Genomic DNA, 57,671 nt, shown 5'->3' on the forward strand with positions numbered 1-57,671 from the left:
TCATGCCGGCAAGCCTGGTCGACACCCAGTTCGCGATCCTCGAGCCGCCGGGGCAAGATGAGCGGGCGTTGACGCTCGACGCGACGCTACCGGTTGACGAACTCGTCGGCCAGGCAATGCGCTCGATGCGCCGGTCATGAGACTTCCTCGGAACCGATGCCGATGCCGTCCCGGGCTTCTGTCAACCGCTCCTGGCGCGACCAGGACAGCATCTGCTCGGGGAACTGCTTCAGCGCCTGCAGCAGGCAGTCGCGTTTCAGCAGGATGTAGTGCGCCTGCAGGGTCATGTTCTTGGCTCCGTCCCTAGCTGTGTCCATTGCCGCGAGCGCCGGCGGTGCCGGCATCAGTTCAGGGCTCAAAACGGCACGGTATTCCCGGAAGGGCACCACCTCGAATGTCGACATGGCAAACAGGGCCGTCTTGCCTCGGGCGGCGAAATTCGCCGGCGCCGAGGCAAGATGCGTCCAGCCGCTTTCGCCCAGCGCGGTTTCGGTGAAGGTCGAGCCGGCGTGGATGGTGTTGGTCATCATCACGACGCCGTTCTGCTTCAGCACCTTCTGAATGCGGATGGTGACCTGATAGGCGTCGTCACGGTCGAAGACGATGCGGCTTTTCAGGAACCGGTTCTCGACATGAACCATTGGCGGGTTGAGGAAGCGCTGGCCGAATGCGGTCTCGGAAACGCCATGCGTGTTGACGCTGACCTGATGCGCTTCGATGCCGGCCTCATATATGGCGCGCTTGCCGATCATCGTCTGGGCGGTGAACTGATCGCACCACAGGATCGCGCCGTGGCCGCGTTGCAAGGCTGCCTGCAGGCCCTCGAGCCCTTCCAGCCGGATCATCGGCGTCCAGCGGCGGGCAACCAGATGCGCGGCAAGTTGCATGCGGCGGCGATGGCGCGCCGCCAGCAATGCCTCGAACAGCTTGCGCGCATCAATGCCTTCGCCAAGCACCGCACGGGTCGCATCGGCATAGAAGCGGAAATCCTTGCGCATATGGCGCTTCAGGCGAAGCCTGGACGCCCAGTCGCAGATCGGCGACCACCAGCGCACAGGCAGCGCTGCCGCGACCGCCAGGTAGAAGAGGGCAACCAGGCTTTCACGAAAATCCCTGGTGGAGAAACGGCGAGGCCTGCCGGGACTAGCCACCTTGCGGCTGAAAAAGCGCACGTGCTCGGCATATTCGGGAACAAAGGCGTCTGCGATGACTTCGGTACGAAAGCTGGCCGCCGATGGCAGCTTGCGGGCGGCTTTTCGGGATTTCGTAAACCTCGACAGCCTCATTCACCCGGCTCTAGATCTGGGATGTCAACTCGACTGGAAAATCGTCATTGTCGGCATCGCGCATGGCGGCGAGACTGCGGTTGTCCAGCACCTCCGCGATCGCCTGGCGCACCTCCAGCATCATGTGCCGTACCTGGCAGGTCGCTTCGTCGCAATCCTCGCAGCGCTGGTACTGCGTGCGGCTGGCGCAAGGTATCGGCGCCAGCGGGCCGTCGAGCACGCGCACGACATGGCCGATCTTGATCTCGGACGCGGGGCGGGCGAGACGATAGCCGCCTTCCTTGCCCTTGCGGCTCTGGACGAAGCCGGCATTGCGCAGTTCGCCCAGGATGGCATCGAGGAATTTCTTCGGGATGTTGTTGGAGACGGCGATGTCGTTGACGAAGGCCAGTTGGCCAACCGGAAGATTGGAAAGGTGCACGAGGGCCTTGAGGCCGTACTTGCCTTTTTTCGTCAGCATGCCCGAGTCAACCCATTGAAGCCCCAACCACCCCGGATCTGGCGGTTGTTTGTGTGCAAATGATGACAGCATTGCCTCCGCACGCTGCCGTTTCGCGAAAACAAAGCCATTGGAAGGCAGTTAGGCACAAACGCGTTGATTCTTTGTAACGCTTTGCGCGCAAGGCGCCGATGTCCCGCCGGAAACCGGATCGCTGGCGCACAAGCCGGCAAAGCACCGGCTCTCTCGCCGGGTTTAAAGCGTACGCGCGACAGTTGTGCCTTGTCGTAGTGAGAAAAGACGTCGTCATTCTGTTCCAGTCAGCGCCTTGTTGCCTCCGGATTGTTCCTTAACTTGCAATGGCGCATCTCCAGGCATATACAAATGGCATATACATAGGAGGCAATCATGTCCCAGCGTCAATCAGCGACGCCGCCGAAAGAAGCGAAGCTGTTTCGCAACAACCGGAGCCAGGCAGTGCGCATTCCCGTCGAGTTCGAACTTCCGGGTGAGAAGGTCCTGATCAGCCGTGAAGGCGACCGCCTGATTATCGAACCTGTTCGAAAACCCGGCCTCGCCGCACTGCTTGCCCAGTGGGCGAAAGAGCCGCAACTTGGCCCCGAAGACGATTTTCCCGAGATCGACGATGCCCCTGTCGAATCCGAGGACATTTTTTGATGCGGTTCATGCTGGACACGAATGTCATCAGCGACATGATCCGAAATCCTGCCGGCAAAGCTGCCAGTGCCGTGATGCGTGAGGGAGACGCCGCAGTGTGCACCAGCATCGTCGTTGCTGGGGAATTGCGGTATGGCTGCGCCAAGAAGGGATCAGCCAAGCTGCTCAAGAAAGTCGAGGAACTGCTGGCAGAGATTCCTGTCTTGCCGCTCGATGTGCCGGTGGACGTTGAGTATGGCGCCCTTCGAGCAGAGCTGGAGGCCGTTGGTCAACCCATTGGACATAATGATCTTTTTATCGCCGCCCATGCCTGCGTGCTGGGTGTTACGTTGGTGACCGCCAATACCGGAGAATTCAACCGGATACGGAACCTGAAAATCGAGAACTGGCTGGAGTAGCGCGCTCGACCGCTGGAATTATGCCGCCGCAAACAGCTTCCAACGCCCCGGCCGAAACGCCACGCGGCTCTTCTGAGCCGCCGGATGATCGACCGGGAGTTCTACCTCGACCCGCTGGCGCCCGCCGCCGATTTCGAGCTCGACGCGCCGTGTGCCGGCGACGCGGCGGCTGGCAGCCACGGTGCCGGCGATGCAGCCGCTGCAGCCGTCCAGCAATTCGACATCATGCGGACGGAAATAGAGCTTTGCATGCCCCGACGGCGCATGCGGAGCCTGCAATCCGATCGGACGGTCGGCGAGCCAGATCTCGCCATTCTCGACCTTGACCGGAAGCGAGCTGGATTCGCCGATGAAGCCGTAGACGAAGGGCGAATTCGGCGTGTCGTAGATGTCGTCGGCGGTGCCGACCTGCTCGATGCGACCCTGGCTCATCACCACGACGCGGTCGGCCAGTTCCAGCGCCTCTTCCTGATCGTGGGTGACGAAGACGGTGGTGTGGCCGGTGGCGTCATGGATTTCCCGCAGCCAGCGGCGCAATTCCCGGCGCACCTGCGCATCGAGCGCGCCGAACGGTTCGTCGAGCAGCAGCACCTTGGGTTCGATGGCCATCGCGCGCGCCAACGCCACGCGCTGGCGCTGGCCGCCTGAAAGCTGCGCGGGATAGCGCTTCTCCAGCCCTGAAAGCTGCACGAGATCGAGAAGTTCGGAGGCACGGCGGCGGATTTCCTGAGCGGGCGGGCGCGCCGGTCCATGCCGGACCTTCAGGCCGAAGCCGATATTGTCGGCCACCGTCATGTGCCGGAACAGCGCATAGTGCTGGAAGACGAAGCCGACATTGCGCTCCTGGATCGATTTCCGCGAAGCGTCCTCGTCGCCGAAGAAGATGTTTCCGCGCGTCGGGCGCTCCAGCCCGGCGATCAGCCTGAGCAGCGTCGTCTTGCCGGAACCGGACGGACCCAGCAGCGCGATCAGTTCGCCCGACTTGATGTCGAGCGAGACGTCGTGGAGCGCCGGAAACCGCTCGAACTCCTTGCGCACATTGGCAACGCGAACTTCCATCTACAGTCCCTTTTTTGTGAATGCATGTCGTTGTCCCAAAACCGGTAGCCACTTTGGGCGACATGCATTGCTAATGTCCGCGCGTCGCGGCGAGCTCGGCGCCGTAGCGCATCTCGAGCAGCGTTTTCAGAACCAGCGTGACGAGCGCCAGCCCGGCAAGCAACGAGGCGACGGCGAAGGCGCCGACGGCGTTGTATTCGTTGTAGAGAATTTCGACATGCAGCGGCATGGTGTTGGTCAGGCCCCTGATGTGGCCCGACACCACCGAAACCGCGCCGAACTCGCCCATGGCGCGCGCGTTGCACAGGAGCACGCCGTAGAGCAGGCCCCATTTGACGTTGGGCAGGGTCACATACCAGAAAGTCTGCCAGCCACTGGCGCCAAGCGAAAGGGCGGCTTCTTCATCGCCATTGCCTTGTTCCTGCATGAGCGGGATCAATTCGCGGGCGACGAAGGGAAAGGTGACGAAGACTGTGGCCAGAACGATGCCTGGCACCGCGAACAGGATCTGGATGCCATGTGCCTTCAGCCACTCGCCGAGCAACCCCTGCGCGCCGAACAGAAGCACGTAGACCAGACCCGAAATGACAGGCGAGACCGAGAAAGGCAGATCGATCAGCGTGGTCAGAAAAGCCTTGCCCTTGAACTCGAACTTGGCGATCGCCCAGGCAGCCGAAATGCCGAAGACGATGTTGAGCGGTACCGAGATCGCCGCCACCAGCAAGGTCAGGTGGATCGCCGAACGGGTGTCCGCATCGCCCAGCGATTCCAGATACGTGCCAATGCCCTTGGCGAAGGCTTCCTTGAAGACGATGATCAGCGGCAGCAGCAGGAAGACGGCGAGAAAGACGAAGGCGATGGCCATCAGCACGGCCCGTGCCGGCCTGCTTTCGGTTACCGCCGCGGACTTGCTCGCGTGATGCGGTTCCCAGGATTTGATCTCGGGGTCAGCCATAGCGCTTGCGGCTCCATGTCTGCACCAGATTGACGATCAACAGCATGAGGAAGGACAGCGCCAGCATGATTGCCGCAATCGCGGTCGCCGCCGGGTAATTGTATTCCTCGAGCCGGATGACGATCAAAAGCGGTGCGATCTCCGACTTGTAGGGCAGGTTGCCGGCGATGAAGATCACCGAGCCGTATTCACCGACGCCGCGCGCGAAGGCCAGCGAAAAGCCGGTGATGATAGCCGGCGCCAGGCCGGGAAACAGCACGCGGGTGATGATCTGGAAGCGGCTGGCGCCAAGCGTGGCGGCGGCTTCCTCCACCTCCTTGTCGATCTCTTCCATGATCGGCTGCACGGTGCGCACGACGAAGGGCAGGCCGATGAAGATCAGCGCGATGAGGATGCCGAGCGGCGTGTAGGCGACCTTGATGCCGAGCGGCGCCAGGAGGTGGCCGATCCAGCCGTTCGGTGCGTAAAGCGTGGTGAGCGCGATGCCGGCGACCGCCGTCGGCAGCGCGAATGGCAGGTCGACCATGGCGTCGACGATGCGGCGGCCGGGAAAACGGTAGCGCACCAGCACCCAGGCGACGAGCGTGCCGAAGACGACATTGACCGCAGCCGCGACGAACGCCGTGCCAAAGCTGATCTGAAGTGCGTTGACCGTGCGGCGATCGGTGGCGATCGCCCAGAACTCGGGCCAGCCAAGAGCGGCCGAGCGCCAGATCAGCCCGGATAGCGGGATGAGGATGATGAGGGTGAGATAGGCGAGCGAGAAGCCCAGCGTCAATCCAAAACCCGGAATGACGCTGGGCTGCTTGAACCGCCACCCCGCCTGCGCGGATGCTGTGGTCATGTCGTCCCGATCTGAATCTAGATCACTGGGCCGGCTTGTAGATCTGGTCGAATATACCGCCGTCGCCGAAGTGATAAGGCTGTGCCTTCTTCCAGCCGCCGAAAAGCGGGTCGTCGATGGTGATCAGCTTGATCGGCGGCAGCTTGGCGAGATCCTCGGGCGGAACCAGTTCGGGCTTGGACGGCCGGTAGTGGTTCCTGGCGATGATGGTCTGGCCTTCCCTGGAATAGAGGTAGCCCAGATAGGCCTCGGCCACCTTGCGCGTGCCCCTGGCGTCGACATTGGCGTCAACCACGGCCACCGGCGGCTCGGCGAGGATCGAGGTCGGCGGATAGACGATGTCGAAATTGTCGGCGCCGAATTCGTCGAGCGCCAGGTAGGCGTCGTTTTCCCAGGCGATCAGCACGTCGCCGAGCCCTTTTTGCGCGAAGGTCACGGTCGAGCCGCGCGCGCCGGTGTCGAGTACGGGAGCATTGGCGTAGAGCTTGCCGACGAATTCCTTGGTCCTGGCTTCATCGCCGCCGTCATTGGCGTTGGCATAGGCCCAGGCCGCGAGATAGTTCCAGCGCGCGCCGCCCGAGGTCTTGGGGTTGGGCGTGATAACCTCGACGCCGTCCTTGACGAGGTCGTTCCAGTCGTGGATGCCCTTGGGGTTGCCTTTGCGGACCAAGAAGATGATGGTCGAGGTGTAAGGCGCTGAATTGTTTGCGAATTTCGTGCGCCAGTCGGGATTGATCTTCTTGGACTTCGAAACGATGGCGTTGATGTCGCCTTCGAGCGCCAGTGTCACCACATCGGCGTTCAGGCCGTCGATCAGGGCGCGGGCCTGAGCGCCGGATCCGCCATGTGACTGCTGGATGGTGACCGTCTCGCCGGTCTCAGTCTTCCAATGCGCGGCGAAGGCATTGTCATAGGCCTTGTAGAGTTCACGCGTCGGATCGTAAGAGACGTTGAGAATGGTGGTGTCGGCAAACGCGAAACCGAGCGTGCCGAACTGGACAGATGCGGCGACCAGCGCGCCGAGCAGTTTCCGGAAATGAGGTTTGGTCATTTCTACCTCCGTTTTTAACCCCTCTAAATCTACCGAATTGATAGAAATAAGATGCAATGAATGTTGCCTTTTTTGTCCTCCAGGAGAAAATATTCCGCGATTGGTGGCAATGATGGGAAATATCTTCCTTGCGGTGCTCCGCACGGAGTCGGGCCGCCATCCAGCCTATCCTGTCCGGGGATGCGCGGTTACCGGTGGGCAGGGATCGGCACGGGCGGAGAAGAGGATCGCCGCAAGAGCACTACCGAAGCGAACGCCGACGCTGCCGACAATAGATTATTGTGCCTCGGAACAGGCATGGGCGAATATCCTGTTATCCGCTGGCCTTATCGAAAACTAACTCTCTGAATCGCTTGGCTCACTCTACTCAACAAACACTTTCACACTCGCCGCCCGTCCGGCCGCGTCGATGACGGTCAGCGTCGAGTAACCCGCGCCGTCGGGCAGCCAGGTTGCGGTGCGGCGGCGGTCGAGGCCGATGAGCGGCTTGCCGTTGGCCAGCCAGCGGAACGGCGCGCGGCCGCCTTGTAGTTTCAGCACCAGCGGCGAGGCGTCGGCGGAGTTGGTGGCGAGATCGACGCGGGCGCCGTCCGGCGGGAAAACGATGGTCGGCGCGGGTTCGGTCGGTGCCGCCTGCACCAGGCCGTCGGCGCCGGCGCCGAAGCGCGCAAGCGTCACCGGAAGGTCTTCGCGTTTGGGGGTAAAGGCGCCAGGCGGCTTGCCGGGCAGCGGCACGGTGGCGAGGCCGGAGCGGACAAACCCCTCGAACAGGATCGGGGCGGCCGAGACATAGCCGGAGAGGCCCGGCACCGCGCCGGCATCGGGCCGGCCGACCCAGACACCCAGCACATAGCGGCCATCGAAGCCGACCGACCATGCGTCGCGGTAGCCATAGGAGGTGCCGGTCTTGTAGGCGATACCACGCTGCAAGGCGCCTTCAGGCGGCTTCACACCCGACAAAATGTCGATGATCTGCCAGTTCGCCTGGTCGTTGAGGATGGTGGTGGTCGAACTCACGGCATCGGCCGGCTCGGTGCCGTCATGCAGCGAGTGCGTCTTGCCGCCATTGGCGAGCCCTGTGTAGAGCTGGACAAGGTCGCGCAACGTGACGCCGACGCCGCCGAGGCCAATGGCCAGGCCCGGCGCTTCGTTGACCGGCAGGACCGGGTTTACGCCGGCCTGGCGGAAGCGCGCGGTCAGCCGCGCCGGGCCGACTGCATCGAGCACCCGGATCGCCGGCACGTTGAGCGACAGTTGCAAAGCCTGGCGGATGCTGACATCGCCCTGATAGCCCATATCGAAGTTCTTCGGCCTGTAGCCGCCGAAATCGACCGGGCTGTCCTCGATCAGCGTTTCCTGCGCCACCAGTCCCTGCTCGAACGCAAGGCCATAGATGAAGGGCTTCAGCGTCGAGCCGGGGGACCGCACGATCTTGGTCATGTCGATCCAGCCGGAACGGCTGGAATCGAAGAAATTGGCCGAGCCCACTTCGCCCAGAATGTCGCCGGTGCGGGCATCGGCCAGCACCATGGCGACGGACAGACGCGGCCCGAGCTTGGTGGCGGCTTTGCGCGCCACCTGTTCCAGCCCCTGCTGGACGCTTTTGCGGATCGTCAGCTTGAGCGGCTGGCCGGGCACGGCCCTGGGCAGCATCGCATAGGAGGCGTGCGCGGCGAGCGCCGGCAAGGCACGCCGCAGGCCCGAGACATCGTCGAGTGCCGCGCGTGCCGCCTCGCGTTCGCCGATCAGGCCGGAGGACACCATACGGCTCAGCACACGATCGCGCGCGGCATGGGCGATCTCGAGATTGCGGTCGGGGCGGCGCTTTTCAGGCAATTGGGGGAGGGCGACGAGAAGCGCGGCCTCGGAAACGGTGAGCCGCTTGGGTTCCTTGCCGAAATAGGCGAGCGAAGCGGCGCGCACGCCTTCCAGATTGCCGCCATAGGGCGCCAGCGTCAGATAGCGCTCCAGGATCTCGCGCTTCGACAGCCGCCGTTCGATCTGGATGGCGCGCAGCATCTGTTTGATCTTGGAGCCGAGGCTGCGGCTTTCGCGCGGCTCGATCAGGCGGGCGAGCTGCATCGACAGGGTCGAGCCGCCCGAGACGATATGGCCGCTGGTGACGAGCTGACCGGCGGCACGGCCGAGCGCCAGCACGTCGACGCCCTTATGGTCCCAGAAGCGCTTGTCCTCATAGGTGACCAGCATGTCGACGAACTGCTTGTCGACCTGGTCGAGCCGGGTCTCCAGCCGCCAGTAGCCGTCCGCCGTGGCGAAGGCGCGCAACAGCTGGCCGTCGCGGTCCTGGACTTCGGTCGAGACGGTGAGTTTCTCGGCAAGCGGGGGCGGTAAGGCGCGGTCAAGCTCCCAGAGGGTGGCGACGGAGAGGGCGAGAATGCCGGCGCAAGAAGCAGCGGTTATGGCGGCGCGGCGCAGGAATTTTCTGGAGAACACGGCGCCGCCCCTCATTGTCTTGCCGGGACGGCGGCCCTTCGGGCGTTCGCCGTTCGAAAAGCCGAGCAATTGGCTTTTCGTCCGCTACGCGGACCACGTCTCACCTCCCCGTATAGTGACGGGGAGAAAGGCGCCGTTGCTGATGGTTTCGCCAATCGCCAGCGTTGCAGAAAGAGCGGCGAAGTTCGAGACAGCTCCCTTCTCCCCGTCACTATACGGGGAGAAGGTGCCGGCAGGCGGATGAGGGGCAGCACAAGCCTCGCGTTCATATTCGTCAGCATCACCTTACGGCGCCTTGATCTCCATCATGCCGGTGGCGGTGCGGGCCGAGTATTGCGGCCGGTACATGTCTTCCACCGTTGCTGCCGGATGGGCGTAGGTGCCGGGCGTCACGGCGCGCACGACATAGGCGAGCGTCAGATTGTGGTCGTGGTCGCCGTCGGCGGGGTTGAACGCCGCGACGAAACGGTCGTCGCGGAATTCGAGGTGGGCGGCGTCGGTCTGTGCCAGCCAGGAGAAGTTCGACAGCTGGGCGCTGGACACCAGGCCCGGATTGTCGATCTCGAAGCCGGCAGGCAACAGGTCGGTGACGAGCAGGCGAGAGGGCCAGCTGTTCTGCTCGGTGACCTTGAGCACCACGACATAGCGTTCGTTCTGGGTCGCCTCCGTCACATTGGCTTCGGTGCCGTCGAGCTTGTAATAGGTGCGGTTGATGGTGAAGCCGTCGCCGCCGGCCGGCAGGGGCTGGACCGGCGAGGCCACGGTGGTGACGACGGCCTGCAGCGGTGTCTTGCCGGTGTTGGCGATTTCGAGCGGGCTGTCGACGAGGTCGGTGCCGGCGACCTGGTTGGAATAGCCGCCGGAATGCGGCGCGCCGTTGACGGTCAGCGCGATCGCATCGTTGCCCTCCTTCAGCGCGCGGGCCGCCAGCAGCATCCAGGACTCGTCCTGCGTGCTGGTCCAGCGGGCTTCGGCGCGTTCCCTGGTCACCAGCTTGATCAACTCAGGCACGATCGTCGACACAGGCTTGGATTCCGCCGCCAGCGACAGCATCGCCGCGCCGTCACGCAGCGCCGAGCCGTAGTCGGAGCGGTACCAGTCGTAATCGGTGCTCGACTTGGCGAGTTGCAGCGCGGTCTTGAATGTCGCTTCCGAGCGCTGTGTGTCGCCGTAGAGCGCCAGGCTCGCCGCCAACTGGGCGACGGCCATCGGGCTCGAGAAGGCTTCGAGCTGGGTGTCGGCATAGTAGCGCAGATCGCCGATCGAGGCCTTCTTGTTGCGGGCCAGCACATAGAGGGCGTAGGCGATCTCGCTGCCGCGGTCCTGTACGCTCTGGTCGTAGCCGAGCGAGTTCTGCAGGTTGTTCAGGGCCTGGTTCATCGCAAGAGCCGGCACGTCGTATTTCTGCTCCCGCGCCCGGGTCAGGAACTCGCTGACATAGGCGTCGAGCCACAGATCGCCAGAGCCTGGGCCCCACAGGCCGAAGCTGCCGCTCGAGGACTGGTAGCTCAGCACCTTGTGGATCGCGTCCTGGACGCGGCCGTGCAGGTCAGGGTCGCTTTCCATGCCGATGCCTGAGGCCATGTCGTTGACATAGAGAAGCGGCATGGCGCGGCTGGTCGTCTGCTCGGCGCAGCCATAGGGGTAGCGGTCGAGCGTCATCAGCAGGGAAGGCACGTCGAAGGCCGCCGCCTGCGAAACGCCGACGCTGACCGAAGCGCCACCGAGCAGGCTGGCGGCGAGCAGTTCCTTGTCGACACGCAGAGCGCCGCCATTGCCCTTGAGGTCGACCACAAGGCGCGTGGTGACCGGCAATTGCGCCGGGCGCACCGGCACATGGAGCGTCTGCTCGACCGTGGTGCCATCGGCATGCGCTAGCTTGATGGTGAGCGAGGCATTGCCCGCCGTCCTTGCGATCAGCGGCACGGTCAGGGTCTGGCGCTTGCCTTGGGCGAGCGTCAGCTTCTGGGGCAGGGGCTTGTCGCCTGTCGACAGGTCGCCCGTGGTGTCGATCGACAGTGCGTAGTCGCCGGCCGGGCCGTCTGTGTCGGCCACGTCGAGCCGCATCACGGCGGCGTCGCCAGGCGCCAGAAAGCGCGGCAGGCCGGCGGTGATGACCACAGGGTCGCGCACGATCACGTCGGACTGGGCATGACCGACCGCGTCCTTGGTCCAGGCGACAGCCATGACGCGCACGGTGCCGTTGAACTGCGGGATGTCGAAGTCGATCCGCGCCTTGCCGTCGGCATCGAGCTGGACCGGACCGGAGAAGAAGGCGACCAGTTTTTCGGTGGGCGGGCTGCCTTGCGCCTGCATGTTGGCGCCGTCACCGCCGGTCCTGAGCTTGCCGGTCGTGCCCAGCGAGCCGTCGATCAGGCGGCCATAGATGTCGCGGATCTCCATGCCCAGCATGCGTTGGCCGAAGAACCAGTTCTCCGGGTCCGGTGCCTTGTAGTTGGTCAAGTTGAGGATGCCTACATCGACGGCGGCAACCATGACATAGGCGTTGGTGCCCGGCTGCACGCCGGCCACGGAGACCGGGATCGACAGCTGCTGGCGCGGCATCGTCTTGTCCGGCGGCGTGAGCGTGACGGCAAGCTTCTTGGCGCCCGGATCGACCGTCAGCCATTTCACGCCGATGGCGCGGGCGGGCATACGCGTTTCCTGCGCATCGCCCGGCCGGAACAAGGTTGCCGTGACATAAGCGCCGGCGCCCCAGTCGTCGCCGACCGGGATGTCGACGGTGCTGCCGCCGGCCGGAACGGTCGCCGTGATGGTCTTCAGCAGCTTGTCGGAGCCGATGTTGATCAGGAGTTCGCCGGCAAAATGCGGCGAGATTTTGAGCTTGGCCACTTCGCCCGCGGCATAATTGTCCTTGTCCAGCGCGATCTCCAGACCGTCAGGCGTTTCCGTGGTTGTCGAGGCGACATACCAGCCGGCATCGAACTCATAGCTGGTCGCCGGCCCCTCGGGGTCGGATGTCTCGACCTCAAGCCTGTACCGGCCCCAATCGACCGGTACGGAGACGGTTGCGTCGCCAGCGGCGTTGAGGTCGACCTGGCCGTTGGCGATCGACTTGGTGAAGGTGACCGGCTCGTAGTTCCAGGAATTGTTCGAGCGGTACCATTGGTAATTGCGTTCGACCTTGACCAGCGTCCACTGCGCGCCTTTAAGCGCCTCGCGCTTGCCGTCGGGATCGACGGCGATCAGGCTGAACCTGGCGGTGCCGCCCTGCGGCACCTCACCGTCGGCGAAATCCGGGCGGATGCCGATCATGTGGCCTTGCGGGCGGATGCCGATGTTGAGCGAGCGCTCGATGGCGCGGCCGCCGGTTTCGCGCATGCGCACCGTCACCTTGCCGTCGACCAGCTTGGTGGTCGAGGGCAACTGGTCGACAGTAACAGGGAAGGTCGCCTTGCCGTCATCGCCAACCACCGGCAGATCGGCCAGCGGCGTGACCGTGGGCTCCGCCGACTGCTCGTCGGCGAGGCCGAACGAAAAATTGGGGAAGCGGTCCCAGTCGCGCGACGTCGACAGCGTCAACTCGCCTTCCAGCGCGAGTCCCGCCGCCGGCGCGCCATAGAGGAAGCGGCCGTCGATGTCGATGTTGGCGGTTTCGCCCCGCGCGATTTCCTGCTTGTCGGCCTTCATGTCGAATTCGATGCGATCCGGCACGAAATCCTCGACCAGAAACATCTGGCTGGCCACCGCCGGCTGCTTGGGGTCGGTGTGGATCGACACCGACCATGTGCCGCGCATGGCGTTGGGTTCGAGCGGCAGGTCGACGGCATGGCCGCCGGCCGAGGCGCCGTCGCTGACGATACGGCGGTCCTCGACGCCATCGGGGCGCGAGAAGATGAAGGTCAGCGGCAGGTTCTCGACCGCCTTGGTGGCCCCGTCGCGGGCGAGGGCCGCGACATGGACGTCCTCGCCGGCGCGGTAGATGCCGCGCTCGGTCCAGGCATACACGTCCAGCGCGCCGGGGGCCGCTCGTCCGGTGACGCCGCGGTCGGACAGGTCGAAGCCGGCCTTGGCCATGTCGAGGAAGACGAAATCATTGTCGCCCTGCTTGGCCATCAGCACGGCCGGCACCATGCCGCCGTCGCCGCGCGTCAGACCGGGGTTGAAGACGGCATGGCCGTCGGCATCCGATGTCGCTGTGCCGAGAACCTCGTTGTTACGGGCGACCAGCGTCAGTTCGGCGCCTGCAATCGGCTTGGCTGAACCAAGCGAACGGGCAAAGACATTGAGCCCGTCCTGGCCGGTATAGGTCGACAGGCCGATGTCGGAGACGACGAACCACTGGGTGGCCAGCGAACCGTAATCGTTGCTCTTGTCGTTAACCGGCTGGGCAGTCAGCACATAGACGCCGGGCTTGCGCTGCGGCAGCGCCTCGTCGACCGGGAAGGAGGTGGTGACCTCCTTGTTGAGATCGTTGGCGATGTCGAGCTGGCCCTGCCAGACGGGCGCGCCCATCTGCTCGGAAATGTTGGAGATGTCGTAGCCGTCGAGTTGGTGCAGGAACTGGTAGCCCGACAGAAGCTGCGCCAGCGAACGGTCGCCAATGCGGTAGAGCTTCATTTCGGCGGCATTCATGTTGACGGTGACGACCGGGATGCCGCGGCGCGCGCCGGCCGGCAGCACGAAGCTGTCGCCGGTGAAGCGGGCAGAGGGCGCGCGGTCCTGCACGTAGATCGACAGCACCACGGGGGCAGCCGTCACTTCGCCGATCGCGGCCGGCAGGCCGGCACGAAAGGTGACGTCGTAATGCTGGCCATGCTCCAGGCCTTCGACGCAGATCTGCTTGTCCTTGGCCTCGACGCCCTTCGGCGGCGCGTTGTCGACGGTGACGAACTGCGCATAGTCGACGCCGGTCTTGACCAGATCCTCGGAGAACTGGGCGCAGATGCGCGGCGCGCCGGTATCGGCATCGACGCTGTGGTCGATGACGCGGAAACCCTTGCGGGCCTTGAGATCGGCATAGGCGGCCTGCACGGCCGGTGACGTCACCAACGCAAGGCTCGCTTCATAGGCCTGCAGCGCCGGACGGTAGAGTTCGCGTTTGTCGAGGCCGTTGCCGAGCAGCGCCAGCACGTCGGCGCGCGTCCTGGTGGTGCGCAGAAGCTTGTAGGCGTTGAAGGCAGCCGAAGTGCCGTTCGTCGGCAAAGTGGATACTTCAGCGGTGCTGGCCGTGGGCTGCACGGCCAGGGTTTCGCGCGCCAGGTTGAGCCACAACTGGCCATCGTCGGGCATCACCGAGACGGCGGCTTCATATTTCTGCATGGCGGAGCGATGGTCGCCAGCCTGAACGGCCTGTTCGGCCGAGCTGATCAGCGCCGCCATTCCCTCCGTCGGCTTGTCGAAGGCGGGGCCGAGCAGCTTGTTGCGGTATTGCTGGGCCTGGTCGGCCATCCAGTTGGGGAAGAAAGCGAGTTCGGGCGGCGCGCCGATATCGGGATCGCCGTCGATGTCGACGACCTTGCCGGCGATCGCGCCGCTGAAGGATTTCAACTGGTTATAGTCGGATTTGAGAAAGCACCATTTGGCCTTGGTGTTGTAGGTGAAGGCGCGGCAGGCCGGATCGCCGAGACAGGTCGTCTTGCACTGGTCGAGCGTGACGTTCTGGTCGGATCTGAGATCGAAGCCGAAATAATCGGAATTGTCGGTCGTCGCGATTCGCCGGGCTTCGGCCGCTTGCGCGATGCTGCCCCAGGCCAAGAAGAGAAGGACGAGAATCGACAGACCACGAGCCGCGCGCATTGCCATAACACCCTCCAGACAATTGCAGACGTCCGGGCATGATCAAGCTTCAGTCGGGCTTGTCAACGCGCGGGCGCGGCAGGTTCCCGCCTGCCAACGGTTTATTTTCCGGCCAAGGACCGGTATGCGGACGGTAATCTCCATGGGAAAGGGGATCACGCTTTCTTGCGGAAACGCAGAAGGTGTGAATTCCAAGCCCATCCTATTTCAGACAATTGGATTGTGGCCCCTTTACGAGCACTTCAGAACTTCATTCCAATTTTAGGTTTACGAACTAGGTTGTCTTAATGCCGGCGCATGAAAAGCAGATGTCAGGAAGGAAAGCGCCAGGGCGCTTGCTTTCGCGCGCCCTGCTTCTGGCCGTGATGTGCTCCACAATGCTGCTGGCAGAGGCGCGGCATGCCGGCGCCTTCGAGATTTTCGGCATCAAGCTGTGGGGATCGTCCAGCGACGCGGACGCCGACATCGTCGATCCGCTGCGCTACGCGGTGACCCTCTCCGCACCCGATGCCGACAAGGACCTCGTCAAGAGGCTCGAAAACGCCTCGGCGCTGAAAGGCGACGAGGCCCGGCCCGTCTCGGGCTCGCTCGGGCTGATGGCAAAGGCGCGAAGCGACCGCGAACAACTGGTCGCGGCGCTTTATGCCGATGCCCGTTATGAAGGCGTCGTCACCATCACCATAGACGGCAAACCGCTCGACGCGTTGCCGCCGGATGCCGAGTTCAAGGGTCCGCAGCCGATTCCAGTGGCGATCACCATTTCGACCGGCCCTAAATTCACCCTGGGCAACATCCGGCTGGAAGGCGACGCGGCGGGGCTGATGAGCGCCGATTATGGTCTTATATCGGGCGGCGACGCCGGGTCCGGAGCGGTGCTCAAGGCCGAGGCGCTGATCTTGCGGACGCTGAAGGAGCAGGGCAGGCCGCTGGCCAAGGTGACCGACCGGCGGATCGTCGCCGACCATGCCACCTCGACGCTCGACGTGACGCTGACGGTCGCCGCCGGGCCGGTCGCAGGCTACGGCGCGACGACCGTGGAAGGCACCGAGAAGGTCGACCGCGACTTCACCGAATACATGACCGGGCTGAAGCGCGGCAAGCAATATTCTCCGCAGGAGATCAGCGATGCGCGCGACAGGCTGCTGGCGCTCGAGGTCTTCAACAGCGTAACGTTCAAGGAAGCCGACAAGCTCGACGCCGATGGCAACATTCCGATCGGCGTCCAGGTCAGCGAGCGCAAGCCGCGCTATTTCGGCCTCGGCGGCACCTTCTCGAACACCGAGGGGCTTGGCCTGGAAGGCTACTGGGGCCATCGCAACCTGTTTGGCCGCGCGGAAAAGCTGCGCATCGACGGGGCCATCAGCGGCATTGGCAGCAACAATCTGTCCGACCTGAACTACAATGCCGGCATCATGTTCGAGAAACCCGGCGTGATCGGGCCGGCGTCGAAGTTCTTCGCCAACTTCAAGACGGTGTTGGAGCACCCGGACGCGTACGACCATTTCTCGGTCAAGGGCGGCGCAGGCCTGTCCTATGAACTTGACAAAAAGCAGACCGTGTCAGCTGAAGCCGCGCTCGACTATTCGCGCATCCACGACGCCTTCGGCAAACACACCTACCTGATCGCCAGCGTTCCGCTGCAATATGTCTACGACAACAGGGACAGCCGGTTGAACCCGACCAGGGGCTTCAGGGTGCTCGCCTATGCCGAGCCGAGCTACGACATATTGAGTGGTGCCGCCTTCCTCAAACTGAAGGGCGAGGGATCGGCCTATCAGTCGCTGGACACGGCCTCGAAATTCGTGCTGGCCGAACGCGTCGCGGTCGGCTCGATCGTCGGCACCGGGCTGGAGAATGTTCCGGCCGACCGTCGCTTCTATTCCGGGGGCGGCGGCTCGGTGCGCGGCTATGCCTACCAGGGCATCGGGCCAAAGGATTTCACCGGCCAACCGATTGGCGGCCTGTCCTTCTTCGAGACCTCGGTGGAGATGCGCATTGCCGTCACCGACACGATCGGCATCGTGCCCTTCGTCGATGCCGGTACTGTATCGACGAAGTCGGTTCCCAATTTCTCCGACGTCAAGGTCGGCGCCGGTGTCGGCCTGCGCTATGTGACACCGTTCGGCCCGTTGCGCATCGATGCGGCCGTGCCGCTCAACCGTGACCCCGGCGACCCGCATTTCGGCATCTACGCCGGCATCGGACAGGCGTTCTGATGATGAAAACGATCTGGCGCATCCTTCGCATCGCACTTTACACGCTGCTGATCGTGGCCGCGGGCGCGATCGGCGCGCTCGTCGTCCTGACCAAGACCGAGCGCGGCCGCGACAATCTCGCCGGCATCATTTCGCGGCTGGCCTCTACGGACGACCGCAAGGTCACCGTCAGCGGCATCGATGGCATCTGGTCGGGTGATCTCAGCGTCGACCATGTCGTGCTTGAGGATCGCGAGGGCGCCTGGCTGGTGGCGCGCAACGTGTCCGTCGACTGGTCACCGACTGCGCTCCTGTCAAAAAGCTTCAGCGCTGACCGCATCGCCGCCGGGCGCATCGAACTGGCACGCCTGCCGGTGGCCGCCACGCAGCCGCCGGCGCAGAGCGGCACGACGACGCTGCCGGTCTCCATCGACATCAAGCAGATCGATCTTCCCGAAATTGCGCTTGGCCAGCAACTGGCCGGCAGCGGCATCGCCGAGCTGGCGGCCAAGGGAATGCTCAAGGCAGACGCCGCGCCACTGGCGATCCAGACGGTGCTCAACGTCATCCGCCACGACGGCAAACAGGGCAATGTCGACGCCAAGATCCATTTCGCGCCCGCCGACAACAAGCTGGATCTCGACCTCAAGGCATCGGAACCGGCCGGCGGCATCATTGCCAACCTGCTCAAGTTGCCGGATGCACCACCGGTCGACATCGTGGTTTCGGGCAGCGGGCCGCTTAACAACTGGAGTGGTGTCGGCACCTTCCTCGTCGACCACCAGATCGTTACGCAACTCACCGGCCGCCACCAGCTCACCGACAAGGGCAATCATGTCGAGGCCAAGGGCGACGGCGATTTCGCACGCTTCCTGCCGGAAAACCTGAAGCCGCTGTTTGCCGGCAAGACCAGCTTCGATGTCGCGGGTACCGCCACTTCGGCCGGCGGCATAAGCATCGACCGTGCCAGCATCGAGAGCGATGCGGTGCATGGCACCGCCTCCGGCATTGCCGATCCTGCCGGCGCCAGCGACCTGTCGGTCGAACTCGCCGCCAAAGGCCCGCCCGTGGTGATCAGCGTCGGCAGCAAGGCGCAGCCGATCACGCTGGCGATCAAGAACGCCACGGCTCGCGCCTTCGGTGACGGCAAGGCGCCGATCGTCGACATAGGCGCCTCCTTCGTTTCGATCGTCGTCGGCGGTACGCGGCTGGACGATCTGGCGGCGCAGATTCATTCCGATGGTTTCGATATCCAGAATCGCGCCGGCCCGCTTGCCGTCAAGCTGGAGGCGGGCGCCCTGAAGACCGACGTCGCGACGCTGGCGCCACTGGTCACCGGCAAGGTCAATGTCGATCTGGCCGGTTCAATCAGCAAGGACGCCGTTGTTGCCATCGATCAGGGGACGCTGCGCTCCGATGCGCTCAATGCTTCGCTGACGGCGACGGTGGCGCTCGCCGACATGTCGATGCAGCTCAAAATGAATGCCGATGCCGTGGCGACCGCGTTCCCGCAGCAGATCGCATCGGTGCTCGGCGGGCGGGTGAAATTCTCGGCCACGGCATCGCGCGATCCGCAGGGGTCTTTCGCCGCGAATTCGATCGAACTCACTTCGGGATCGCTCAGCGCCAGCGGTACGGCCGCCATGCAAGGCACCGATATCCAGGCCGACATCAAGGGCAAATTGGGTGACGTTTCGGTGTTGTCGCCGACGGTCGGCGTGCCGGTTGCCGGTGGGGTCAATTTCGCGCTGTCTGCAACCGGCGCGATCACCGCGCCGGATTTCACCGTTAGCGCCGGAAGCGACAGCCTGACCGCTTCGGGCCGCACGGTGAAGGCCATCAAGCTGAACGCGAGCGGCAAGGCCGACATAACGAGCCCTTCGGCCAAGGTATCGCTGACTGGCGCCGTCAACGACCAGCCGCTCGACATCAAGGCGGACCTGGTGACCAGCGAGGGCAAGCGTTCGATCAACGGCTTCCTGGTGGCGCTGGGCGACAACAAGGTCTCTGGCGACCTGGCGCTCGACGAGAAGTTCATGCCGTTGGGCACGCTGACGCTCGCCGCGCCTGCCATCGACCAGTTGGCCGCGCTCGCCGGCCAGGCGGTAACCGGCGACATCAACGGCACCATCCTCTTTGCCAAGGACGGCGACGCGCCTTCCATAGCCATCGACACCAAGAGCACTTCGGTCGCGCGTGGCGAGGTGACGGCCAAGGCGATCGCCATCAACGCGCTGATCGCCAATTACCTCAAGGCGCCGGCGATCTCGGGCACCATCAGGGCCGATGCGGTCACGTCCGGAAGCACTGAAATCGGCGGCATCGGCGTCGATCTCAAGCGCGACGGCGACTGGACCAATTTCACCGGCGGCGCCACGATCGCGGGCATTCCGGCGACCGCCACCGGCCGGGTGAAGATCGCCGAGGGCACCACCAGCGTCGAGATTACCTCGGGCGCCGCCACCGTTCGCGGCATCAAAGCGGCGATTGCCGAACCGTCGGCACTGACCATCGCCAACGGCACGGCCAACATCGAGAAGCTGGCGCTCGACATCGGCGGCGGCCGGGTGGCGCTGTCGGGCAGCGCCGGCGAGACGCTCGACCTTGCGGCGCAGGTCTCCGCCTTGCCCGCCGCCCTCGCCAACGCGTTTTCGCCTGGCCTGGATGCCGCGGGAACGCTTGACGGTATCGCCGAAGTGAGCGGAGCGCCGGCTACTCCCGACATCCGGTTCAACGCGAAATTGGCCGGCGCCGAGACCAGCCAGACCCGGCAGGCAGGGCTCGGACCACTCGCCGTCGTTGCGGCCGGCAGCTACACCGTTGCCGGCGGCGTCGCCCTCGACCATGCCACGCTGTCCGGCGACAAGGTCTCCGGCCAGGCCGCCGGCACGATCAACCCGAACGGGGCCAGCGATTTCGCGATCGATCTGACCTCGTCCGGCCCCAGCCTGCCGCTGACGGTCGGGAGCCCGCAAAGTCCGGTCAAGATGGAGATCCGATCGCTGTCGGCCAAAATCGCGGGCGAAAGCACGCATGCCCGGCTGGACCTTGCGGCGATCCTGCCCTCGGTCATCACCAGCCCGGCGAAAGTGGACGGGCTGTCACTGGCACTGCACTCGGATGCGTTCGATCTCAAGAACCGGGCCGGGCCGATTTCCGGGACGGTATCGGTGGACAAGGTCGGCCTCGAGAATGCCACGATCGCGCCGCTGATCGCCGGCAAAGTCACGGCCGCGCTCAGCGGGCGCCTGACAGCCGACGCCATGGCCATCGATAGCGGCTCGTTCAAAAGCGATGCGCTCAACAGCCAGGTCGCTGGCCAGGTATCGTTGCGGGACGGCGCCATCGATCTCAAGCTGAGTGCGGATGCCCCGTCATCGGCCTTGCCGGCGGCGGCGCGAGGCATGCTCGGCGAACGGGCGCAGATCAGTGCCGCGATAAAGCGCGATCCCAATGGCGCTATCAACGTCGATGGGTTGAAGCTGATCTCTGGCCCGCTGAGCGCCGAGGGGCAAGCCAGCCTTGCCGACAACAAGCTGACCGCCGACATTACCGGCGCTCTTACAGACATTTCGTCGCTATCGAAGGACACCAAGGGTGCGATTTCCTTTGCATTAAATGCACAGGGGCCTGCCGCCGCGCCCGATCTGTCGCTGACGATCAACAGCGACCGGCTGCTGGTGGCGGAGCGCGAGATCACCGGATTGAAGCTTACCGCCGCCGGCAAGGCGGATGCCGCCAGCCCGCAGGCGAACGTGCAGCTCACCGGCAATGTAGCGGGACAGGCTTTGCAAGGCAGCGTCGTGCTGGCGACGGCCGACGGCAAGAGCGCCATCAACGGCCTGCTCCTGTCGCTGGGCGAGAACAGGATTTCCGGCGATCTGGCGCTGGACGACAAGTTCGTGCCCGAAGGCACCATCTCGCTCGACCTGCCCGATATCGGGCCGCTCGCCGCGCTGGCGCTGGAAAAGGCCGAAGGCGACGTCCGCGGCACGATCGCCTTCTCCAGGAATGGCCCGGCGCCCCAGGTCGCCATCAAGGCGGCTGCCGCCTCGATCACGCGCGGCGACCTCCAGGCAAAGGCCGTTTCCATAGATGCACTTGTCGCCAACTATCTCGCCGCGCCGGTCATCTCCGGCAAGATCCGCGCCGACACCGTCATATCGGGCGGCACCGTAATCAGCGGAATCGACGTCGACTTGAAGCGCGACGGCGACTGGACCGGCTTCTCCGGCGGCGCCACGGTCAAGGGCATTCCGGCCAAGGCAGCCGGCCGCGTGAAGGTGGTCGGCGGAACCACCACGATCGAACTCGCTTCAGGGCAGGCTACGGTACAGGGCATCAAGGCGGCCATTGCCCAGGCCTCGACCGTCAGCATCGCCAACGGCACGACGACGCTGGACAGGCTGGTGCTCAACCTTGGCGGCGGTACCGCGACGGTGACCGGCAAGGTCGGGCAGGCGCTCGACATCAATGCTGATCTGGCGCGTGTGCCGATGTCGCTCGCCAACAGTTTTTCGCCCGGGCTCGATGCCGCTGGTTCCATCTCCGGCACGGTGAAGGTGACGGGTGCACCGGCAAGCCCCACCGTTGCCTTTAAGATAGACGCGGCCGGCGTGCAGACATCGCAGACCCGTGGTGCGGGTGTCGGCGCGGTGAGTGTTTCCTCGTCGGGTACCTTTGCCGGCAGCAAGCTGACCTTCGATGCCAATGTGAGCGATGGAGCGGGGCTCGGTCTCAAGGGCGGCGGCACGGTGACGACGGCGGGCACGCCGTCGCTGGCGCTCGACTTCAACGGTGCCGTGCCATTCGGCCTCCTCAGCGGGAAGCTTGCCGCACAGGGCCTGTCGCTGACCGGCAACGCCGACGTCAATGTCCAGGTGCGTGGTCCTGCGACATCGCCGTTGATCGGCGGCACGGTGAAGGCGTCGGGCGCGCGGCTGGTGGATGCGAATTCGGGCCTCGCCGTCAACAACATCGCCCTCGATGTCTCGATAGGTAACGGCGTCGCCAGGATCAACCGGTTGACCGGAACGCTGTCGACGCGCGGCAGCCTGTCGGCCAGCGGTACGGTCGGCATCAATCCCGCGCAAGGGTTCCCGGCCGACCTGTCGATCAAGCTCACCGATGGCCGCTACACGGATGGACGCGTGGTCACCGCCAACCTTGGCGGCGACCTGACGATAAAGGGGCCGCTGACTTCGGCGCCGACGATCGCCGGCACCGTCAACCTGGCCAAGACCGTCATCACGGTTCCGAACAAATTGCCGGGCTCGCTCGCTGCGCTCGATGTCAAGCACAAGAATGCGCCTGCCTCGGTCAGGGCACAGGACAAGGCGCTGCGGCCGGCGACGACGAGTGGCAAGAGCGGCGGCAGCGGCCTTGCGCTCGACGTCACGGTCAATGCGCCGAACCAGATTTTCATCCAGGGCAGGGGTGTCGACGCCGAACTCGGCGGCTCGCTCAAACTGACCGGCCCCGCCTCGTCGCCGCAAGCCGTCGGAACCTTCACCTTGCAGCGCGGCCGGCTGTCGATCCTTGGCAAGCGGCTGACCTTCACCGAGGGCACGGTCGGGTTCTCCGGCTCGCTGGTGCCTTACCTCAATCTGACCGCGACGACGACCACGACCGGCGCAACCGTCACGATCGTGGTGTCGGGCGAGGCGACCAATCCCAAATTCACCTTCAGTTCGGTGCCGGCGCTGCCGGAGGATGAAGTGCTGGCGCAACTGATCTTCGGGCGGTCGATGTCGAAGCTGTCGCCGCTGCAGATCGCGCAGCTGGCGGAAGCTGCCGGGCAACTGGCCGGGGTCGGCGGCTCGACGTCGCTGCTGGAGAATTTGCGCGGCGCCATCGGTGTCGACGATCTCGACGTCACCACCGATGACAAGGGTGGCACGGCGGTCTCTGCCGGCAAGTACCTCAACGACCGCACCTATGTGACCATCCAGAAGGGCGACAAGCCGGGTTCCGGCAAGGCGACCATCGACCTCAATGTCGGACGCGGCGTCAAATTGCGCGGCGAGGCGACGGACGCCGGCGAAGCCAAGGGCGGCATCTTTTACGAGAAGGAATATTGACGGCCTTGCCCTTGTCCTGGCCGCAACTGGCGCTGTAGCAACCAGTGAAAATGTCTCAATTTAATTGCCCGAAGAGATTTTGGCGGAATCTGGGCGCACTAGCAATTTTGCGCCAAGACTGTCGCTATCGCGCGAACCGCCCCCCGTCCAAAGTTGCACATTCGCTAACATGTTCCCTAATCCACGTCGTCTTTGACATCACGGCCTGGATGCGGAATGTTAATCGGCGGAAAGCCAACAATGGGAGTTAGTCATGACAATCTATAAGAGCAACGGCGACAGCGTTCCGGATCACATCCTGGCGATGGCCGAAGAAGCCAAGTCCGGCAAGGTCGATCGCCGCGAATTCCTCGCGCTGGCCAGCGTTTTCGGCGCCTCGACGGCCATGGCATACGGTCTGCTTGGCCTTGCCGCACCGACCCCGGCCAAGGCCGAGGACGTGCAGGGCAAGAAGGGCGGCGTGCTGAAGGTGGCGATGTCGATCAAGGATCCCAAGGATCCGCGTACGGCCGACTGGTCCGAGATCGCCAACGCCGAGCGCCAGGCGCTCGAGCCGCTGGTGAAATACACCAAGGAGTACACCTTCGCACCCTACCTGCTGGCAAGCTGGGACATCAACGACGACGCCACCGAATACACGCTGCATGTGCGGCCGGGCGTCGAATGGAACAATGGCGACAAGTTCACCGCCGATGACGTGATCCACAACTTCACCCGCTGGGCCGACAAAACAGCGGAAGGCAACTCGATGCCGGGACGCCTCGGCAGCCTCGTCGACGAGACGACCAAAAAGTTGCGCGATGGGTCTGTGGTCAAGGTCGACGACATGACGGTCAAGCTGAAGCTGTCGAAGCCCGACATCGCCATCATCCCGAACCTGTGCGACTATCCCGGCCTCGTCGTCCACAAGAGCTTCGACGAGAAGGGTGCCAACTTCAAGAGCTGCCCGATCGGCACCGGTCCGTTCGAGCTCGTCTCCTATGATGTCGGCCAGAAGGTGGTCTACAAGCGCCGCACGACCGGCAAGTGGTGGCAGGGCGAGGCGTTCCTCGATGGCGTCGAGTTCATCGACTATGGCACCGATCCGGCCGCGACGGTTTCGGCCTTCGAATCGGGCGAAGTGCAGACCAACCACGAAACCACAGCCGACTACGTCAAGATCATCGAAGGCGTCGGTGCGCCGGCTTCGGAAGTCGTGACCGCGGCCACCGTGGTCTCTCGCTTCAACGTCAACGCCAAGCCCTATGGTGACCAGAAGGTGCGTCAGGCGATGTGCCTCGCCGTCGACAATTCGGTCGTGCTGCAGCTCGGCTACGGCAACGCCGGCACGCCGGCCGAAAATCACCACGTCGCGCCGATCCATCCGGAATATGTCGAGCTGCCGAAGATCCCTCGCGACATCGCCAAGGCCAAGCAGATGCTGACCGAAGCCGGCGTGATCGATTTCGAGCACGAGCTGATCAGCAATGACGAGGATTACCACAAGAACACCACCGACGCGATCGCGGCCCAGCTGCGCGAGGCCGGCATCAAGGTGAAGCGCACCGTGCTGCCGAGCTCGACGTTCTGGAACGACTGGACGAAATATCCGTTCTCGGAAACCAACTGGAACATGCGTCCGCTGGGCATCCAGGTCATCGCCATCGCCTACCGCTCCGGCGAAGCCTGGAACGAGACGGCTTACGCCAATCCGGATTTCGACAAGAAGGTCAACGAGGCTCTCGGCATCGCCGATGCGGAGAAGCGCAAAGTGGTGATGAAGGATATCGAGACGATGCTGCAGGAATCCGGCATCATCATCCAGCCTTACTGGCGCAAGCTCTACATCAACATCAAGCCCGAGGTGAAGAACCACTCGATGCACCCCACCTACGAGCACGACTTCGGCAAGGTCTGGCTCGATCAGGCGTGACCCACGGCTTGACGAACATGAGGGGTCGATAGTCCCCTCATGTTTGCAGGATCGCCGCCGTTGCATTCGATGCAGCGGCGGCGTGACGTCACAAGGTTTTCGAAACAGGGTTGACCAATATCTGACCCCAACCCGGCCGGCAGGGGGGCACAATGTTATCATTCATCATCAGACGCATCGGCACGATACTGCTCACGATGCTGTGCCTGACGCTGGTCGTCTTCTTCCTCGTCAATCTCGAACCCAACCTGAAGAAGCTGGCGATCAGCCAGACCGAAATGCACACGTCGGCCGAGCAGCTTGAAAGCTGGCTGGTCAACCACGGCTATCGCCAGAACTTCTTCGTCCGCTACGGTCAGTGGCTCGGCATCATGCCCAAGCAGCCGATCACGGATCCGGCGACCGGAACGACGACGCAGCGCTTCTCCTTCTGCAACGACCCGGTCGTGCCAACGTTTTCCGGCGTCATCGAGGGGGATTTCGGCTGCTCGACCAAGTTCAAGACCACGGTCGCGGCCAAGCTGTTCCCGGCGCTCGGCGCCACAGGCATCCTCATGCTCTGCGTGCTGGGGGTGATGGTGCCGGTCTCGCTGCTCATCGGCATCCTGGCCGGCATGCGGGAGGGGTCGCGTACCGATCGCGTGCTGTCGGTCGCCTCGATCGCCTCGACGGCAACGCCTGAATATGTATCCGGCGTCATCTTCACCGTCATCTTCGCCTCCTGGCTCGGCTGGCTGAACGGCTCGGCAGCTTCAGCCAGCCAGGGCATCACCTTCTACAACTTCACGCTCCCGGTGATCACGCTCGCCATCTATGGCATCGGCTACATCGCGCGCATGACACGCGCCTCGATGGTTGAGGTGATGACGCAGCAATATATCCGAACCGCGCGCCTGAAGGGGCTCTCCTTCAGGAGTGTCGTGGTCAAGCATGCGTTGCGCAACGCGTTGATCGCACCGTTCACCGTCATCATGCTGCAGTTCCCCTGGCTGCTCACCGGTGTCGTCATCGTCGAGGTGATGTTCCGCTACCAGGGCTTCGGCTACACGTTGGTCGAGGCGGCCGGCAACAACGACATCGATCTTCTGCTCGGCTGTTCGCTGGTCTCTGTGTTCATCGTCTTGATCACGCAGCTCATTTCCGATGTCGGCTATGCATTCCTCAATCCGCGCATCCGGGTTCAGTAGGGAGAAGGCGCATGCAACCTCAATATATCGGCGCCTCCACCATCGTCCTCGAAGTGCTCTGGCGCTTCTGGCCCGTTTGGGTCGCGCTTTTCATCGTCATGGGCGCGAGCTTCCTCTACAAGAAGAAGCTGGCGCTTTACGGACAGCTGTTCGACAGCGGCGTCGGCATGACGGGCGTTTTCATCTGCCTGTTCTGGCTGTTCACCGCGATCTTCGCCTCGACCATTTCGCCTTTCGATCCGCTCGGCCAGATCCCGATCATGAAGGACACGCTGCCCGGCGCCATCGAACCGCAATCGGGGCTCGTCTATCTGTTCGGCGGCGACAAGCTGGCGCGTGACGTGTTCTCGCGCATGGTCTATGGCAGCCAGATCGTGCTGATCATCGCCCCGGCCGCGACAGGCTTTGCGCTGATGGTCGGCATCACGCTCGGCCTGCCGGCCGGCTATTACGGCGGCAAGATCGATTCCATCCTCTCGTTCTTGGCCAATCTGGTGCTGGCTTTTCCGGTGATCCTGCTGTTCTACCTGCTGGTGACGCCGGGCATCATGGACACGCCGATCCCCTATGGGCTGGCGGGTGTCTTCTTCCTGTTTCCGATCATCTTCTTCTGCGTGTTGTTCTGGACACGCTACAAGAACCGACCGGACCGGATCTACATCCTGCTCGGCCTGACGCTTGTCATAGGTGGCTGGATCTACCTCGGCCTTGTCTTCGACAGGGATCCGCTGCACATCGTCCACATCGATCCCAACCAGCTCAACATCTTCGTGGCGGTGGTGTTCGCCTCCAGTCCCGGCGTGTTCCGTATCGTGCGTGGCCTGACCATGGACATCAAGACGCGCGACTATGTGGCGGCGGCGCAGACGCGCGGCGAATCGCCTTGGTACATCATGCTGTGGGAAATCCTGCCCAATGCGCGCGGGCCGCTGATAGTCGACGCCTGCCTGCGCATCGGATACACCACCATCCTGCTCGGCACGCTGGGCTATTTCGGCCTTGGGCTCGCACCCGAGAGCCCGGACTGGGGCACCGCGATCAAGGACGCCAGCCGACTGCTGCGGTCCTTCATCCATCCGGCGCTGCCGCCGACGATCGCGCTGATGTCGTTCGTGCTGGGTCTCAATTTGCTGGCCGATTCGCTGCGCGAGCAATCGATGAAAGACTGATTGACGGGCCTTGACCCGCGTCTGTTAAAATTTGGATTGGAGCGACCCATGAACGAGGCAGTTCGAAATCCCGCCAAGCCGACGGATGCGCCGATCATCGAGATCGAGAACCTGTCGATCTCCTTCTTCACCCGCAAGGGTGAGATACCGGCCGTCATGGATTTTTCCTGCACGGTCATGCCGGGCGAGGCGATGGGCATCGTCGGTGAATCCGGCTGCGGCAAGTCGACGGTGTCGCTCGGCATCATGCGCGACCTCTCCAATATCGGGAAGATCGTCGGCGGCAAGATCAAGTTCCAGGGCAAGGATATGGGCGAGCTCTCCGAGGAAGAGCTGCGCGCCATACGCGGCAACAAGATCGCCATGATCTACCAAGAGCCGATGGCAAGCCTGAATCCGGCGATGAAGATCGGCCAGCAACTGATGGAAGTGCCGCTGATCCACGACAAGGTGTCGAAGGAAGAGGCCCACTCCAGAGCGCTTGAGATGGTGCGCTCGGTCAAGCTTCCCGATCCCGAGCGCATGATGCGCTCCTATCCGCACCAGCTTTCCGGCGGCCAGCAGCAGCGCATCGTCATTGCCATGGCGCTGCTGTCGAAGCCGGCACTGCTTCTGCTCGACGAGCCGACCACCGCGCTCGACGTGACGGTGGAGGCGGGCATCGTGGAACTGGTCAAAGGGCTGGGCGAGAAGTTCGGCACCTCGATGATCTTCGTGTCGCACAATCTGGGGCTCATCCTGGAAACCTGCGACCGCATCACTGTGATGTATTCGGGCGAGGCGGTCGAGACGGGCAAGATCAAGGACGTGTTCGACCGGATGCGCCATCCCTATACGCAAGGGCTGTTCCGTTCGATCCCGCTGCCGGGTGCCGACAAGAATTCGCGGCCGCTGATCTCGATCCCAGGGCAGTTGCCGCTGCCGCATGAGCGGCCGAAGGGTTGCAATTTCGGCCCGCGCTGCCACCATTTCGTCGAGGGCGTCTGCAACGCCGCCGAAATCCCGATGATCGAGGTCGCAGGCCACGAAGGCCATTTTTCGCGCTGCGTACGCTTCAACGAAATCGACTGGGACGCCCTGCCGCCCGGCGCCAAGAAGGTCAACGAAAAGGTCGTGCCCGGCGCACCGGTGCTCAAGATCGAGGACCTCAGGAAATACTACAAGGTCGGCGGCAGCGAGGTGTTCGGCTCGAGAGAGGGCAGAGTGGTCAAGGCCAACGAGACGATCTCGTTCACGGCGCGAGAATCCGAGACCGTCGCCATCGTCGGCGAATCCGGTTGCGGTAAATCCACATTGGCTAAGGTGCTTTTGGGGCTCGAGACCGCCAGTTCCGGAACGGTGTCGCTTTCAAACAAGGAAATCCAGTCGACCGGCATCGAGAGCCGCAGCGTCGACACCGTGTCGTCGATTCAGATGGTGTTCCAGAACCCGTTCGACACGCTCAACCCCAGTCATTCGGTCGGTTCGCAGATCATCCGCACGCTGGAAAAATTCAACGTCGGCAAGACGGTCGCCGACCGGCGCAAGCGCATGCTGGAACTGCTCGACCTGGTGAAGCTGCCGCGCGCCTTCGAAACCCGCAAGCCGCGCCAGCTTTCCGGTGGCCAGAAGCAGCGCATTGGCGTGGCGCGCGCCTTTGCCGGCGATGCCAAGGTGGTGGTGGCCGACGAGCCGGTTTCGGCCCTCGACGTGTCGGTGCAGGCGGCGGTGACGGAACTGCTGATGGACATCCAGCGCAAGAACAAGACGACGATGCTTTTCATCAGCCACGATCTCTCCGTCGTGCGCTATATCGCCGACCGCGTCGTCGTCATGTATCTCGGCTATATCGTCGAGCAGGGCACGACGGACCAGATCTTCGCGCCGCCCTATCATCCCTATACCGAGGCGCTTCTCTCCGCGATTCCGATCGCCGATACCAGCGTGGTGAAGAAGCACATCGTGCTGGAAGGCGACATCCCCTCGGCGATGAACCCGCCATCCGGCTGCCCATTCCAGACGCGCTGCGGTTACAAGAAGCTGGTGCCTGACAATCTGTGCGAGACCAAGGTGCCGCCGGTCAAGAACCTCGGCGACGGCCATATGAGCCTGTGCTGGCTGTCGGACGACGTACTTGCGACGATGGAGCCGGTGATCAAGTTCGACAAGGAGCATGCTGCTCACGAGGGCGTGCCGGATGACGCGGCGCACGGTGCGGGGCCAGGCTTTGCCGGTGAACCTCCGGAGCGACCGCACGGCAAGACGGCGAGTTTGGCGGCTGACCAAATCGAGGAGAATGTCGAGGAGAGCGAGGCCGCCATGCGAGCTCGCCGTCACGAAGTCCGCGACGAGGTTTCGGAAACCGGGGTTTCAAAGCCGGACGATACGACAAGGCGGCATTAGGCCGAGCGACAGACTAACTGCCGCACTGCCTCAGCTGCGCATCGTAGTCGCGAGCCATTTTGTCGGTAGCCCGTGCATAGCCCTGGACGCCGGCATCGCCTCGATTGCCCCGGCCATAAGCGGTCCAGCCGAGGTAATAGGCGAGGTAGAGGTTGTAGGTGTCGTTGCGCGCGACACCGTAGCTGTCCGATGTCTTGGAATGATACCAGCCGACGAAGTCGACAGCGTCGGCGAATTTCGTCCGCCGCGCCGCCCAGTTGCCGGTTTCGCTCTGGTATTGCGACCATGTGCCGTCCAACGCCTGTGAGAAGCCGGTGGCGGAGGAGACGTGCTTCCAGGGGATGAAACCGAGCAGCTTGGTGCGCGGTGGCCTTGCGTTGCTCTTGAAGCCGGATTCCTTGCGCACGGTGGCCATCAGCACCGGCACCGGTACGCCGTATTTCCGAGACGCGCGCTCGGCCGCCGACTGCCAGTTGTCGAACCAGCCGTCATTCTGGTCGAAGACGGCGCAGACATTGTTGATGTGGCTCGGCGCGGTGGCGCAGGCCGAAAGCGCCAACAGCGCGCTAACCGCTACAATTTTACTAAAACTCGACTTACGCATGGAAGGAGCAATAGGCCGAAATCATAAAGGGAATCTTGCTGAGTCCGTTAATCGTCGGCGGGCGCGTGGCGGAGCCGCGATAATGTATCGGCAAGGCGACGAGATACGTCGCTTTTCTTAAAATGGCGGTCTGGATATGCCGCCTTGGCTAAAATCGCGTCCGCTAAAGGCGTATTTCTGACAGCCAGCCCGGCTGGCCCGAGCTTTGATGCCGGGCATGAACGAACCAAGACGCAAGCGCGGCGCGGAGCGCACCAGCAACAGGGGGCCATCCGCCATCCCGCAATTGCCGCGACGGCGTGTGGTCAATCCCTATCCGCCAATGGCGCTATTGTCGTCCGACCAGATCGAGGCGATCCATCAGGCGTCGATGCACATATTGGAGAATTTCGGCATCGAGGTAATGAGTCCTCGTGCGCTGTCGCTGTTCGAGAAGGCCGGCGCCAAGGTCGATCACGCCTCGGCGAATGTGCGGATCGATCGCGGCATGGTCGACGAGGCGCTGAAGACGACGCGGTCCGACTATACGCTGACACCGCGCAATCCGGCCAATGCCATCCATCTCGGTGGCAACACCATCAATTTCACCTTGGTCGCCGGCCCACCCAACGTGCACGACATGGAGCGCGGCCGCCGCGCCGGCAATCTGCGCGACTATGCCGATCTCACCCGGCTGGCGCAGCATTTCAACTGCGTCCACATGCTAGGCAACCAGGTCTGCGCGCCGGTAGAGCTGCCGGCCAACTCACGCCATCTCGATACCTATTTCACCAATCTGACGCTGACCGACAAAAGCTTCCATGTCTCGGCGATCGGCCGGGGCAGGGCTCTGGACGGCATCGAGATGATGGCGATTTCGCGCGGGCTCACCCTCGATCAGATGCGGGACGATCCCGGCATTGCCACCATCATCTCGGTCAACTCGCCGCGCCGCTTCGACGAGATGATGGCCGAGGGGCTGATGACCATGGCCGAGTACGGCCAGTCGGTGGCGGTGACGCCCTTCACGCTGATGGGAGCGATGAGCCCGGTGACGCTGGCCGGCGCCTTGGCGCAGCAGAATGCCGAGGCGCTGTTCGGCGTCGTGCTGACGCAGCTCGTGCGCCCCGGCGCGCCGGTCATGTATGGCGCCTTCACCTCCAACGTCGACATGAAGTCGGGCGCGCCGGCCTTCGGTACACCTGAAAACACCAAGGCCAACATCGCCTCGGGGCAATTGGCGCGGCGCTACGGCCTGCCATACCGGACGACGCCCGGCTCGGCTTCCAACGCCGCCGATGCGCAAGGCGCCTATGAGACACTGATGGCGCTGTGGGGCGCGGTGCTCGGCCACGGCAATCTCGTCTACCACGCCGCAGGCTGGCAGGAGGGCGGGCTGACGGCCTCGTTCGAGAAATTCATCATAGATGTCGAGATGATCCAGCACATGATGGAGTTTCTGCGCCCGATCGTGGTCGACGAGGCCGAGCTTGCCGTCGAGGCGCTGGGCGCGGTGCCGACCGGCGGTCATTTCTTCGGCGAACCGCACACGCTCGAGCGCTACGCCACCGCCTTCTACCAGCCGATTCTTTCCAACTGGCAGAATTTCGAGGCCTGGCAGGAGGCCGGCGGCCTCGACGCCACCGCGCGCGCGACGCGGCTGTGGAAGAAGGCACTGGAGGACTATGTCGAGCCGGCGATGGACGTTGCCGTGCGCGAAGAGTTGCAAGCCTATGTGGCCAAGCGCAGGCTAGCGATCGGGCAGGGCGAGCCGTGATTTCCTTCGCGCCAACGCGTGGCGCCTTGGCACTTCCCGTTCCGATTCACATCACTCATCCAACTCACTGATATCAGAGAAAAACCCATGAAATCGCATGCAAAGGTCGTGGTCATCGGCGGTGGCGTCGTCGGATGCTCCGTGCTGTTCCATCTCGCCCGCCATGGCTGGACCGACATCGTGCTGCTGGAGCGCGACGAGCTGACCTCCGGCTCGACCTGGCACGCGGCGGGCGGCATGCACACGATCAATGGCGACCCCAACGTCGCCAAGCTGCAGAAATACACCATCAACCTCTACAAGGAGATCGAGGAACTGTCGGGCCAGGCGACCGGCGTCCACCTGACCGGCGGTGTGCTGCTGGCTGCGACCGAGGCTCGGCTTGACTGGCTGCGCGGTGTCGTCGCCAAGGGCCGTTATCTCGGCATCGAGCTGGAGGAAATCTCGCCGAACGAGGCGGCCGAACTGATGCCGCTGCTCGATCCCAAGCAGTTCGTCGGCGCCGTCCGCAACAAGGAGGACGGCCACCTCGATCCCTCTGGTGTCACGCATGCCTATGCAAAGGCGGCGCGAAAGCTGGGCGCCGAGATCGAACGGTTCACCAAGGTGGAGGACATCGTGCGCCGTCCCGACGGGATGTGGCGCGTCATCACCGACAAGGGCGAGGTCGTGGCCGAGCATGTCGTCAATGCCGGCGGCCTGTGGGCGCGCGAGGTCGGCCGCATGGTCGGGCTGGAACTGCCGGTGCTGGCGATGGAGCACATGTACCTGATCACCGAGGACATGCCGGAGGTCGCCGCCTGGAACCAGAAAACCGGCACCGAGGTCATCCATGCGGTCGATTTCGATGGCGAGCTCTATCTGCGCCAGGAACGCGGCGGCATGCTGATGGGCACCTATGAGAAGGCCAACAAGCCGTGGTCCGAGTATCAAACGCCGTGGAATTTCGGCCATGAATTGCTGGCGCCGGATATCGACCGCATCGCGCCGTCGCTGGAGGTCGGCTTCCGGCATTTTCCGGCTTTCCAGAACACCGGCATCAAGCAGATCATCAACGGGCCCTTCACCTTCGCGCCCGACGGCAACCCGCTGGTCGGGCCGGTGCGCGGCCTGCCGGGCTTCTGGGTGGCCTGCGGCGTGATGGCGGGCTTCAGCCAGGGCGGCGGCGTCGGCTTGGCCCTGTCTAACTGGATGATCGAGGGCGATCCGGGCGCCGACATCTGGGCGATGGACGTGGCGCGCTACGGCGACTGGGCGACCATGGCCTACACCAACGCCAAGGTGCGCGAGAACTATTCCAGGCGCTTTTCGATCCGCTTCCCCAATGAAGAGCTGCCCGCCGGCCGGCCGCTGAAGACGACGCCCGTTTATGATCTCTTGTCGGCCAGGGGCGCGCAATGGGGTGTCGCCTATGGACTGGAGGTGCCGCTCTGGTACGCGCCGGAAGGCATCAAGGACGAGTTCTCGTGGCGGCGCTCGAGCGACTTCACCCATGTCGCCGCCGAGGTCGCGACGGTGCGCTCAGGCGTCGGCCTGTCGGAGATATCGAGCTTCGCCAAATACAAGGTGACGGGCGAAGGGGCCGCGGCCTGGCTCGACCGGGTGCTCGCCTGCAAGCTGCCGAAGCCCGGCCGCATGACGCTGGCGCCGATGCTGAAGGAGGACGGCAGGCTGATCGGCGATTTCACGCTGGCCAATCTGGGCCCCCAAGATCGGGAAGAAGCGGGCTGGTTCCTGGCCGGCTCCGGCATTGCCGAGCAATATCACATGCGCTGGTTCGAGCAGCATCTGCCCGACGATGGCTCGGTCCATATCGAGGCGCTTGGGCAAAAGCTCACCGGTCTGTCGATCGCCGGTCCCCGGGCAAGGGACGTGCTGGCGAAAGCCACGCGATCCGACATATCGAACACGGCGTTTCCCTTCATGGCCATAGCCAGGATGGATATCGGCATGGCGCCGTGCCTGGTTGGCCGCGTCAGCTACACCGGTGATCTCGGCTACGAGATCTGGGTGGCGCCGGAATACCAGCGCGCCGCCTATCAGGCGCTGATCGCGGCGGGTGCGGAATTTGGCATCGGGCTGTTCGGCTCGCGCGCGCTCAATGCGCTGCGGCTGGAGAAGAACTACGGTTCATGGGGGCGCGAATACCGGCCGATCTACGGGCCGCTGGAAGCCGGGCTCGATCGTTTCGTCGCCTATGGCAAGGATGCGGATTTCATCGGCAAGGCGGCTGCGCTGGCCGAGCGCAAACAGGGCGGCAGGTTGCGGTTGCGCACCTTCATCGTCGACGCCGACGACGCCGACGTCATCGGCGACGAGCCGATCTGGTTCGGCGGCGCGGTGCGCGGCTGGGTGACGTCGGGCGGCTATGCCCATCATTCGAAGAAGTCGGTCGCTGTCGGCTATGTGCCGAAGGAGATCGCCGACGAGAGCGACGGCTTCGAGATCGAGTTGCTGGGCAAGCGCCACGCCGCGCGCATGCAGGCGGCGCCGCTGTTCGATGCGAATTTCGAACGGATGCGGGGGTGAGGGCTCACCCCCGTCGGGGACATCAGGCGCCGCGGCGGTTGTCGAGCGCGAAGGCGCCGGGGCCGGCGAAGAGCAGATAGAGGAAGATGAAGCAGAACGAGATCGCCGCGTCGCCGCTGTTGTTGACCGGGAAAAAGCCGCGCGGCATGTGGACCATGAAATAGGCGATCGCCATTTCGCCAGCCAGCAGGAACGCCACCGGGCGGGTAAAAAGGCCCAGCGCCAGGAGGATGCCACCGGCGAATTCGAGGATGCCGGCGGCCGTGGTAAGCCCGCTAAGGGCGTGGGGCTGGGCGCTTATGGGGAAGTCGAACAGCTTCTGGCTGCCATGTTCGATGAACTGTAGCGCCGTCATGATACGCAGCACGCCGAGCGCTTGCGGCTGGTATTTGGAGAGGACGTCGAAAAGCTTCATCTAAGACTCCATTTCCGCCTCCCGGCCCGCCATAGAACATCCCCGGGCAATGGACCATTCACTTCCCCTGGCCTGCCATCAAAAATTGGTGACTGGAGATATCCTCCCGTCAGACCTTCGTATTGCGCCCGCTAGGGTTGCAAATATATCGCCATGGTTGTATTGATCGCAGATACTCTGGACATATGGGTTAGCTTTGCCATGAAGGAATTTGCCATGAAAGAAGTCGTCATCAGCCTGTTCGCAATCCTTCTGGGCACCAGCTCAGCCATGGCCGAGGACGGCGGCTGCGAGGCCTTCAAATGGCCGGTAACGCGCGAACAGGCGCTGTTTGCCGCGGCGCCGGCAACGGCATCAGGGGCGACGTTGGCGGTCGGCTCGGCGGCGGATCTGGAGCTGGTGCCGGCCGAGAAGGCCGGCTTCGCGGTGCCACCCGAACGCGCCCCGGCAGCGGGCACGTTTGGCGCCGTCGCCAGTGTTGCGGTGCCGCCAGAGGGGTCCATCCAGATCAGCCTGTCGAGCGAGGCCTGGGTCGATGTCATCCAGGATGGCCATGTGGTGAAATCCGCAGGCTACAGCGGCGTCAAGACGTGCCCCGGCATCCGCAAGAGCGTGCGCTTCAAGCTTGCGGCAGGCGCGGCCACCGTTCAGTTCAGCGGTGCCAAGAAAGAAACCCTCAAGGTCGCGGTGCTGGCGCCGGAATGAACCGACGCCAGCAAGCGTGATATCGGCGATTGGCGTCGGTGCTTACCGCACCGGCGCCATCAAGGCGAAATGCGCGCCTTGCGGGTCTTGGCATTGCACGATCCAGCTGCCGCCGGGAACCTCCATCGGCCCCATCAGGATCTTGCCGCCACTGTCGGTGACGCGCTTCGCGGCGGCGTCGATGCCGGTGACGTTGAAATAAAACTGCCAGACCGGCACCGGGATCTGTTGCGGCTTGTTCATGATGCCGCCGCCGGATTCTGGGCCGGCGGTGAAAGTCTGGTAGGTGCCCATCGGACCCATGTCGAAATCGCCGGCGTTGGCCCAGCCGAACTGGCCGGAATAGAAATCGAACGCGGCCTTCCAATCGCTCGTGTAGAGTTCATGCCAGCCGATGTGGCCAGGCGTGCCGGCGGGCACGACGGGCTGGTCGGGGCCATTCGGCTGCAGGAACATGAAGGTCGCGCCTTGCGGATCGGCAACGACGGCGAAGCGGCCGACGCCTGGAATGTCGTCGGGCTGGCGGTGAACGGCGCCGCCTGCCTTTTCCAGCGACGCCGTGGCGGCGTCGACATCCCTGGTGTGGATGTAGCCCAGCCAGGCGGGCGACATGCCCATCTTGGCCGCGTCCTCGGGCATCGTCATCAGGCCGCCGACGCCACGCTCGCCGACATTCATGACGATGTAGCGCGGCATGCCTGGAGCCTTGTCAAAGGGCTGCGCCGTCCAGCCGACAACCTTGGTGTAGAATGCCTCGGCGGCGTCGAGGTCCGTGGTCATCAGCTCGTACCAGAAGAAGGGCATGGGGGATTTCGGCATGGTCGGTCTCCTCACCGTTGTTCACCGATCGTCGGTCGATCCATCCTAGGACGATCTCAACGACAGAAATCCGACATCTGGGCTCGAAATCGGGAACGGCAAGACGCCGCCTCTGGCAACGCAGCCTTTTGGAAACCTTGCGCGCCTTGCGATTTTCGTCTCTGCTTGGGCTCCAGAAGGGGGCGTCGATCCATGCGGCAGATGTCACTTACAGCCGAGCTTGTCGCACTGTGCCATCGCGAGGAGGCCGATCCCGGGCCTAGCGGCTCCTGGGCGCAACTGAGCGACGAGGATTTCCAGGCCATTTCCGCGCGGCTGTCCGATGAAGCGGACGAGGGGCCGCTCTGGGTGTTCGCCTATGGCTCCCTGATCTGGAAACCGGCTTTCGAGTCCGTCGAACGCCAACGCGCCACCGCTCATGGCTGGCACCGCTCCTTCTGCATCGACATGGTCCGCTGGCGCGGCAGCGTCGCGCAGCCAGGACTGATGATGGCGCTTGAACGCGGCGGGCGATGCGATGGTGTGATCTATCGGTTACCGGAAGGGGAGAAGACTGCTCAGATCGAAAGGCTGTTGCGGCGCGAGATCGACGATCATGAGAGCGTCGCTTCGGTAAGGTGGGTACCGGTGCGTACAGCGCAAGGGCCGTTGCGGGCGCTGGGTTTCTGGGTCGGAGTGACGGGCAGAGGCACGTCGCTCGGGCAGCCTCTAGAGACAGTGGCACGGGTGCTGGCGCGCGCCTGCGGCCATGTCGGCTCGGGGGCGGAATATCTTTACAACACGGTTAGCCATCTCGAGGAATTCGGCATCCGCGACCGCAATCTTTGGACGTTGCAGCAATTGGTCGCCGATGAGATCAGGTCGATCCACGGCATTGGCGCGGGCGGCGGCACTATTCCCGCGTCATCATCGCCATAACTTGAGCATAATTATCATCTTTTAGCTCAGCGTTTTCAGTGTCTTGTGCCGAAAATTGACCAATTGATAAAAAAATAAAACGTGCTAGCCTTCCCCAAAACGAAAACATGGGGAACTGAAAATGCCAGAGGGCCAGTTCAAAGAGGGTATTGTTGGCGGCCGGCTTCCAGCCGAGCAGTACGCGGACAATTTTTCCGACCTGCATCCGCCGCTCGATCATCACGAGGCGCTGGTCGAATCCGACCGCTGTTATTTCTGCTACGACGCGCCATGCATGAATGCATGCCCGACCTCGATCGACATTCCGCTGTTCATCCGCCAGATCTCGACCGGCAACCCGATCGGTTCAGCCAAGACCATCTTCGACCAGAACATCCTGGGCGGCATGTGCGCCCGCGTCTGCCCGACCGAGACGCTCTGCGAGGAGGTCTGCGTGCGCGAGGTGGCGGAAGGCAAGCCGGTGCAGATCGGCCGCCTGCAGCGCTACGCCACCGATGTCGCCATGAGCCAGAACAAGCAGTTTTATCCACGCGCCGAGCCTACAGGGAAGACGGTCGCCGTCGTTGGCGCCGGCCCCGCCGGCCTTGCCGCGGCGCACAGGCTCGCCCGTCATGGCCATGACGTGACCATATTGGAGGCGCGCCCGAAGGCCGGCGGCCTCAACGAATACGGCATCGCCGCCTATAAGAGCGTCGACAACTTCGCCCAGGCCGAGGTCGACTATGTCACCGCGATCGGCGGCATCGACATCCAGAACGGCAAGGCGCTCGGCCGCGATTATCAGCTCTCCGACCTCATCCGCAATTATGATGCGGTGTTCCTCGGTATGGGGCTGGGTGGCGTCAACGCGCTGCGCGCCGATGGCGAGGATGCCGCCGGCGTCACCAACGCGGTCGAATTCATCGCCGAATTGCGCCAGGCCAGCGACCTCTCAGGGTTGCCGGTCGGCCGCCGCGTCGTCGTCATCGGCGGCGGCATGACGGCGATCGATGCCGCCGTGCAGTCGAAGCTGCTTGGCGCCGAGGAGGTGACCATCTGCTACCGGCGTGGCCAGGAGCACATGAACGCCTCCGAATTCGAACAGGATCTCGCGGCCGCGAACGGCGTCACCATCCGTCATTGGCTGCAGCCCAAGCGCGTGATTGCCGACGGCGGCAAGGTCTCGGCAATCGAACTCGAATACACCGCGTTCAACGGCGACAAGCTCGTCGGCACCGGCGAGACGCTGACGCTCGTCGCCGACCAGGTGTTCAAGGCCATCGGCCAGAGTTTTGTGCCGGCTGCCCTCAACGGCAGCGGGGCGTCGATCGATCTCGAAGCCGGCCGCATCAAGGTCGACGGCGAAGGGCGTACCTCGCTGGCCAAGGTATGGGCGGGCGGCGACTGCATTTTCGGCGGCGATGATTTGACTGTCTCGGCGGTTGCGCAAGGGCGCGATGCGGCGGAATCGATCAACCGGGCACTGGCCTCGAACGGGAGGGCATGAGCATGGCAGACATCAGAAACAATTTCGTCGGCATCAAATCGCCAAATCCATTCTGGCTGGCCTCGGCGCCGCCGACGGACAAGGCCTATAATGTCATTCGCGCTTTCAAGGCGGGTTGGGGCGGTGTCGTCTGGAAGACGCTGGGTGAAGAAGGCCCGCCGGTGGTCAACGTCAACGGCCCGCGCTACGGCGCGATCTGGGGTGCGGACCGCCGCCTGCTCGGCCTCAACAATATCGAGCTTATCACCGACCGCGATTTGCAGACCAATCTGCGCGAGATGAAGCAGGTCAAGATGGACTGGCCCGACCGGGCGCTGATCGCCTCGATCATGGTGCCTTGCGAAGAGGAAAGCTGGAAGGCCATCCTGCCGCTGGTCGAGGAGACGGGCGCCGACGGCATCGAACTCAATTTCGGCTGCCCGCACGGCATGTCGGAGCGTGGCATGGGCGCGGCCGTCGGCCAGGTGCCGGAATATATTGAGATGGTGGTGCGCTGGTGCAAGCAGTACACGCGCATGCCCGTCATCACCAAGCTGACGCCCAACATTACCGACATCCGCAAGCCGGCGCGGGCGGCACATGCCGGAGGCACCGACGCGGTGTCGCTGATCAACACCATCAACTCGATCACCGGCGTCGACCTCGACAGTTTCGCGCCGCAGCCGACCATCGACGGCAAGGGTTCGCATGGTGGCTATTGCGGTCCGGCGGTGAAGCCGATCGCCATGAACATGGTGGCCGAGATCGCGCGCGATCCGGAAACCCATGGCCTGCCGATCTCCGGCATCGGCGGCATCACCACGTGGCGGGACGCCGCCGAGTTCATGGCGCTCGGCGCCGGCAATGTGCAGGTCTGCACGGCGGCGATGACCTACGGCTTCAAGATCGTGCAGGAGATGATCGCCGGCCTCGAAAACTGGATGGACGAGAAGGGACACCGCTCGCTCGACGACATCATCGGCCGCGCCACGCCCAACGTCACCGACTGGCAGTACCTCAACCTCAACTATGTCGCCAAGGCGCATATCGACCAGGACGCCTGCATCAAATGCGGCCGCTGCCATATTGTCTGCGAGGATACCTCGCATCAGGCAATCACCAGCATGGTCAACGGCGTCAGGCATTTCGAGGTGATCGAGGCCGAATGCGTCGGCTGCAATCTGTGCGTCAATGTCTGCCCGGTCGACAACTGCATCACCATGGAGCCGCTGGCAGCCGGCGCGATGGACCAACGCACCGGCAAGCCGGTGTCGCCGGTCTACGCCAACTGGACCACACACCCGAACAACCCGATGGCCAAGGTGGCAGCGGAGTAGCGAACAGACATTCGGACGAAAAAAGCGGCGTCTTCGGGCGCCGTTTTTTTTCATTTCCCTATTGCAGATAAAAATTATCCACGATAAAAGATATCCATGAACTGGAGACTGGAGCCACGAAGCTGGGCGAGGGCGTTGAAGCGGCCATCCACTGCGCGGCCACACTGGCGAGTGTCAACGGCAACAGCACCATGCCGGGCGCTGCGCTGGCGGAGGCCTTTGGCCTGTCGCCGAGCTATTTGCTGAAGCATCTCAACATGCTGACAGCGTCCCGTATCCTGGAATCGGTGCCAGGTCCGGCGGGCGGCTACCGGCTGGCGCGGTCGGCGGAACGCATCACACTGCTCGACATCGTGCTGGCGATCGAGGGACGCGAGCCGGCATTTCGCTGCGGCGAGATCCGCCGCAACGGTCCGGTCAAGATCGATGCCTCGGCCTATGTCAAACCCTGCGGCATCAACGCCGCGATGCTGAAAGCCGAACGCGCCTACAGGGCAGCGCTCGCAGAGGTGAAGCTGTCCGACATCGTGGCGGATTATGCCGCGGAAGGCGACCCCAGATCGTTTGCCGCGAGCTGCGCCTTCGTCGAGCGTCATCAGCGGCCGCAGAAATCCAGTTCAACCAACCAAGCCTAACCTCCCCAACGATGCGAAAGGAAAGACGATGAAACAGAGGATGCAGTTCTTCGCCAAGGCGCCCGAGATCATGAAGGCGGTGTCGGCGCTCAACAAGGCGGTCGACGAATGCGGACTGGAGGTGAGCCTGCTGCACCTGATCAAGCTCAGGGCCTCGCAGATCAATGGCTGTTCCTTCTGTGTCGAGATGCATAGCCGCGAAGCCAGGCGCGACGGTGAGACCGAACAGAGGCTCTATCTGGTCGCCGCCTGGAAGGAATCGCCGCTGTTTTCCGAGCGCGAACGTGCGGCTTTGGCCTGGACCGAGGCGGTGACGCTGATCGCCAACAATGGTGTTTCGGACGAACTCTATGCCAGGACGCTCGAGCATTTTTCGGAAGAGGAATTGGTCAAGCTGTCGGTCGCGCTCGGCATGATCAACACTTGGAACCGCCTTTGCATTCCGTTCCACGCCATTCATCCGATGCCGGCCGCCAAGGCTGCCTGATTGCCCCGTTGCCCCGGGGGCGCCGCCAAGGCGGCGGCGCTCCAACTGTTTGAAGGAAGCGGTCGATGCGGCCGGTTTCCGGGGAACCATCAAGGCCCTGAGACCGGGAATCGTCGCCGGGCTGCTGCTGTTCGCCTTCTGGTCCGGCCTGATCTCCAACTGATCCCGCCGCAGTTACGCCGCGAACCGCAGCCCTCCATCGCAGGTCAGCACCTGGCCGGTCATGAAGCTGTTGGAGACGAGGAAGGCGATCGCCGAGGCGACATCCTCGGCGCGGCCGATGCGGCCGACCGGAGTCTTGCCGGCATAGTCGGCGAAGACCGCTTGCCTCTGTTCGTCCGGCAAAAAGTCCCACCACGGCGTGTCGATGACGCCGGGCGCGACGACGTTGACGCGCAGCGGTTTGAGTTCCACCGCCAGGATCGGCGCCACGGTCAGCAACATGCCGTTGATGGCGCCGATGCCGGCGACGCCCGGCATCGCGACCTGGGCCGACACCGCCGAGATGAAGGTGACCGATCCCGATTTGTTCAGTGTCGGCAAGGCTGCCTGCAGGCAGGACAGTTGTGGTCGCACTTTTTCGTCGACGCCGCCGGCGATGTCGGCGAGGTCGAGGGTTTCGAACGGGCCGAGGCCCTTGCCGCCGCTCGCTGCCAGAACGAGATGGTCGAATGGGCCGAGGTGCTCGAAGAACTGGCGCACCTCGTCCGGCTTCGAAGCGTCGAAGGCGGCCTTGTCGGCGGCGCCGCCAAGGCTTTTCCAGGCGCTGACGAGCTTGTCCCGGTTGCGCCCGGTGATGGTCACCTTCATGCCCGGGCCGAGCAGTTTTCGCGCTGTCGCCAGGCCGATGCCCGACGAGCCGCCGATGATGACTGTGTGTTCGGTCCCGTCGGTCATGACCGTTCTTCCTTCGATTTTGGCGAAGCCAGCCCGACGAGGTCGAGGCTCAGGCTTCGCAATTGTTGTCTTGCCTTGGCGTCGTAGGCCTGGGTGTCGGCGCGGGATTCGCGCAGGCCGTCGAAATAGAGGCCGCTGCGGCCTTCGAGCCTTTGCGAGGTGGCGAGGTTCACGATGGCTTCGGCGCCGGTTTCGACCGAGCTCCAAGGCGTCACGCCGGCCTGTCGGACCATGGTCGTGTTCATGTAGCTTGCCGGATGCAGCGCGTTGACGGTGACGCCGCTGCCTTTCAACTGTTCGGCCAGATCGATGGTGAACAGGATCTGCGCCAGCTTGCTCTGGCAGTAGGCGCGCACGCCGCTATAGCCGCGCGTCAGCATGACGTCGTCGAAATCGATCGCTTGCTGGCCAGCGGACGCGACATTGACGATGCGCGCCGGCGCGCTGGCCTTCAGCAGCGGCAGCAGCTCCGAGGTCAGCAGGAAGCCGGCGAGATAGTTGACGGCGAAGCGCAATTCGTAGCCATCGGCGCTTGTCTGTCGCTTGTCGCCAGCGGTGCCGAGGCCGGCATTGTTGATGAGGATATCGAGACGGCTCGTCCTAGCGCGCACGGCCTCGGCGAGGCGTCTTACCTCCGCCAGCGAAGCGAGATCAGCCGCGAGGAACTCGGCCTTGCCGCTGGCGGCTTCGATGTCGGCGATAACGGCCTTGCCGCGCACCGTATCGCGGCCATGCACCAGCACCCGTGCGCCTGCGCCGCCCAGCCTTTGTGCCACGACCCGGCCGACGCCGTCGGTCGATCCGGTGATGAGGATGGTCTTGTCTTTCAATTCCATGTTCAGAGCCTCCTGTTGCTGCTCTGAGTGCAAGATGGGACGCTTCGTCCATGCCAAACAGTTCCAACTTTATCCTGGTATCAATACTGCTATAATGGCCGGTATGAATGCTCCCATCTCCCCAGCCTCCACCCAGTCGGCCGACGAGAGCCGCCGACGCGAACTCGGCGCCTTCCTGCGTTCGCGCCGCGAAAGGCTGACACCCTCGGCCACCGGCATCGCGACAGGTCCCAGACGGCGCACGCCAGGTCTGCGGCGTGAGGAGGTGGCGATGATCGCCGGTGTCGGCACCACCTGGTACACATGGCTCGAGCAGGGCAGGGACGTGCGGCCCTCGGTGGAAGTGCTGACGGCGCTCTGCGAGGCGCTGCGCCTCGACGCCGTCGAGAAGCGGCATTTGTTCATTCTCGCCGGTCGCCAGCAGCCCGAGCATCGCGGGGCGACACCCGAGAAGGTGGACGCCACGCTGTTGCATATGCTGCAAAGCCTCGTCCTGCAGCCGGCCCAAGTGGTCGGCCGGCGCTGGGATGTGCTGGCCTGGAACCCGGCCGCGGCAGCTGTGTTCGGCGACTATGGCCTGCTGGAGGGCGATAGCAGAAACATCGTCCACATGGTGTTCACCAACCCGCACCATCGCCGCCTGCTGGTCGACTGGGAAGAACTCGCCCGCGTGCTGCTCGCTTCGTTTCGTGCCGAAAGCGCCAAATATGTCGGCGATCCGGACTTCGAACGACTGATCGCCTTGATGATGAGCTCAAGTCCCGAGTTCCGCGACTGGTGGCCGCGCCGGGATGTGGCGCGGAGGCTGACAGGCGTGAAGCACGTCCGGCATCCCAAAGCAGGCTTGATGGCCTTCGAGCATATGAGCCTGTCGATCGACGATGGCTCGGACATGAGACTGATCGTCTATACGCCGCTTGCCGAACAGAACTCGGTCGCCAAACTGCAGCGGTTGCTGGACGCGATGCCGGCCGAGCGGCGCAGCGCCTGAGCCGGTTCAAGGCGTCAGTTCTTGGGCTTCAGCCCGTCGAGGAACAATTGCTCCAGGAAGCGGGCGGCGTCCTCGAAGCGACCGTCGCCGCCGCGGTTCGGTCCCAGCACGGCTCGGACCTGGACGTCGAAATCGGCGTAGTGCTGCGTTGTCGCCCAGATCGAGAAGATCAGGTGCCAGGGATCGGTCCTGGCAATCTTGCCGGCGCGCATCCAGCCCTTGATGACAGCGGCCTTTTCGTCGACCAGCGTCTTCAACTCGCCCGCCAGCAGCGGCATGATGCGCGGCGCGCCCTGCAGGATCTCATTGGCGAACAGCCGGCTCTCGCGCGGGAAATCGCGGGCCATCTCCAGCTTGCGCCTGATATAGCTCCTGAGCTCGGTCATCGGATCGCCGATGTCGTCGAGTTCCCTCAGAGGCGCCAGCCAGGTTTCGAGCAACCGCTCCATCAATGTCTCGTGAATGTCCTCCTTGCGGCGGAAATAATAGAGCAGGTTCGGCTTCGACATGCCGGCGGCTTCGGCGATCTGGTCGATGGTCGAGCCACGGAAGCCGTTGGTGGAGAACACTTCGAGCGCGGCCTCCAGGATCAGTTCGCGCTTTTCCTGCTGGATGCGGGTGCGGCGCGGGGCTTGCGTGCTCGTGGTCACCGTTGCGGGCCTTTGCACTGAAGGCCATCTGGACCAATTCTCTGGACCAGTTTTTCCCCAGCCTGTGGAACGCACTTCAGGAGCCGCATTTCCGCTAGTAATCCCTTGACCGCCGACAGGGCGGTGCTAACGTTTGTCCAATCGGTCAAAAATTTGCGTAGCATGAAAGTGCGGCAAAGACCAAGCGTTGGACGCACCGAAACAGGTTACAAGGGGAAGTCTTGGTCATGTCCAACCGGCTGAAAGTCACGCCGAACGATCTCAGTGCATTCTGGATGCCGTTTACGTCCAACCGGCAGTTCAAGCAGGCGCCGCGCATGATGGTGTCCGCCAAGGACATGCATTACACGACAAGCGACGGTCGCAAGATTCTCGACGGCACCGCCGGCCTGTGGTGCGTCAATGCCGGCCACTGCCGACCGAAGATCACCGAGGCGATCCAGCAGCAGGCCGCCGAACTCGACTATGCGCCGGCCTTCCAGATGGGTCATCCCATCGTGTTCGAGCTGGCCAACCGCCTCGTCGACATCGCGCCGAAGGGCATGGATCACGTCTTCTTTACCAACTCCGGCTCGGAATCGGTGGAAACTGCGCTGAAGATGGCGATCGGCTATCACCGCGCCAGGGGCGATGGCGCGCGCACCCGGCTGATCGGCCGTGAACGCGGCTATCACGGCGTCAATTTTGGCGGCATCTCGGTCGGCGGCATCTCCACCAACCGCAAGATGTTCGGCACGCTGCTCGGCGGCGTCGACCACATGCCGCACACGCACCTGCCGGAGAAGAACGCCTTTACCAAGGGCGTGCCGGAACATGGCGCGGAACTGGCCAATGAGCTGGAGCGCATCGTCGCCCTGCATGACGCCTCGACCATCGCGGCGGTCATCGTCGAGCCGGTCGCCGGCTCCACCGGCGTCATCCTGCCGCCGAAGGGCTATCTGCAGAAGCTTCGCGAGATCTGCACCAAGCACGGTATCCTGTTGATCTTCGACGAGGTCATCACCGGTTTCGGCCGTCTCGGCACGCCGTTCGGCGCCGACTATTTCGGTGTCACGCCCGACATCATGACAACCGCCAAGGGCGTCTCCAACGGCGTCATCCCGATGGGCGCGGTGTTCGTGAAGAAGGAAATCCACGATGCCTTCATGACCGGCCCCGAGCACATGATCGAGTTCTTCCACGGCTACACCTATTCGGGCAATCCGGTCGCTTGCGCAGCGGCACTCGGCACGCTCGATACCTACAAGGAAGAGGGGCTGCTGACCCGCGGCGAGGAGCTGGCGCCTTATTGGGAAGACGCGCTGCATTCGCTCAAGGGCGAGCCGCATGTCATCGACATCAGGAACATCGGCCTGATCGGTGCGATCGAGCTGGCACCTATTCCCGGCCAGCCGACCAAGCGTGCCTTCTCGGCCTTCCTGAAGGCGTTCGAGCGCGGCGCGCTGATCCGCACCACCGGCGACATCATCGCTCTGTCGCCGCCGCTGATCATCACCAAGGGCCAGATCAACGAGCTGGTCGACCATGTGCGTGAAGTGCTTAGGATGATCGATTGAAGAACCGGGCGCGGATATCCCTCCCCCTCGAGGGGAGGGTGGCCGCGAAGCGGTCGGGTGGAGTCGGTTCGACTGGTCGCCGACGTGATCTTTTACCGCGAGGTCGCTTCTGATGCCTCGTACCCGCGTGAGCTTCGAAATGCGCCAGAAGGCGCGCGCGCTTCGAGTTCACGCGACCAAGGGTGAATCTCTCCTTTGGTATGAGTTGCGTGAGCTGAAATCGGCAGGCATCAAATTCCGGCGCCAGTGCCCGTTTGGGCCTTACATCGTTGACTTTGCCTGCCTTTCCGTGAAGCTGATCGTTGAAGTCGACGGTGATCTTCACGAGCACGAAAAGGGCAAGCGGCACGATGCCGTTCGTGACGCGTATCTACGATCGCTTGGGTTCGACGTCTTCCGTGTCGACGAACTCGATGTCATAAACAGCGCTTGGCATGTCGCGCAGGTGGTCAAGGAAAAGGTCGAGCGCATGTCAGCCGACCCCACCCGACCGCTTCGCGGCCACCCTCCCCTCGAGGGGGAGGGGGACGCCCCGCAATCGATGAGGTTTTGAATGGCCGCACCCGGCGAGAATCTGCGAATCAATTCAGACCGCTTGTGGGATTCCATCATGGAGATGGCGAAGATCGGCCCCGGCATTGCCGGCGGCAACAACCGCCAGACCGTGACCGACGAGGACGGAGAGGGGCGGCATCTGTTCAAGCGCTGGTGCGATGCGGCCAGGCTGGAAATGGGCGTCGACGAGATGGGCACCATGTTTGCCCGGCGGGAAGGCGCTGACCCCAGCCTGCCGCCGGTCTATGTCGGCAGCCACCTCGACACGCAGCCGACCGGCGGCAAGTATGACGGCGTTCTCGGCGTTCTCGGCGGCCTGGAGATCGTGCGCTCGCTCAACGATCTCGGCATCAAGACCAGGCATCCGATCGTCGTCACCAACTGGACCAACGAGGAGGGCGCGCGCTTTGCCCCCGCCATGATGGCTTCCGGTGTGTTCGCCGGCGTGCTCGACCAGGCCGACGTCTACGAGCATACGGACAAGGCCGGCAAAAAATTCGGCGAGGAACTGGAGCGTATCGGCTGGAAAGGCACCGAGAAGGTCGGCGACCGCAAGATCCACGCCTTCTTCGAACTGCATATCGAGCAGGGACCGATCCTTGAGGACGAGGACATCGACATCGGCGTCGTCACCCATGGCCAGGGTTTGAAATGGCTGCAGGTGACACTGACCGGCAAGGAGGCGCATACCGGCTCGACGCCGATGCCCAAGCGCCGCAATGCGGGGCTCGGCATGGCCCGCGTGATCGAACTGGTGCACGAGATCGCCATGGACTACCAGCCCGACGCCGTCGGCGCGGTCGGGCACATGGAAGTCTACCCGAACTCGCGCAACATCATCGCCGGGCGCACCGTTTTCACCATCGACATCCGCTCGCCGGAGAAGGAAGTACTCGACGCCATGGATGGCCGCATCCGGGAAGGCATCGACACTATCTGCGACGCGCTCGACATCCAGTACAAAATCGAGCAGGTCGGTCATTTCGATCCCGTCACTTTCGACAAGGGCTGCGTCAAGGCGATCCGCGATGCCGCCGAGAGGCTCGGCTATACGCACCGCAACATCGTCTCGGGCGCCGGTCACGACGCCTGCTGGATCAACCGCGTCGCACCCACCGCCATGGTGATGTGCCCTTGCGTCGATGGGCTCAGCCATAACGAGGCGGAGGAAATCACCAAGGAATGGGCCGCCGCCGGCGCCGACGTGCTGTTTCACGCGGTGGTGGAGACGGCGGGGATCGTGGAGTGAGGATCGTCAAACAAGGCACCGGGCAAATGGCTGTCCCGGTCGACGGCCTCTACCAATGTTTCCCAAAGAGCGAAAACAATCGCGGCAAAGCCGTTCGATTTGCCACTATCGAAAAGGCAGCCGCATTTCTTTGTGAGAACGTGGATTGGGGAATCTACATGGATCCGGGCGGCGCCCTGGTTTATCGGGACATAGTGATCGAGCGGGACCAATAATCGGGAGATAGCGATGTCGAAAGTCATTCGAAACGGCACGGTTGTCACCGCCGACCGCACGTGGAAGGCCGACGTGCTGATGCAGCACGGCAAGATCGTCGCCGTCGGTTCCAATCTGCATGGCGACCATGAATTCGACGCCACGGGCTGCTATGTGATGCCGGGCGGCATCGATCCGCACACGCATCTCGAAATGCCGTTCATGGGCACCTATTCGGCCGATGACTTCGAATCCGGCACACGGGCGGCCCTTGCCGGCGGCACCACCATGGTGGTCGATTTCTGCCTGCCGGCACCGCAGCAATCGCTGCTTGAAGCCTTGCAGATGTGGGACAACAAGACCTCCAAGGCTTCGTGCGACTATTCCTTCCACATGGCGATCACCTGGTGGGGCAAGCAGGTGTTCGACGAGATGGCCACGGTCGTCGACAAGGGCATCACCTCGTTCAAGCACTTCATGGCCTACAAGGGCGCATTGATGGTGGATGACGACGAGATGTACGCCTCGTTCCAGCGTTGCGCTGACCTTGGCGCGTTGCCGCTGGTGCATGCCGAGAATGGCGATGTGGTTGCCGCACTCTCGCAGAAGTTGCTCGCCGCCGGCAACAATGGCCCGGAAGGCCATGCCTATTCGCGCCCGCCGGAGGTGGAGGGCGAGGCGACCAACCGCGCCATCATGATCGCCGACATGGCCGGCGTGCCGCTCTATGTCGTGCATGTCTCCTGCGAGCAGAGCCATGAAGCGATCCGCCGGGCGCGCCAGAAGGGCATGCGCGTGTTCGGCGAGCCGCTGATCCAGCACCTGACGCTCGACGAGAGCGAGTATTTCGACAAGGACTGGGACCATGCTGCGCGGCGCGTGATGAGCCCACCCTTCCGCAACAAGCTGCATCAGGATTCGCTGTGGGCCGGCCTGCAGGCCGGGTCGCTGCAGGTGGTGGCGACCGACCATTGCGCCTTCACAACCACGCAGAAGCGTTTCGGTATTGGCGATTTCACCAAGATCCCCAACGGCACTGGCGGCCTGGAAGACCGCTTGCCGGTGCTATGGACCCGGGGCGTCAACACCGGGCGGCTGACGATGAACGAGTTCGTCGCCGTGACCTCGACCAACATCGCCAAGATCCTCAACATGTATCCGAAAAAAGGCGCCATCGTCGAAGGTGCCGATGCCGACATCATCGTCTGGGACCCCCAGCGCAAGAAGACAATTTCGTCCAAGAAGCAGCAATCGGTTATCGATTACAACGTCTTCGAAGGCGTCGAGGTGACTGGCCTGCCGCGCTTCGTTTTCTCGCGCGGCGAGCTGTCGATCGAGGAAGCAGAGGTGAAGGCAAAGCCCGGCCATGGCGAGTTCGTCGGACGCGAGCCAAACGCCGCGGTCAACCGGGCGCTGTCGACCTGGAAAGAGATCACCGCGCCGCGCAAGGTGGAACGCACCGGCATTCCGGCGACCGGGGTTTGAGGATGCGGGCTGTTCCTCCCGCCATGCCGGCAACCGCGATACCGGCCGTCAGACAGGCCTTGGACGGCAATGCCCATGGGGAAGTGCCTCGGTGCGGATGATTGCCGACGCCGGCGCCGCCCCTCATTTGCTTGCCGGCATCTTCTCCCCGTATAGTGACGGGGAGAAGGGAGCTGAGAGCAACCTCGGCGCTCTTTCTGGCAACGCTGGCGATTGGCGAAATCCTTCGCGATGGCATCCTTCTCCCAGTCTCTATATGCGGAGAAGTGCCCGGCAGGGCGATGAGGGGCAGCGCGGACCTGGAGCTATTGAGCCTCGCCCGGCTAACCCGCCAATACCGCCCTCACGCAACCAGCGCATCCAGTTCCGGCAGCAGGACGACGCTTTCCTGTTCGTTGGGATCGGTGCGGGCGATGACGGCCGAAGACGGAGCATTGCTCAGATTGGCCGGCAAATGCGGCACACCGGCCGGGATGTAGAAGAGGTCGCCGGCCTTGACGACGATGTGATGCTCCAGCCGGTCGCCATACCAGGTATGGACCTCGCCGGACAGCACGTAGATCGCCGTTTCATGGTTCTCATGCAGATGCGCCTTGGCGCGGGCGCCGGGCGGCATTGTGAGCACGTGCATGCAGATGCCGGAAGAACCGACCGACTCGGTGGCGATACCGGCCAAATAGGTCAGACCCTGCTTGCCTTCATAAGTGCTTTCAGGGCGGATAAGATGACAACTGGGTTTGGGCGACATCGGGGAACTCCGGGCGTCGATTGAGTGGAACAAAGTCGGCAGGACTGAAGGCCAATGGGACGGGTCGAATGGAAAACAACATCGCGATAAAAGCAATCGGAATCGGGACGCCGTCACGGGAACAGGCAGGCCGCGAGCGATGACGGGACTTTCGCCAGCCGTCGTCTCGGCAAATAAACTTGGCCTCACCTTCCAGACCAATGACGGTCCGGTGCAGGCGCTGTCCAATGTCGACCTGACCATAGGCAAGGGGGAGTTCGTCTCCTTCATCGGGCCATCGGGCTGCGGCAAGACCACGTTGCTGCGCGTCATCGCCGATCTGGAGAAGCCGACTTCGGGCGCGATTTCGGTCAACGGCATGACAGCGGAACAGGCGCGCGAGAAACGCGCTTATGGCTATGTCTTCCAGGCCGCCGCCCTGTTCCCGTGGCGCACCATCGAGCGCAATGTCGCGCTGCCGCTTGAAATCATGGGCTTGTCCAGGACCGATCAGGCGGAGCGGATCAAGCGCACGCTCGACCTCGTCAACCTCAGCGGTTTCGAGAAGAAGTATCCCTGGCAGCTTTCCGGCGGCATGCAGCAGCGCGCCTCGATTGCCCGCGCGCTGGCCTTCGACGCCGACCTGCTGTTGATGGACGAGCCGTTCGGCGCGCTGGACGAGATCGTGCGCGATCACCTCAACGAGCAATTGCTGCAACTGTGGGGCCGGACAAACAAGACCATCTGCTTCGTCACCCATTCCATTCCCGAAGCGGTCTATCTGTCGACGCGCATCGTGGTCATGTCGCCACGCCCGGGCCGCGTCAGCGACATCATCGAATCGACGCTGCCGAAAGAGCGGCCGCTCGACATCCGCGAGACGCCGGAGTTCCTGGCGATCGCCGCACGGGTTCGCGACGGCTTAAGGGCAGGGCATAGTTATGATGATTGAGCGGGCGCAGGATGGGTTTCCTCCTCTCCCCACCGGGGAGAGGGTGGCCGGAGCGAAGCGGAGGTCGGGTGAGGGGGCGCCGCCGCATCCAACCAAGAGAAAGGCCGGCGTCACGGAGCGCGCCCGAGAGCTGCGGCTTGACGAAACCAAGGCCGAATACCGGCTTTGGGGCGAGCTACGGGGGCGTCACCTCAACGGCTATAAGTTCGTAAGGCACGTGCCACTCGGACCGTTCTTCGCCGACTTTCTCTGCCGCGAAAAGAGCTTGATCGTTGAAATCGATGGCAGCCAACATGCCGAGTCCCTGACCGATGAAAGCAGAACAGCTTGGCTGAACAGCCATGGTTACTCTGTTCTTCGGTTCTGGAATCACGAAGTTCTGGCGGAACGGCGGGCGGTTTTGGATACAATATTAGCGGTGCTTGAGGGGCAGATACACTCCCCCTCACCCGGCCTTCGCTTCGCTCCGGCCACTCTCTCCCCGGCGGGGAGAGGAGAAGGGCTGCGCTAAATGGACACCTTCCGCGACAAGATCGTCCCCGTGACCTCCATCCTCGTGGGCGTGGTGGTACTCTGGTACGTTTTGGCCGTCATCCTCAACACGCCGTTCCAGCGCGATCTCGACCGCCGTGCCAATGAGACCTCCACCTTCAGCGAACTCATCGGCAAGACGCTGTCGCAGCCGAAGCCGACGCTGCCGGCGCCGCATCAGGTGGCGGTGAATTTCTTCGAGAACACCTTCCTGCGGCCCATAAATTCGAACCGCAGCCTCGTCTATAATGCCTGGGTCACACTCTCCTCGACGCTGCTCGGCTTTACCTTCGGCACCGCGCTCGGCATCATCATTGCCGTCGGCATCGTGCATGTGGCGACGCTCGACCGCAGCCTGATGCCGTGGATCATCGCCTCGCAGACCATACCGATCCTGGCGGTGGCGCCGATGATCATCGTGGTGCTGGCGGCAGTCGGCATCACCGGCCTGATCCCGAAGGCGATGATCTCGACCTATCTGTCGTTCTTCCCGGTGACGGTCGGCATGGTGAAGGGGCTGCGCTCGCCCGAGATCATGCATCTCGACCTGATGCACACCTACAATGCCAGCCGCGCACAGACCTTCTGGAAGCTGCGGGTCCCGGCCTCGGTGCCGTTCCTGTTCACCTCGATGAAAGTGGCGGTAGCGGCAAGCCTAGTCGGCGCCATCGTCGGCGAGCTGCCGACCGGTGCGGTCGCCGGTATCGGCGCCAAGCTGTTGGCCGGCGCTTACTACAGCCAGTCCATCGACATCTGGTCGGCGCTGGTCGCTGGTTCGATCGTAGCGGCGCTACTGGTCATGGTGGTCGGCATTGCCGGGCGCGTCGTCGACCGCGCGATGGGCGGGAGGCCGGCATGAGCTGGCTGAAGCCTTCCTGGCAAGCGGTGCTGGCGATCGTGCTATGCCTGATCGCGGTTGCGCTCGGCGCAATGTCAAAGCCGGAGGCGGCAGCGCTCGCGGACCCGACCGCCGGCGTCAGTTACCCTTATCTCGAAACCAAGGGCCTAATGCTCGGCATTGCCATCGCGGCGGCGCTGGCTTCGATGATCAGGATCCCGAAGATCGCCGAGGCGGTGGTGCTTTTTGTCGGCGCCCATTTCGTTGCCTGGCTGCTGATAACGGGCATTAAAGGTTTCGAAGGCACGGCGCTGGCGCCGTATTTCCTTTTGCTCACGGCTGCCTGGTTGCTTGGCTGGCGCTGCGTGGCCGTGCTTTCAGGATTGCGGCCAACGGCAAGCTGGGCACGGACCGCGCTGCGCCTGATCATCCCGGCCATCTTCGGCGCCTGGATCCTGATCATCTGGGAGGCAGTGACGCGGGGCGCGGGCATTCCCTTCATCCTGCTGCCGCCGCCGAGCGCCATCGGCGCGCGCATCGCCAATTCGCTGCCGATACTCGGCGCCGACGTCCGGCAGACGATCTTCAAGGCTGTCCTCTTCGGCTACGTCGTGGGCAGCGGCGCCGGCTTCGTTACCGCCGTTCTCGCCGACCGCGTGCCGTTCCTGCGGCGCGGGCTCTTGCCGATCGGCAACATGGTCTCGGCGCTGCCGATCATCGGCGTCGCGCCCATCATGGTCATGTGGTTCGGCTTCGACTGGCAGTCCAAGGCGGCTGTCGTCATCATCATGACCTTCTTTCCGATGCTGGTGAACACGGTCGCCGGGCTCGCCGCATCCGGGCATATGGAGCGCGACCTGATGCGCACCTATGCGTCCGGTTATTGGCCGACGCTCGTCAAGCTGCGGCTCCCGGCGGCGGCGCCCTTCATCTTCAACGCGCTGAAGATCAATTCGACGCTGGCACTGATCGGCGCCATCGTCGCCGAGTTCTTCGGTACGCCCGTCGTCGGCATGGGATTCCGCATTTCGACCGAGGTCGGGCGGATGAACATCGACATGGTCTGGGCCGAAATCGCAGTTGCAGCACTTGCGGGTTCGGTCTTTTATGGCGTGGTCGCCCTTGTCGAAAGGGCAGTCACGTTTTGGCATCCCTCTGTCCGTGGTGGATAGGGGCGGTGGGTTCAGGGTACTAACTTCAGAGGGTAATAAAATGAAAAGACTTATTATTCCAATTCTGGCCGGCGCGATGTCGCTGGCCGCGTTCCAGGCGATGGCCGCCGACAAGGTGACCTTGCAGCTGAAATGGGTCACGCAGGCTCAGTTTGCCGGCTACTATGTCGCCAAGGCCAAGGGTTTCTATGACGCCGAGGGTCTCGACGTCGACATCAAGCCGGGCGGTCCCGATATCGCGCCCGAGCAGGTGATTGCCGGCGGCGGCGCCGACGTCATCGTCGACTGGATGGGCGGCGCACTGGCCGCGCGCGAAAAGGGCGTGCCGCTGGTCAACATCGCCCAGCCGTTCAAGAAGGCCGGCATGGAACTGGTCTGCCCGAAGGACGGCCCGATCAAGACCGAAGCCGATTTCAAGGGCCATACGCTCGGCGTCTGGTTCTTCGGCAACGAATATCCGTTCTACGCCTGGATGAACAAGCTTGGCCTCAAGACCGATGGCGGCCCGGACGGCGTCACCGTGCTCAAGCAGAGCTTCGACGTGCAGCCGCTGATCCAGAAGCAGGCGGATTGCATCTCGGTCATGACCTACAACGAGTACTGGCAGCTGATAGATGCCGGCTACAAGCCCGAACAACTGACCGTGTTCAACTACTCGGCCATGGGCAACGACCTGCTCGAGGACGGCCTGTACGCGTCGGAAGACAAGCTCAAGGATCCGGCTTTCGAGGACAAGATGGTCCGTTTCGTGCGCGCCTCCATGAAGGGCTGGAAATATGCCGTCGACAACAATGACGAGGCCGCAAGCATCGTCATGGACGCCGGTGGCCAGGACGAGAACCACCAGAAGCGGATGATGAGCGAAGTCGCCAAGCTGATCGACAATGCCGACGGCAAGCTCGACCCGGCGACCTACGAGCGCACCGCCAAGGCGCTGCTCGATCAGAAGATCATCACCAAGGAGCCGACCGGCGCCTACACCACCGCAATCACCGACAAGGCGGTCAAGTAAGTCCGGCAGGCGCGATACAACAGCGCCTGCGACGGTGGCTGAGATAAAAGGGGCGGGCGACCGCCCCTTTTCCATGCGCTCCATTCACAAAACCGTGTGCGGGGATACATCGCGCCGCCCAGCCGTTGCATTGAAGCATGCGCGCGCCGGGGAGCCGCGGCGGATGCTTCATCCAATCGGAGATTCTTCATGCGCGCTCACTCCTTCCTGCCGGTCCTGTCGGCGTTCGCCGTTTCCACCGCCTTCCTGTTCGCATCACCGGCAATGGCCGAGATGGTAAAATACAAAGCGACCCTCGATGGCAGCCAGCAGAGCCCGGCCGTCACCACCAAGGGCAAGGGGACGGCTACTCTTACCTTCGACACCACCAAGAAAAAGCTCAGCTGGAACGTGAAGTATTCCGGCCTCAGCGGACCGGCAACCGCGGCGCACATCCATGGCCCTGCGGCGGCAGGTGAGAACGCGCCGCCGGTGATCCCGTTCAAAGGCAAGCTCAAGAGCCCGATCAAGGGATCGGCTACGTTGACCGATGCGCAGGCCGCCGACCTGGAGGCCGGCAAATATTACGTCAACGTGCACACGGCGGCCCACAAGGACGGCGAGATCCGCGGCCAGATCGAAAAGGCGATGTAGGGCCACGGCCAAGGCTGAATGCCTGGGGGACGAGGTGGCGCGAAGGAGCCAAGCCTTGTCCTGTTTCAACTCTTGTCGCGTATCTGCGTCATCGTCCGGGTCGGGGTGATCGCTTCGGGATCGAGCCTGATCTCGACGATTGCCGGTTTGCCGCTGGTTCGCGCCCGCTCGAAGGCAGGCGCGAATTCCGCTGTGTTCTCGACCGTCTCGCCATGGCCGCCATAGGCGCGGGCCAGGGACGCGAAGTCCGGGTTCTTCAGATCGGTGCCGACGACACGGCCGGGATATTCGCGTTCCTGGTGCATGCGGATGGTGCCGTAAATGCCGTTGTTGACGACGATGACGACGATCGGCAGGTCGTGTTGCACGGCGGTGGCGAATTCCTGCCCATTCATCAGAAAGCAGCCGTCTCCGGCAAAGGCGACCACTGTACGATCCGGGAACAGCGCCTTGGCGGCGACGGCCGCCGGCGTACCGTAACCCATCGAGCCCGAGGTCGGCGCGCCCTGCGTGGCGAAACGGCGGAAGCGGTGGAAACGATGAACCCAGGTGGCGTAGTTGCCGGCGCCGTTGGTCAGGATGGCGTCGTCGGGCAACACTTTTTCCAGATAGTCCATGATCGGGCCCATCTGCACCGCGCCGGGGCCGGTCCGTGGCGGCGTCGACCATTCGAGATAGGCCGCGTGGTGCCTGGGCGTCTCGGCAGCCCATGCTGACGTTCCGGCCGGCTTGCGCTTGGCGAAGGCTTCGACGAATGCCGCTGGCGAGGCGTTGATCGCCAGCGTCGGGCGGTAGACCCGGCCGAGTTCGCCGGCGTCGGCGTGAACATGCACCAGTGCCTGGTCGGGATAGGGGCTCTTCAGCAGCGTGTAGTCCGAAGATGGCATCTCGCCCATGCGGCCGCCGATCAAGAGAACGACGTCGGCCTGCTTGATGGCCGCCGCCAGCTTCGGATTGATGCCGATGCCGACATCGCCGGCATAATTTGGATGGAGATGGTCGAACAGCATCTGGCGACGGAAGGAGCAGCCGACAGGAAGCGACCAGGCCTCGGCGATCTGATGCATGCGCGCCACGGCTTCCGCGTTCCAGCGCGTGCCGCCAAGGATGACGAAGGGACGCTTCGCACCGGCAAGCAGCGTTTCCAGCGCGTCGAGTTCGGCCTCGCCGGGATAGGTCTCGACCGGCGTGTGCGGAAGGGCTTCCGGCGCGTCGACCTCGCTGGTCAGCATATCCTCCGGCAGCGAGATGACGACCGGGCCGGGACGGCCCGACGTTGCCACGGCGAAGGCGCGAGTGACGAATTCGGGGATGCGGGAGGCGTCGTCGATCTCGACCACCCATTTGGCGATGTCGCCGAAGAACCTCTTATAATCGACTTCCTGGAACGCTTCGCGCTCCTTGGCGTGGCTGGCGACCTGGCCGATGAACAGGATGAGCGGAACCGAATCCTGCATGGCGATGTGGATGCCGGCGGAGGCGTTGGTGGCGCCGGGTCCGCGGGTGACGAAGCAGATGCCGGGCTTGCCGGTCAGACGGCCCTGGCAGTCGGCCATCATGGCAGCGCCGCCTTCCTGGCGGCAGACGATGGTGCGGATCGAGGAATCATGCAGCGCGTCAAGCACCGCAAGATAGGATTCGCCCGGCACGCAGAAGATGCGGTCGGTGCCGTTGGCTTCGAGGGCGTCGACGATCAGTTGGCCACCGGTCTTCATTTCCCAGACTTCTCCAGTTCGGCGAGGATTTCCTCAGTGTGCTCGCCAAGGCGTGGCGAGGGGCGTTCATAGGTGAGCGGCGTGCCCGACATCACCATCGGCGCGCGCACCGACGGCAGGCGATTGCCATGGCCGTCGTCGAGGTCGAGCCGCATGCC

At 63.5% G+C, this 57,671-nt stretch carries 46 protein-coding genes (2 of these 46 cut by a window edge); 29 read left to right on the plus strand and 17 right to left on the minus strand.

Annotated elements, in window-relative coordinates; genetic code table 11:
- A protein-coding gene (locus tag LB556_RS19465) for a gluconokinase (protein WP_224569350.1) crosses the window boundary here: on the plus strand, positions 1 to 140 show its 3' end. 409 nt of this gene lie to the left of the window's left edge; 140 of the gene's 549 nt are visible here — the last part of the coding sequence; its start codon lies beyond the left edge, outside the window; the stop codon is at positions 138 to 140.
- Here LB556_RS19465 and LB556_RS19470 read toward each other — a convergent pair.
- Both LB556_RS19470 and LB556_RS19475 read right to left on the minus strand, forming a co-directional pair.
- A complete protein-coding gene (locus LB556_RS19470) occupies positions 135 to 1,286 on the minus strand; it encodes a hypothetical protein (RefSeq protein WP_224569351.1) in 1,152 nt (383 codons plus the stop codon). The genes LB556_RS19465 and LB556_RS19470 overlap by 6 nt on opposite strands.
- A 10-nt stretch (positions 1,287 to 1,296) precedes the next feature.
- Positions 1,297 to 1,746 carry an RrF2 family transcriptional regulator gene (locus LB556_RS19475; RefSeq protein ID WP_140732252.1) on the minus strand — a complete coding sequence of 150 codons (450 nt, stop codon included), beginning with the start codon at positions 1,744 to 1,746 and terminating at the stop codon, positions 1,297 to 1,299.
- Positions 1,747 to 2,133: 387 nt separating this feature from the next.
- Here LB556_RS19475 and LB556_RS19480 point away from each other — a divergent pair, with 387 nt between their 5' ends.
- Together LB556_RS19480 and LB556_RS19485 are read left to right on the plus strand one after the other, a co-directional pair.
- Positions 2,134 to 2,403: an antitoxin gene (locus tag LB556_RS19480; protein ID WP_224569352.1), complete on the plus strand. Its 270-nt coding sequence runs from the start codon at positions 2,134 to 2,136 to the stop codon at positions 2,401 to 2,403.
- On the plus strand, positions 2,403 to 2,801 hold the full coding sequence (locus LB556_RS19485; protein WP_224569353.1) for a type II toxin-antitoxin system VapC family toxin: 399 nt from the start codon (positions 2,403 to 2,405) through the stop codon (positions 2,799 to 2,801). The genes LB556_RS19480 and LB556_RS19485 overlap by 1 nt, the downstream gene beginning before the upstream one ends.
- An 18-nt stretch (positions 2,802 to 2,819) precedes the next feature.
- Here the strand turns inward: LB556_RS19485 and LB556_RS19490 are convergent, their stop codons facing one another.
- The 6 genes from LB556_RS19490 to LB556_RS19515 all read right to left on the minus strand — a co-directional run bounded on the left by LB556_RS19490 (position 2,820) and on the right by LB556_RS19515 (position 14,930).
- Positions 2,820 to 3,860, minus strand: coding sequence for a sulfate/molybdate ABC transporter ATP-binding protein (locus LB556_RS19490; protein WP_224569354.1), 1,041 nt, complete (start codon positions 3,858 to 3,860; stop codon positions 2,820 to 2,822).
- Positions 3,861 to 3,930: 70 nt separating this feature from the next.
- Positions 3,931 to 4,815, minus strand: coding sequence for a sulfate ABC transporter permease subunit CysW (gene cysW, locus LB556_RS19495; protein WP_224569355.1), 885 nt, complete (start codon positions 4,813 to 4,815; stop codon positions 3,931 to 3,933).
- Positions 4,808 to 5,659: a sulfate ABC transporter permease subunit CysT gene (gene cysT, locus LB556_RS19500; protein WP_224569356.1), complete on the minus strand. Its 852-nt coding sequence runs from the start codon at positions 5,657 to 5,659 to the stop codon at positions 4,808 to 4,810. Before cysT ends, cysW begins: the two co-directional genes overlap by 8 nt.
- Positions 5,660 to 5,681: 22 nt before the next feature.
- The gene (locus LB556_RS19505) at positions 5,682 to 6,710 is read right to left on the minus strand and encodes a sulfate ABC transporter substrate-binding protein (RefSeq protein WP_224569357.1); all 1,029 of its coding nucleotides are present in this window, start codon (positions 6,708 to 6,710) and stop codon (positions 5,682 to 5,684) included.
- 363 nt (positions 6,711 to 7,073) lie between these two features.
- A complete protein-coding gene (pbpC, locus tag LB556_RS19510; RefSeq protein WP_224569422.1) occupies positions 7,074 to 9,179 on the minus strand; it encodes a penicillin-binding protein 1C in 2,106 nt (701 codons plus the stop codon).
- 270 nt (positions 9,180 to 9,449) lie between these two features.
- The gene (locus LB556_RS19515; protein WP_224569358.1) at positions 9,450 to 14,930 is read right to left on the minus strand and encodes an alpha-2-macroglobulin family protein; all 5,481 of its coding nucleotides are present in this window, start codon (positions 14,928 to 14,930) and stop codon (positions 9,450 to 9,452) included.
- Between the two features lie 281 nt (positions 14,931 to 15,211).
- On the opposite strand from LB556_RS19515, the gene LB556_RS19520 reads away from it, so the two are divergent.
- The 6 genes from LB556_RS19520 to LB556_RS19545 all read left to right on the plus strand — a co-directional run bounded on the left by LB556_RS19520 (position 15,212) and on the right by LB556_RS19545 (position 29,849).
- Positions 15,212 to 17,140, plus strand: a complete 1,929-nt coding sequence (locus LB556_RS19520; RefSeq protein WP_224569359.1) for an autotransporter assembly complex protein TamA — start codon at positions 15,212 to 15,214, stop codon at positions 17,138 to 17,140.
- Between the two features lie 2 nt (positions 17,141 to 17,142).
- Positions 17,143 to 23,199 (plus strand): translocation/assembly module TamB domain-containing protein, encoded by a 6,057-nt coding sequence (locus tag LB556_RS19525; protein WP_224569423.1) that lies wholly within the window; start codon positions 17,143 to 17,145, stop codon positions 23,197 to 23,199.
- A gap of 253 nt (positions 23,200 to 23,452) precedes the next feature.
- Entirely contained in the window at positions 23,453 to 25,111 is a 1,659-nt protein-coding gene (locus LB556_RS19530; RefSeq protein WP_224569360.1) for an ABC transporter substrate-binding protein, read from the plus strand.
- 152 nt (positions 25,112 to 25,263) lie between these two features.
- Complete coding sequence (locus LB556_RS19535; RefSeq protein ID WP_224569361.1) at positions 25,264 to 26,298, plus strand: ABC transporter permease; 1,035 nt, start codon at positions 25,264 to 25,266, stop codon at positions 26,296 to 26,298.
- An 11-nt stretch (positions 26,299 to 26,309) separates the two neighbouring features.
- Positions 26,310 to 27,467 (plus strand): ABC transporter permease, encoded by a 1,158-nt coding sequence (locus LB556_RS19540; RefSeq protein WP_224569362.1) that lies wholly within the window; start codon positions 26,310 to 26,312, stop codon positions 27,465 to 27,467.
- A gap of 48 nt (positions 27,468 to 27,515) precedes the next feature.
- Positions 27,516 to 29,849 (plus strand): ABC transporter ATP-binding protein, encoded by a 2,334-nt coding sequence (locus LB556_RS19545; protein ID WP_224569363.1) that lies wholly within the window; start codon positions 27,516 to 27,518, stop codon positions 29,847 to 29,849.
- Between the two features lie 13 nt (positions 29,850 to 29,862).
- On the opposite strand, the gene LB556_RS19550 is transcribed toward LB556_RS19545, so the two are convergent.
- Positions 29,863 to 30,453 (minus strand): transglycosylase SLT domain-containing protein, encoded by a 591-nt coding sequence (locus LB556_RS19550; RefSeq protein ID WP_224569364.1) that lies wholly within the window; start codon positions 30,451 to 30,453, stop codon positions 29,863 to 29,865.
- Between the two features lie 217 nt (positions 30,454 to 30,670).
- On the opposite strand from LB556_RS19550, the gene LB556_RS19555 reads away from it, so the two are divergent.
- A complete protein-coding gene (locus tag LB556_RS19555; RefSeq protein ID WP_224569365.1) occupies positions 30,671 to 32,209 on the plus strand; it encodes a trimethylamine methyltransferase family protein in 1,539 nt (512 codons plus the stop codon).
- Positions 32,210 to 32,296: 87 nt separating this feature from the next.
- Positions 32,297 to 34,738: an FAD-dependent oxidoreductase gene (locus tag LB556_RS19560; protein WP_224569366.1), complete on the plus strand. Its 2,442-nt coding sequence runs from the start codon at positions 32,297 to 32,299 to the stop codon at positions 34,736 to 34,738.
- A 22-nt stretch (positions 34,739 to 34,760) separates the two neighbouring features.
- Here the strand turns inward: LB556_RS19560 and LB556_RS19565 are convergent, their stop codons facing one another.
- Positions 34,761 to 35,153 (minus strand): DoxX family protein, encoded by a 393-nt coding sequence (locus LB556_RS19565; protein ID WP_224569367.1) that lies wholly within the window; start codon positions 35,151 to 35,153, stop codon positions 34,761 to 34,763.
- 216 nt (positions 35,154 to 35,369) lie between these two features.
- Between LB556_RS19565 and LB556_RS19570 the strand changes: the two genes are divergently transcribed.
- On the plus strand, positions 35,370 to 35,858 hold the full coding sequence (locus LB556_RS19570; protein WP_224569368.1) for a hypothetical protein: 489 nt from the start codon (positions 35,370 to 35,372) through the stop codon (positions 35,856 to 35,858).
- A gap of 42 nt (positions 35,859 to 35,900) precedes the next feature.
- Here LB556_RS19570 and LB556_RS19575 read toward each other — a convergent pair whose 3' ends face one another.
- On the minus strand, positions 35,901 to 36,677 hold the full coding sequence (locus LB556_RS19575; RefSeq protein WP_224569369.1) for a VOC family protein: 777 nt from the start codon (positions 36,675 to 36,677) through the stop codon (positions 35,901 to 35,903).
- 192 nt (positions 36,678 to 36,869) lie between these two features.
- Between LB556_RS19575 and LB556_RS19580 the strand changes: the two genes are divergently transcribed.
- The 5 genes from LB556_RS19580 (at position 36,870) to LB556_RS19600 (ending at position 41,519) form a co-directional block, all read left to right on the plus strand.
- On the plus strand, positions 36,870 to 37,595 hold the full coding sequence (locus LB556_RS19580) for a gamma-glutamylcyclotransferase (RefSeq protein WP_224569370.1): 726 nt from the start codon (positions 36,870 to 36,872) through the stop codon (positions 37,593 to 37,595).
- 121 nt (positions 37,596 to 37,716) lie between these two features.
- A complete protein-coding gene (locus tag LB556_RS19585; protein ID WP_224569371.1) occupies positions 37,717 to 39,081 on the plus strand; it encodes an NAD(P)-dependent oxidoreductase in 1,365 nt (454 codons plus the stop codon).
- A gap of 2 nt (positions 39,082 to 39,083) precedes the next feature.
- The gene (preA, locus tag LB556_RS19590) at positions 39,084 to 40,397 is read left to right on the plus strand and encodes an NAD-dependent dihydropyrimidine dehydrogenase subunit PreA (RefSeq protein ID WP_224569372.1); all 1,314 of its coding nucleotides are present in this window, start codon (positions 39,084 to 39,086) and stop codon (positions 40,395 to 40,397) included.
- A 101-nt stretch (positions 40,398 to 40,498) separates the two neighbouring features.
- A complete protein-coding gene (locus LB556_RS19595; protein ID WP_224569424.1) occupies positions 40,499 to 41,032 on the plus strand; it encodes an RrF2 family transcriptional regulator in 534 nt (177 codons plus the stop codon).
- A gap of 28 nt (positions 41,033 to 41,060) precedes the next feature.
- Complete coding sequence (locus tag LB556_RS19600) at positions 41,061 to 41,519, plus strand: carboxymuconolactone decarboxylase family protein (protein ID WP_224569373.1); 459 nt, start codon at positions 41,061 to 41,063, stop codon at positions 41,517 to 41,519.
- 174 nt (positions 41,520 to 41,693) lie between these two features.
- Here LB556_RS19600 and LB556_RS19605 read toward each other — a convergent pair whose 3' ends face one another.
- A complete protein-coding gene (locus LB556_RS19605) occupies positions 41,694 to 42,416 on the minus strand; it encodes an SDR family oxidoreductase (protein ID WP_224569374.1) in 723 nt (240 codons plus the stop codon).
- The gene (locus LB556_RS19610) at positions 42,413 to 43,252 is read right to left on the minus strand and encodes an SDR family NAD(P)-dependent oxidoreductase (RefSeq protein WP_224569375.1); all 840 of its coding nucleotides are present in this window, start codon (positions 43,250 to 43,252) and stop codon (positions 42,413 to 42,415) included. The genes LB556_RS19605 and LB556_RS19610 overlap by 4 nt, the downstream gene beginning before the upstream one ends.
- Positions 43,253 to 43,355: 103 nt before the next feature.
- Between LB556_RS19610 and LB556_RS19615 the strand changes: the two genes are divergently transcribed.
- Positions 43,356 to 44,243: a helix-turn-helix transcriptional regulator gene (locus tag LB556_RS19615; RefSeq protein ID WP_224569376.1), complete on the plus strand. Its 888-nt coding sequence runs from the start codon at positions 43,356 to 43,358 to the stop codon at positions 44,241 to 44,243.
- A gap of 14 nt (positions 44,244 to 44,257) precedes the next feature.
- Here LB556_RS19615 and LB556_RS19620 read toward each other — a convergent pair whose 3' ends face one another.
- Complete coding sequence (locus tag LB556_RS19620; protein WP_224569377.1) at positions 44,258 to 44,893, minus strand: TetR family transcriptional regulator C-terminal domain-containing protein; 636 nt, start codon at positions 44,891 to 44,893, stop codon at positions 44,258 to 44,260.
- Between the two features lie 227 nt (positions 44,894 to 45,120).
- Here LB556_RS19620 and LB556_RS19625 point away from each other — a divergent pair, with 227 nt between their 5' ends.
- The 5 genes from LB556_RS19625 (at position 45,121) to hydA (ending at position 49,933) form a co-directional block, all read left to right on the plus strand.
- Positions 45,121 to 46,449 (plus strand): aspartate aminotransferase family protein, encoded by a 1,329-nt coding sequence (locus tag LB556_RS19625; protein ID WP_224569378.1) that lies wholly within the window; start codon positions 45,121 to 45,123, stop codon positions 46,447 to 46,449.
- A 112-nt stretch (positions 46,450 to 46,561) separates the two neighbouring features.
- Complete coding sequence (locus LB556_RS19630) at positions 46,562 to 47,002, plus strand: endonuclease domain-containing protein (protein WP_224569379.1); 441 nt, start codon at positions 46,562 to 46,564, stop codon at positions 47,000 to 47,002.
- A complete protein-coding gene (locus tag LB556_RS19635) occupies positions 47,003 to 48,253 on the plus strand; it encodes a Zn-dependent hydrolase (RefSeq protein WP_224569380.1) in 1,251 nt (416 codons plus the stop codon).
- The gene (locus LB556_RS19640) at positions 48,250 to 48,468 is read left to right on the plus strand and encodes a hypothetical protein (protein WP_224569381.1); all 219 of its coding nucleotides are present in this window, start codon (positions 48,250 to 48,252) and stop codon (positions 48,466 to 48,468) included. The genes LB556_RS19635 and LB556_RS19640 overlap by 4 nt, the downstream gene beginning before the upstream one ends.
- A 13-nt stretch (positions 48,469 to 48,481) precedes the next feature.
- Positions 48,482 to 49,933: a dihydropyrimidinase gene (gene hydA, locus LB556_RS19645; protein ID WP_224569382.1), complete on the plus strand. Its 1,452-nt coding sequence runs from the start codon at positions 48,482 to 48,484 to the stop codon at positions 49,931 to 49,933.
- 343 nt (positions 49,934 to 50,276) lie between these two features.
- Here the strand turns inward: hydA and LB556_RS19650 are convergent, their stop codons facing one another.
- Positions 50,277 to 50,681 (minus strand): cupin domain-containing protein, encoded by a 405-nt coding sequence (locus LB556_RS19650; protein WP_224569383.1) that lies wholly within the window; start codon positions 50,679 to 50,681, stop codon positions 50,277 to 50,279.
- 139 nt (positions 50,682 to 50,820) lie between these two features.
- Between LB556_RS19650 and LB556_RS19655 the strand changes: the two genes are divergently transcribed.
- The 6 genes from LB556_RS19655 (at position 50,821) to LB556_RS19680 (ending at position 55,798) form a co-directional block, all read left to right on the plus strand.
- The gene (locus tag LB556_RS19655; protein ID WP_224569384.1) at positions 50,821 to 51,612 is read left to right on the plus strand and encodes an ABC transporter ATP-binding protein; all 792 of its coding nucleotides are present in this window, start codon (positions 50,821 to 50,823) and stop codon (positions 51,610 to 51,612) included.
- On the plus strand, positions 51,605 to 52,123 hold the full coding sequence (locus tag LB556_RS19660) for an endonuclease domain-containing protein (protein WP_224569425.1): 519 nt from the start codon (positions 51,605 to 51,607) through the stop codon (positions 52,121 to 52,123). The genes LB556_RS19655 and LB556_RS19660 overlap by 8 nt, the downstream gene beginning before the upstream one ends.
- Positions 52,124 to 53,002, plus strand: a complete 879-nt coding sequence (locus LB556_RS19665; protein ID WP_224569385.1) for an ABC transporter permease — start codon at positions 52,124 to 52,126, stop codon at positions 53,000 to 53,002. It begins immediately after the preceding gene.
- A complete protein-coding gene (locus LB556_RS19670; protein WP_224569386.1) occupies positions 52,999 to 54,153 on the plus strand; it encodes an ABC transporter permease in 1,155 nt (384 codons plus the stop codon). Before LB556_RS19665 ends, LB556_RS19670 begins: the two co-directional genes overlap by 4 nt.
- A 40-nt stretch (positions 54,154 to 54,193) precedes the next feature.
- On the plus strand, positions 54,194 to 55,165 hold the full coding sequence (locus tag LB556_RS19675) for an ABC transporter substrate-binding protein (protein WP_224569387.1): 972 nt from the start codon (positions 54,194 to 54,196) through the stop codon (positions 55,163 to 55,165).
- Between the two features lie 189 nt (positions 55,166 to 55,354).
- Complete coding sequence (locus tag LB556_RS19680; RefSeq protein ID WP_224569388.1) at positions 55,355 to 55,798, plus strand: CHRD domain-containing protein; 444 nt, start codon at positions 55,355 to 55,357, stop codon at positions 55,796 to 55,798.
- 65 nt (positions 55,799 to 55,863) lie between these two features.
- On the opposite strand, the gene LB556_RS19685 is transcribed toward LB556_RS19680, so the two are convergent.
- Both LB556_RS19685 and LB556_RS19690 read right to left on the minus strand, forming a co-directional pair.
- The gene (locus LB556_RS19685) at positions 55,864 to 57,513 is read right to left on the minus strand and encodes a thiamine pyrophosphate-binding protein (protein ID WP_224569389.1); all 1,650 of its coding nucleotides are present in this window, start codon (positions 57,511 to 57,513) and stop codon (positions 55,864 to 55,866) included.
- A protein-coding gene (locus tag LB556_RS19690; protein WP_224569390.1) for a CaiB/BaiF CoA transferase family protein crosses the window boundary here: on the minus strand, positions 57,510 to 57,671 show its final stretch. Its footprint extends 1,014 nt past the window's final position; 162 of the gene's 1,176 nt are visible here — the last part of the coding sequence; the start codon falls outside the window, past its right edge; it ends in the stop codon at positions 57,510 to 57,512. Before LB556_RS19690 ends, LB556_RS19685 begins: the two co-directional genes overlap by 4 nt.

The organism is Mesorhizobium sp. ES1-4, from assembly GCF_020164745.1.
Lineage (GTDB): Bacteria > Pseudomonadota > Alphaproteobacteria > Rhizobiales > Rhizobiaceae > Mesorhizobium.

Bases quoted from the DNA above. Each gene is read 5' to 3' on its own strand.
- LB556_RS19470 (WP_224569351.1), bottom strand. From the start codon at position 1,286: ATGAGGCTGTCGAGGTTTACGAAATCCCGAAAAGCCGCCCGCAAGCTG.
- LB556_RS19475 (WP_140732252.1), bottom strand. From the start codon at position 1,746: ATGCTGACGAAAAAAGGCAAGTACGGCCTCAAGGCCCTCGTGCACCTT.
- LB556_RS19480 (WP_224569352.1), top strand. From the start codon at position 2,134: ATGTCCCAGCGTCAATCAGCGACGCCGCCGAAAGAAGCGAAGCTGTTT.
- LB556_RS19485 (WP_224569353.1), top strand. From the start codon at position 2,403: ATGCGGTTCATGCTGGACACGAATGTCATCAGCGACATGATCCGAAAT.
- LB556_RS19490 (WP_224569354.1), bottom strand. From the start codon at position 3,860: ATGGAAGTTCGCGTTGCCAATGTGCGCAAGGAGTTCGAGCGGTTTCCG.
- cysW (WP_224569355.1), bottom strand. From the start codon at position 4,815: ATGGCTGACCCCGAGATCAAATCCTGGGAACCGCATCACGCGAGCAAG.
- cysT (WP_224569356.1), bottom strand. From the start codon at position 5,659: ATGACCACAGCATCCGCGCAGGCGGGGTGGCGGTTCAAGCAGCCCAGC.
- LB556_RS19505 (WP_224569357.1), bottom strand. From the start codon at position 6,710: ATGACCAAACCTCATTTCCGGAAACTGCTCGGCGCGCTGGTCGCCGCA.
- pbpC (WP_224569422.1), bottom strand. From the start codon at position 9,179: ATGAGGGGCGGCGCCGTGTTCTCCAGAAAATTCCTGCGCCGCGCCGCC.
- LB556_RS19515 (WP_224569358.1), bottom strand. From the start codon at position 14,930: ATGGCAATGCGCGCGGCTCGTGGTCTGTCGATTCTCGTCCTTCTCTTC.
- LB556_RS19520 (WP_224569359.1), top strand. From the start codon at position 15,212: ATGCCGGCGCATGAAAAGCAGATGTCAGGAAGGAAAGCGCCAGGGCGC.
- LB556_RS19525 (WP_224569423.1), top strand. From the start codon at position 17,143: ATGAAAACGATCTGGCGCATCCTTCGCATCGCACTTTACACGCTGCTG.
- LB556_RS19530 (WP_224569360.1), top strand. From the start codon at position 23,453: ATGACAATCTATAAGAGCAACGGCGACAGCGTTCCGGATCACATCCTG.
- LB556_RS19535 (WP_224569361.1), top strand. From the start codon at position 25,264: ATGTTATCATTCATCATCAGACGCATCGGCACGATACTGCTCACGATG.
- LB556_RS19540 (WP_224569362.1), top strand. From the start codon at position 26,310: ATGCAACCTCAATATATCGGCGCCTCCACCATCGTCCTCGAAGTGCTC.
- LB556_RS19545 (WP_224569363.1), top strand. From the start codon at position 27,516: ATGAACGAGGCAGTTCGAAATCCCGCCAAGCCGACGGATGCGCCGATC.
- LB556_RS19550 (WP_224569364.1), bottom strand. From the start codon at position 30,453: ATGCGTAAGTCGAGTTTTAGTAAAATTGTAGCGGTTAGCGCGCTGTTG.
- LB556_RS19555 (WP_224569365.1), top strand. From the start codon at position 30,671: ATGAACGAACCAAGACGCAAGCGCGGCGCGGAGCGCACCAGCAACAGG.
- LB556_RS19560 (WP_224569366.1), top strand. From the start codon at position 32,297: ATGAAATCGCATGCAAAGGTCGTGGTCATCGGCGGTGGCGTCGTCGGA.
- LB556_RS19565 (WP_224569367.1), bottom strand. From the start codon at position 35,153: ATGAAGCTTTTCGACGTCCTCTCCAAATACCAGCCGCAAGCGCTCGGC.
- LB556_RS19570 (WP_224569368.1), top strand. From the start codon at position 35,370: ATGAAAGAAGTCGTCATCAGCCTGTTCGCAATCCTTCTGGGCACCAGC.
- LB556_RS19575 (WP_224569369.1), bottom strand. From the start codon at position 36,677: ATGCCGAAATCCCCCATGCCCTTCTTCTGGTACGAGCTGATGACCACG.
- LB556_RS19580 (WP_224569370.1), top strand. From the start codon at position 36,870: ATGCGGCAGATGTCACTTACAGCCGAGCTTGTCGCACTGTGCCATCGC.
- LB556_RS19585 (WP_224569371.1), top strand. From the start codon at position 37,717: ATGCCAGAGGGCCAGTTCAAAGAGGGTATTGTTGGCGGCCGGCTTCCA.
- preA (WP_224569372.1), top strand. From the start codon at position 39,084: ATGGCAGACATCAGAAACAATTTCGTCGGCATCAAATCGCCAAATCCA.
- LB556_RS19600 (WP_224569373.1), top strand. From the start codon at position 41,061: ATGAAACAGAGGATGCAGTTCTTCGCCAAGGCGCCCGAGATCATGAAG.
- LB556_RS19605 (WP_224569374.1), bottom strand. From the start codon at position 42,416: ATGACCGACGGGACCGAACACACAGTCATCATCGGCGGCTCGTCGGGC.
- LB556_RS19610 (WP_224569375.1), bottom strand. From the start codon at position 43,252: ATGGAATTGAAAGACAAGACCATCCTCATCACCGGATCGACCGACGGC.
- LB556_RS19615 (WP_224569376.1), top strand. From the start codon at position 43,356: ATGAATGCTCCCATCTCCCCAGCCTCCACCCAGTCGGCCGACGAGAGC.
- LB556_RS19625 (WP_224569378.1), top strand. From the start codon at position 45,121: ATGTCCAACCGGCTGAAAGTCACGCCGAACGATCTCAGTGCATTCTGG.
- LB556_RS19630 (WP_224569379.1), top strand. From the start codon at position 46,562: ATGCCTCGTACCCGCGTGAGCTTCGAAATGCGCCAGAAGGCGCGCGCG.
- LB556_RS19635 (WP_224569380.1), top strand. From the start codon at position 47,003: ATGGCCGCACCCGGCGAGAATCTGCGAATCAATTCAGACCGCTTGTGG.
- hydA (WP_224569382.1), top strand. From the start codon at position 48,482: ATGTCGAAAGTCATTCGAAACGGCACGGTTGTCACCGCCGACCGCACG.
- LB556_RS19650 (WP_224569383.1), bottom strand. From the start codon at position 50,681: ATGTCGCCCAAACCCAGTTGTCATCTTATCCGCCCTGAAAGCACTTAT.
- LB556_RS19655 (WP_224569384.1), top strand. From the start codon at position 50,821: ATGACGGGACTTTCGCCAGCCGTCGTCTCGGCAAATAAACTTGGCCTC.
- LB556_RS19660 (WP_224569425.1), top strand. From the start codon at position 51,605: ATGATTGAGCGGGCGCAGGATGGGTTTCCTCCTCTCCCCACCGGGGAG.
- LB556_RS19665 (WP_224569385.1), top strand. From the start codon at position 52,124: ATGGACACCTTCCGCGACAAGATCGTCCCCGTGACCTCCATCCTCGTG.
- LB556_RS19670 (WP_224569386.1), top strand. From the start codon at position 52,999: ATGAGCTGGCTGAAGCCTTCCTGGCAAGCGGTGCTGGCGATCGTGCTA.
- LB556_RS19675 (WP_224569387.1), top strand. From the start codon at position 54,194: ATGAAAAGACTTATTATTCCAATTCTGGCCGGCGCGATGTCGCTGGCC.
- LB556_RS19680 (WP_224569388.1), top strand. From the start codon at position 55,355: ATGCGCGCTCACTCCTTCCTGCCGGTCCTGTCGGCGTTCGCCGTTTCC.
- LB556_RS19685 (WP_224569389.1), bottom strand. From the start codon at position 57,513: ATGAAGACCGGTGGCCAACTGATCGTCGACGCCCTCGAAGCCAACGGC.